This window comes from Nocardia africana NBRC 100379 (assembly GCF_001612635.1).
In the GTDB taxonomy this organism is placed as follows: Bacteria; Actinomycetota; Actinomycetes; order Mycobacteriales; family Mycobacteriaceae; genus Nocardia; species Nocardia africana.
The window spans coordinates 1-56,210 of record NZ_BDAV01000012.1 but is presented as its reverse complement, the minus strand read 5'-3'; the positions used below and the strand labels follow the sequence as shown (position 1 = coordinate 56,210).

General features: G+C 67.4%; 55 protein-coding genes. 27 read left to right on the top strand and 28 right to left on the bottom strand.

Annotated features, from left to right (window positions below; genetic code table 11):
* Window positions 1-134 precede the first annotated feature (134 nt).
* The 7 genes from NA3_RS21575 (at window position 135) to NA3_RS21545 (ending at window position 9,155) form a co-directional block, all read left to right on the top strand.
* Window positions 135-1,946: a MinD/ParA family ATP-binding protein gene (locus NA3_RS21575; RefSeq protein WP_128145675.1), complete on the top strand. Its 1,812-nt coding sequence runs from the start codon at window positions 135-137 to the stop codon at window positions 1,944-1,946.
* Between the two features lie 126 nt (window positions 1,947-2,072).
* Entirely contained in the window at window positions 2,073-3,836 is a 1,764-nt protein-coding gene (locus NA3_RS21570) for a hydroxysqualene dehydroxylase (RefSeq protein ID WP_062965461.1), read from the top strand.
* A gap of 36 nt (window positions 3,837-3,872) precedes the next feature.
* Entirely contained in the window at window positions 3,873-4,490 is a 618-nt protein-coding gene (locus tag NA3_RS21565; protein ID WP_062965700.1) for a pyridoxamine 5'-phosphate oxidase family protein, read from the top strand.
* A gap of 75 nt (window positions 4,491-4,565) precedes the next feature.
* A complete protein-coding gene (locus NA3_RS21560) occupies window positions 4,566-5,801 on the top strand; it encodes a Mur ligase family protein (protein WP_062965699.1) in 1,236 nt (411 codons plus the stop codon).
* Entirely contained in the window at window positions 5,801-6,511 is a 711-nt protein-coding gene (locus NA3_RS21555) for a type 1 glutamine amidotransferase (RefSeq protein WP_062965460.1), read from the top strand. The genes NA3_RS21560 and NA3_RS21555 overlap by 1 nt, the downstream gene beginning before the upstream one ends.
* 167 nt (window positions 6,512-6,678) lie before the next feature.
* A complete protein-coding gene (locus NA3_RS21550) occupies window positions 6,679-8,253 on the top strand; it encodes a GMC oxidoreductase (protein ID WP_227995402.1) in 1,575 nt (524 codons plus the stop codon).
* A 74-nt stretch (window positions 8,254-8,327) separates the two neighbouring features.
* Window positions 8,328-9,155, top strand: a complete 828-nt coding sequence (locus NA3_RS21545; protein WP_062965458.1) for a hypothetical protein — start codon at window positions 8,328-8,330, stop codon at window positions 9,153-9,155.
* 13 nt (window positions 9,156-9,168) lie between these two features.
* Here NA3_RS21545 and NA3_RS21540 read toward each other — a convergent pair whose 3' ends face one another.
* From NA3_RS21540 to NA3_RS21530, 3 genes are all read right to left on the bottom strand, one after another.
* Complete coding sequence (locus tag NA3_RS21540; protein ID WP_062965457.1) at window positions 9,169-10,374, bottom strand: low temperature requirement protein A; 1,206 nt, start codon at window positions 10,372-10,374, stop codon at window positions 9,169-9,171.
* Window positions 10,375-10,428: 54 nt separating this feature from the next.
* Entirely contained in the window at window positions 10,429-10,887 is a 459-nt protein-coding gene (locus NA3_RS21535) for an SRPBCC family protein (RefSeq protein ID WP_062965456.1), read from the bottom strand.
* A gap of 272 nt (window positions 10,888-11,159) precedes the next feature.
* Window positions 11,160-11,345, bottom strand: coding sequence for a DUF1918 domain-containing protein (locus NA3_RS21530; RefSeq protein ID WP_062965698.1), 186 nt, complete (start codon window positions 11,343-11,345; stop codon window positions 11,160-11,162).
* 195 nt (window positions 11,346-11,540) lie between these two features.
* Between NA3_RS21530 and NA3_RS21525 the strand changes: the two genes are divergently transcribed.
* The gene (locus tag NA3_RS21525; protein ID WP_062965455.1) at window positions 11,541-12,116 is read left to right on the top strand and encodes a dihydrofolate reductase family protein; all 576 of its coding nucleotides are present in this window, start codon (window positions 11,541-11,543) and stop codon (window positions 12,114-12,116) included.
* Between the two features lie 15 nt (window positions 12,117-12,131).
* Here the strand turns inward: NA3_RS21525 and NA3_RS21520 are convergent, their stop codons facing one another.
* On the bottom strand, window positions 12,132-12,548 hold the full coding sequence (locus NA3_RS21520; RefSeq protein ID WP_062965454.1) for a secondary thiamine-phosphate synthase enzyme YjbQ: 417 nt from the start codon (window positions 12,546-12,548) through the stop codon (window positions 12,132-12,134).
* A 387-nt stretch (window positions 12,549-12,935) separates the two neighbouring features.
* On the opposite strand from NA3_RS21520, the gene NA3_RS21515 reads away from it, so the two are divergent.
* Entirely contained in the window at window positions 12,936-14,201 is a 1,266-nt protein-coding gene (locus tag NA3_RS21515) for an aspartate kinase (protein ID WP_062965453.1), read from the top strand.
* Window positions 14,202-14,203: 2 nt separating this feature from the next.
* Window positions 14,204-15,238, top strand: coding sequence for an aspartate-semialdehyde dehydrogenase (locus NA3_RS21510; protein ID WP_062965452.1), 1,035 nt, complete (start codon window positions 14,204-14,206; stop codon window positions 15,236-15,238).
* A 66-nt stretch (window positions 15,239-15,304) separates the two neighbouring features.
* Here the strand turns inward: NA3_RS21510 and NA3_RS21505 are convergent, their stop codons facing one another.
* Window positions 15,305-15,901, bottom strand: coding sequence for a TetR/AcrR family transcriptional regulator (locus NA3_RS21505; protein ID WP_062965451.1), 597 nt, complete (start codon window positions 15,899-15,901; stop codon window positions 15,305-15,307).
* A 94-nt stretch (window positions 15,902-15,995) separates the two neighbouring features.
* Here NA3_RS21505 and NA3_RS21500 point away from each other — a divergent pair, with 94 nt between their 5' ends.
* Entirely contained in the window at window positions 15,996-16,412 is a 417-nt protein-coding gene (locus NA3_RS21500) for a nuclear transport factor 2 family protein (RefSeq protein ID WP_063917664.1), read from the top strand.
* Window positions 16,413-16,470: 58 nt separating this feature from the next.
* Here the strand turns inward: NA3_RS21500 and NA3_RS21495 are convergent, their stop codons facing one another.
* Window positions 16,471-17,820: a serine hydrolase domain-containing protein gene (locus NA3_RS21495; RefSeq protein ID WP_062965449.1), complete on the bottom strand. Its 1,350-nt coding sequence runs from the start codon at window positions 17,818-17,820 to the stop codon at window positions 16,471-16,473.
* Between the two features lie 204 nt (window positions 17,821-18,024).
* Here NA3_RS21495 and NA3_RS21490 point away from each other — a divergent pair, with 204 nt between their 5' ends.
* Together NA3_RS21490 and NA3_RS21485 are read left to right on the top strand one after the other, a co-directional pair.
* A complete protein-coding gene (locus NA3_RS21490; protein WP_062965448.1) occupies window positions 18,025-18,447 on the top strand; it encodes a Fur family transcriptional regulator in 423 nt (140 codons plus the stop codon).
* Between the two features lie 70 nt (window positions 18,448-18,517).
* Window positions 18,518-19,984 (top strand): catalase, encoded by a 1,467-nt coding sequence (locus tag NA3_RS21485; RefSeq protein WP_062965697.1) that lies wholly within the window; start codon window positions 18,518-18,520, stop codon window positions 19,982-19,984.
* 83 nt (window positions 19,985-20,067) lie between these two features.
* Here the strand turns inward: NA3_RS21485 and NA3_RS21480 are convergent, their stop codons facing one another.
* Together NA3_RS21480 and NA3_RS21475 are read right to left on the bottom strand one after the other, a co-directional pair.
* Window positions 20,068-20,286 carry a hypothetical protein gene (locus NA3_RS21480; protein WP_218021882.1) on the bottom strand — a complete coding sequence of 73 codons (219 nt, stop codon included), beginning with the start codon at window positions 20,284-20,286 and terminating at the stop codon, window positions 20,068-20,070.
* 17 nt (window positions 20,287-20,303) lie between these two features.
* The gene (locus NA3_RS21475; RefSeq protein ID WP_063917662.1) at window positions 20,304-20,975 is read right to left on the bottom strand and encodes a TetR/AcrR family transcriptional regulator; all 672 of its coding nucleotides are present in this window, start codon (window positions 20,973-20,975) and stop codon (window positions 20,304-20,306) included.
* A 103-nt stretch (window positions 20,976-21,078) separates the two neighbouring features.
* Here NA3_RS21475 and NA3_RS21470 point away from each other — a divergent pair, with 103 nt between their 5' ends.
* Entirely contained in the window at window positions 21,079-21,816 is a 738-nt protein-coding gene (locus NA3_RS21470) for an SDR family oxidoreductase (protein ID WP_062965446.1), read from the top strand.
* 29 nt (window positions 21,817-21,845) lie between these two features.
* Here NA3_RS21470 and NA3_RS21465 read toward each other — a convergent pair whose 3' ends face one another.
* Window positions 21,846-22,598, bottom strand: coding sequence for a TetR/AcrR family transcriptional regulator (locus NA3_RS21465; protein WP_062965696.1), 753 nt, complete (start codon window positions 22,596-22,598; stop codon window positions 21,846-21,848).
* 153 nt (window positions 22,599-22,751) lie between these two features.
* Between NA3_RS21465 and NA3_RS21460 the strand changes: the two genes are divergently transcribed.
* On the top strand, window positions 22,752-24,272 hold the full coding sequence (locus NA3_RS21460; RefSeq protein WP_062965445.1) for an MFS transporter: 1,521 nt from the start codon (window positions 22,752-22,754) through the stop codon (window positions 24,270-24,272).
* A 457-nt stretch (window positions 24,273-24,729) separates the two neighbouring features.
* Here the strand turns inward: NA3_RS21460 and NA3_RS21455 are convergent, their stop codons facing one another.
* From NA3_RS21455 to NA3_RS21430, 6 genes are all read right to left on the bottom strand, one after another.
* Complete coding sequence (locus NA3_RS21455; protein ID WP_063917685.1) at window positions 24,730-25,395, bottom strand: LutC/YkgG family protein; 666 nt, start codon at window positions 25,393-25,395, stop codon at window positions 24,730-24,732.
* A gap of 60 nt (window positions 25,396-25,455) precedes the next feature.
* Window positions 25,456-27,339 (bottom strand): chloride channel protein, encoded by a 1,884-nt coding sequence (locus tag NA3_RS21450; RefSeq protein WP_084491760.1) that lies wholly within the window; start codon window positions 27,337-27,339, stop codon window positions 25,456-25,458.
* Window positions 27,336-27,848, bottom strand: a complete 513-nt coding sequence (locus NA3_RS21445) for a MarR family winged helix-turn-helix transcriptional regulator (protein ID WP_084491759.1) — start codon at window positions 27,846-27,848, stop codon at window positions 27,336-27,338. Before NA3_RS21445 ends, NA3_RS21450 begins: the two co-directional genes overlap by 4 nt.
* A gap of 109 nt (window positions 27,849-27,957) precedes the next feature.
* On the bottom strand, window positions 27,958-28,464 hold the full coding sequence (locus NA3_RS21440) for a hypothetical protein (RefSeq protein WP_062965443.1): 507 nt from the start codon (window positions 28,462-28,464) through the stop codon (window positions 27,958-27,960).
* A gap of 150 nt (window positions 28,465-28,614) precedes the next feature.
* Window positions 28,615-28,821: a DUF397 domain-containing protein gene (locus NA3_RS21435; protein WP_062965442.1), complete on the bottom strand. Its 207-nt coding sequence runs from the start codon at window positions 28,819-28,821 to the stop codon at window positions 28,615-28,617.
* Window positions 28,763-29,707: a helix-turn-helix domain-containing protein gene (locus NA3_RS21430; RefSeq protein WP_063917683.1), complete on the bottom strand. Its 945-nt coding sequence runs from the start codon at window positions 29,705-29,707 to the stop codon at window positions 28,763-28,765. The genes NA3_RS21435 and NA3_RS21430 overlap by 59 nt, the downstream gene beginning before the upstream one ends.
* A gap of 351 nt (window positions 29,708-30,058) precedes the next feature.
* Here NA3_RS21430 and NA3_RS21425 point away from each other — a divergent pair, with 351 nt between their 5' ends.
* Complete coding sequence (locus tag NA3_RS21425) at window positions 30,059-30,244, top strand: hypothetical protein (RefSeq protein WP_062965440.1); 186 nt, start codon at window positions 30,059-30,061, stop codon at window positions 30,242-30,244.
* Window positions 30,245-30,250: 6 nt separating this feature from the next.
* The gene (locus tag NA3_RS21420; protein WP_062965439.1) at window positions 30,251-30,532 is read left to right on the top strand and encodes a hypothetical protein; all 282 of its coding nucleotides are present in this window, start codon (window positions 30,251-30,253) and stop codon (window positions 30,530-30,532) included.
* Window positions 30,533-31,324: 792 nt separating this feature from the next.
* Here the strand turns inward: NA3_RS21420 and NA3_RS21415 are convergent.
* Window positions 31,325-32,941, bottom strand: coding sequence for a GMC family oxidoreductase (locus NA3_RS21415; RefSeq protein WP_062965438.1), 1,617 nt, complete (start codon window positions 32,939-32,941; stop codon window positions 31,325-31,327).
* A 326-nt stretch (window positions 32,942-33,267) separates the two neighbouring features.
* Between NA3_RS21415 and NA3_RS21410 the strand changes: the two genes are divergently transcribed.
* The gene (locus NA3_RS21410; RefSeq protein ID WP_062965437.1) at window positions 33,268-33,759 is read left to right on the top strand and encodes a glutathione peroxidase; all 492 of its coding nucleotides are present in this window, start codon (window positions 33,268-33,270) and stop codon (window positions 33,757-33,759) included.
* 28 nt (window positions 33,760-33,787) lie between these two features.
* Here NA3_RS21410 and NA3_RS21405 read toward each other — a convergent pair whose 3' ends face one another.
* Window positions 33,788-34,354: a TetR/AcrR family transcriptional regulator gene (locus tag NA3_RS21405; RefSeq protein ID WP_084491794.1), complete on the bottom strand. Its 567-nt coding sequence runs from the start codon at window positions 34,352-34,354 to the stop codon at window positions 33,788-33,790.
* 169 nt (window positions 34,355-34,523) lie between these two features.
* Between NA3_RS21405 and NA3_RS21400 the strand changes: the two genes are divergently transcribed.
* Window positions 34,524-35,210, top strand: coding sequence for a class I SAM-dependent methyltransferase (locus tag NA3_RS21400; protein WP_062965436.1), 687 nt, complete (start codon window positions 34,524-34,526; stop codon window positions 35,208-35,210).
* 24 nt (window positions 35,211-35,234) lie between these two features.
* Here the strand turns inward: NA3_RS21400 and NA3_RS21395 are convergent, their stop codons facing one another.
* The 7 genes from NA3_RS21395 to NA3_RS21365 are packed head-to-tail and all read right to left on the bottom strand — an operon-like array spanning window position 35,235 to window position 42,030.
* The gene (locus NA3_RS21395; RefSeq protein WP_062965435.1) at window positions 35,235-36,308 is read right to left on the bottom strand and encodes an alpha-L-rhamnosidase-related protein; all 1,074 of its coding nucleotides are present in this window, start codon (window positions 36,306-36,308) and stop codon (window positions 35,235-35,237) included.
* Window positions 36,295-37,026, bottom strand: a complete 732-nt coding sequence (locus NA3_RS21390; RefSeq protein WP_062965434.1) for a class I SAM-dependent methyltransferase — start codon at window positions 37,024-37,026, stop codon at window positions 36,295-36,297. The genes NA3_RS21395 and NA3_RS21390 overlap by 14 nt, the downstream gene beginning before the upstream one ends.
* Window positions 37,020-38,279 carry a glycosyltransferase family 4 protein gene (locus tag NA3_RS21385; protein WP_062965433.1) on the bottom strand — a complete coding sequence of 420 codons (1,260 nt, stop codon included), beginning with the start codon at window positions 38,277-38,279 and terminating at the stop codon, window positions 37,020-37,022. Before NA3_RS21385 ends, NA3_RS21390 begins: the two co-directional genes overlap by 7 nt.
* 44 nt (window positions 38,280-38,323) lie before the next feature.
* Window positions 38,324-39,184: a TIGR03619 family F420-dependent LLM class oxidoreductase gene (locus NA3_RS21380; protein ID WP_062965693.1), complete on the bottom strand. Its 861-nt coding sequence runs from the start codon at window positions 39,182-39,184 to the stop codon at window positions 38,324-38,326.
* Between the two features lie 26 nt (window positions 39,185-39,210).
* Window positions 39,211-40,695, bottom strand: a complete 1,485-nt coding sequence (locus tag NA3_RS21375; protein WP_062965692.1) for an FAD-dependent oxidoreductase — start codon at window positions 40,693-40,695, stop codon at window positions 39,211-39,213.
* A gap of 14 nt (window positions 40,696-40,709) precedes the next feature.
* Complete coding sequence (locus NA3_RS21370) at window positions 40,710-41,117, bottom strand: carboxymuconolactone decarboxylase family protein (RefSeq protein WP_062965432.1); 408 nt, start codon at window positions 41,115-41,117, stop codon at window positions 40,710-40,712.
* Window positions 41,107-42,030 carry an NAD(P)-dependent oxidoreductase gene (locus NA3_RS21365; protein ID WP_062965431.1) on the bottom strand — a complete coding sequence of 308 codons (924 nt, stop codon included), beginning with the start codon at window positions 42,028-42,030 and terminating at the stop codon, window positions 41,107-41,109. The genes NA3_RS21370 and NA3_RS21365 overlap by 11 nt, the downstream gene beginning before the upstream one ends.
* Before the next feature lie 400 nt (window positions 42,031-42,430).
* On the opposite strand from NA3_RS21365, the gene NA3_RS21360 reads away from it, so the two are divergent.
* The 5 genes from NA3_RS21360 to NA3_RS21340 all read left to right on the top strand — a co-directional run bounded on the left by NA3_RS21360 (window position 42,431) and on the right by NA3_RS21340 (window position 47,468).
* Window positions 42,431-42,979 carry a nuclear transport factor 2-like protein gene (locus tag NA3_RS21360; protein ID WP_062965430.1) on the top strand — a complete coding sequence of 183 codons (549 nt, stop codon included), beginning with the start codon at window positions 42,431-42,433 and terminating at the stop codon, window positions 42,977-42,979.
* Window positions 42,973-44,226 (top strand): hypothetical protein, encoded by a 1,254-nt coding sequence (locus NA3_RS21355; RefSeq protein ID WP_062965429.1) that lies wholly within the window; start codon window positions 42,973-42,975, stop codon window positions 44,224-44,226. Before NA3_RS21360 ends, NA3_RS21355 begins: the two co-directional genes overlap by 7 nt.
* Before the next feature lie 46 nt (window positions 44,227-44,272).
* Window positions 44,273-45,886, top strand: coding sequence for an acyl-CoA synthetase (locus NA3_RS21350; protein WP_062965428.1), 1,614 nt, complete (start codon window positions 44,273-44,275; stop codon window positions 45,884-45,886).
* Window positions 45,887-46,017: 131 nt separating this feature from the next.
* Complete coding sequence (locus tag NA3_RS21345) at window positions 46,018-46,704, top strand: acetoacetate decarboxylase family protein (RefSeq protein WP_062965427.1); 687 nt, start codon at window positions 46,018-46,020, stop codon at window positions 46,702-46,704.
* Window positions 46,701-47,468 carry an SDR family NAD(P)-dependent oxidoreductase gene (locus tag NA3_RS21340; protein WP_062965426.1) on the top strand — a complete coding sequence of 256 codons (768 nt, stop codon included), beginning with the start codon at window positions 46,701-46,703 and terminating at the stop codon, window positions 47,466-47,468. The genes NA3_RS21345 and NA3_RS21340 overlap by 4 nt, the downstream gene beginning before the upstream one ends.
* Before the next feature lie 115 nt (window positions 47,469-47,583).
* On the opposite strand, the gene NA3_RS21335 is transcribed toward NA3_RS21340, so the two are convergent.
* Complete coding sequence (locus tag NA3_RS21335) at window positions 47,584-48,405, bottom strand: crotonase/enoyl-CoA hydratase family protein (protein ID WP_036525233.1); 822 nt, start codon at window positions 48,403-48,405, stop codon at window positions 47,584-47,586.
* Between the two features lie 136 nt (window positions 48,406-48,541).
* Here NA3_RS21335 and NA3_RS21330 point away from each other — a divergent pair, with 136 nt between their 5' ends.
* A complete protein-coding gene (locus NA3_RS21330) occupies window positions 48,542-50,167 on the top strand; it encodes a succinic semialdehyde dehydrogenase (RefSeq protein WP_062965691.1) in 1,626 nt (541 codons plus the stop codon).
* Between the two features lie 105 nt (window positions 50,168-50,272).
* Here the strand turns inward: NA3_RS21330 and NA3_RS21325 are convergent, their stop codons facing one another.
* Both NA3_RS21325 and nicT read right to left on the bottom strand, forming a co-directional pair.
* Window positions 50,273-51,673: a lipase family protein gene (locus tag NA3_RS21325; RefSeq protein ID WP_062965425.1), complete on the bottom strand. Its 1,401-nt coding sequence runs from the start codon at window positions 51,671-51,673 to the stop codon at window positions 50,273-50,275.
* A 124-nt stretch (window positions 51,674-51,797) separates the two neighbouring features.
* Window positions 51,798-52,904, bottom strand: coding sequence for a Nickel transporter NicT (nicT, locus tag NA3_RS21320; protein ID WP_062965424.1), 1,107 nt, complete (start codon window positions 52,902-52,904; stop codon window positions 51,798-51,800).
* A 367-nt stretch (window positions 52,905-53,271) separates the two neighbouring features.
* On the opposite strand from nicT, the gene NA3_RS21315 reads away from it, so the two are divergent.
* Window positions 53,272-54,105: an SAM-dependent methyltransferase gene (locus tag NA3_RS21315; protein ID WP_062965423.1), complete on the top strand. Its 834-nt coding sequence runs from the start codon at window positions 53,272-53,274 to the stop codon at window positions 54,103-54,105.
* A gap of 1 nt (window position 54,106) precedes the next feature.
* Here the strand turns inward: NA3_RS21315 and NA3_RS21310 are convergent, their stop codons facing one another.
* Entirely contained in the window at window positions 54,107-55,111 is a 1,005-nt protein-coding gene (locus NA3_RS21310; RefSeq protein WP_062965422.1) for an isopenicillin N synthase family dioxygenase, read from the bottom strand.
* Between the two features lie 241 nt (window positions 55,112-55,352).
* Here NA3_RS21310 and NA3_RS21305 point away from each other — a divergent pair.
* A partial coding sequence (locus NA3_RS21305) for an ABC transporter substrate-binding protein (protein WP_062965690.1) occupies window positions 55,353-56,210 on the top strand: 858 nt, incomplete at its 3' end.

The following is a 56,210-nucleotide window of genomic DNA, read 5'->3' as shown; positions in this document are numbered from 1 at the left end:
TTGCGCCCGGCCCGCAGTTCGGGCCCGATGGCTTCGCCCCGCCCGAACAGGGCGGCTTCGCGCCGGGGCCGTTCGCACCGCCGGGTGCGAATCCGTATCCGCCGAATCAGGGTTTCGCCCCGCCGGGCTTCCCGATGAACGACCATTCCGGTCCGTTCGCCCCGCCGGGGGATCCGAACGGATTCCCGCCGCCGTGGGCGGGCGGACCCGGGCCGGAGGGTTTCGCGCCCAGCGGATTCCCCGGTGAGCAGGGTTTCGCGCCCAGCGGATTCCCCGGTGAGCAGGGTTTCGCGCCGCCGGGCGCCCCCGCCGATCAGGGTGGCTTCCCGCCGCCGGGTCATCCCGGCGAACCAGGCTTCGCACCGGCGGCATTCCCCGGTGAGCAGGGGGGTTTCCCGCCTCCCGGAAATCCCGGCGAACCGGGTGGCTTCGCGCCGGGCGGATTTCCGGGCGAGCAGAACGGTTTCGCGCCTCCCGGTGAGCACGGTGGTTTCCCGCCGCACGGAAACCCCGGTGAGCCAGGTGGATTCGCGCCGCACGGCAATCCGGGCGACCCGGGTGGCTTCGCCGCGCAGGGCAACCCGGGTGAGCACGGGGGCTTCCGCTCCGGTGCCGGCGAGCCGGGATACGGCGAGGTCCGGCAGGAGACCCCGTACGGTGAGATCCGCCAGGAGATCGGCGCCGACGGCATGGTCCGCCGGGTCTTCGACGACCGGCAGGGACCGCCGTCCGGTCCCGAGCAGCAGGGCGCGGACGCCGATGCCGGCGGCCAGATCTTCAGCTGGGCGCCGCCGCCGCTGCCCTCGACTCCGCCGCAGCAGCCCCAGCAGTATCAACCGCAGCAGCAGGGCGGCTGGCAGGGTGGTCCCGGACCGCAACAGCACCTGCCGCAGGGCTACCAGCAGCAGCCGCAGTCGACGTTCCAGCCGCAGCACATGACCCAGCCCGTGCAGCCGGGTAATTCGGTCAACGACCTGAATCTGCTCAAGCGGGCGCGGCGTTCACCGCGCAGCGGCTGGCGCCGCGCCGTGCACAAGGTGACCGGTGGCGCCATCAACCCGGGCGAATCGTCGGCCGATGTGATCTACCGCGAACTGGTGGATCGGGTCAATCAGCCGGTACGCGGCGACTACCGGATCGCGATCCTGTCGCTCAAGGGCGGCGTCGGAAAGACCACGACCACAGTCGGATTGGGGTCGACCTTCGCCTCGCTGCGCGGTGACCGCGTGATCGCCATCGACGCCAATCCCGACCTCGGGACCCTGGCCCACCGGGTGCCGCGCCAGACCCGCTCGACGGTCCGCAACCTGCTCGAGGATCAGCACATCAGCCGCTACTCGGATGTGCGGGCCCATACCTCGCAGGCGCCGAGCCGGCTGGAAGTGCTTGCCAGCGAACAGGACCCGGCCGTTTCGGAGGCCTTCAGCGAGGCCGACTACCGGCGCGCGATCGGCATTCTGCAGCAGTTCTACAACATCATCCTCACCGACTGCGGTACCGGCCTGATGCATTCGGCGATGGCCGGCGTGCTGGATATGGCGAGCTCGCTGATCCTGGTCACCTCCCCGGCCATCGACGGCGCGCGCAGTGCCTCGGCGACGCTGGACTGGCTCGAGCACCACGGCTACAGCAAACTGGTGGAGCGGACCGTGGTGGTGGTCAACGCCTCTCGCCGCGGCGCCTCGACCGTCGATCTGGACCAGTTGCGCAAACTGTTCCTCGACCGCACCCGCGCGGTGCAGGTGGTGCCGTTCGACGATCATCTCGCCGAGGGCGCGGAGATCGATCTGGAACTGGTCAGCAAGCCCACCCGCCGGGCGCTGTTGGAATTGGCGGCCATGGTCGCCGACGATTTCGGATATCACGTCCCGCAGCCGCCGTTCCCGGGGCCGCAGACGCAGTACCCGGGACCGCAGAGTCACTATCCGGGTCCGCAGGGCTACTGATCGCGCCGGGTACTTTTCTGCGGGGATTTCCTCCGCCGAATTGGTGCCCGGTGTGATTGTCACCCCAATCGATACGGGTCCCGGCCGCACCGCATACAGTTACCCGCGGTGTGGAGGTCCCGATAGATGGCAGAACAATACGGGGTCGTCTCGCGAAGGACGGTACTTCGCGGGGTGGCCGGCGCGGGTGTGCTGACCGCGGGCGCCATGGCGCGCCCGATTCGTGCGAATGCCGACCCCGGTCGGCGGGTCGCGATTTTCGGCGGTGGCGTCGCCGGACTGACCGCGGCGCACGAATTGGCCGAACGCGGATTCGACGTCACGGTCTACGAACGCCGGGCGCTGGGCGGTAAGGCGCGCAGCATTCCGGTGCCCGGCAGTGGCCGCGACGGCCGGTCCGACCTGCCGGGTGAACACGGTTTCCGATTCTTCCCCGGTTTCTATCACCACATTCCCGACACCATGCGGCGAATTCCGTTCGCGGGCAATGCCAACGGTGTCTGGGACAATCTGGTCCCGGCCGCCGAGGCGCGTTTTTCCCGCGCCGGCGCCGACGACACCATCGTGCCGATGGGCCGCGCCGGAAAGCCGTGGGCCACTCCGGACGATTTCCGGCAAACCGTTGCCTCGGTGATCTCCACCTCGATGAAGATGCCGATGACCGATGCGGCGTATTTCGCCAATCGGCTGCTGGTGTTCAATACGAGTTGCGACGATCGCCGTTTCGGCGAATGGGAGAAACTCGCCTGGCGCGATTTCGTGGGCGCCCGCGGCCGCTCGCAGGAATTCCGCATGCTGATGTCGCGCACGCTCACCACACTGCTGGTCGCGGCCAAGGATGATCACGCCAGTACCCGCACCATCGGTGCCATGGGTGAGCAGTTCCTGGGCAATCCGCTGGAGACCGGTAACGACGGACCGCTGGACCGGCTGCTGAACGGGCCGACCAACGAGGCCTGGATCGACCCGTGGGTGGCGCATCTGCGCGGATTGGGGGTGCGTTTCGAAACCGCCGAACTGCGCGGGCTGGACGTGCGCGACCGGCGCATCTCGGGCGCCCGGGTGGCCGGCGGCAGCGGCAGCGGCGGCGAGCGCGCGGTCGACGCCGACTACTTCGTGCTCGCGGTACCGGTCGAGGTCGCCCGTGGGCTGTGGACGCCGGAGATTCTGGCCGTGCAGCCGGAATTGGCGGCCATGGACGACCTGGTGGTGAACTGGATGAGCGGAATGCAGTTCTATCTGCGCCGCCCCACCCAGATCGCGCGCGGCCATACCGCCTACGTCGACTCCCCGTGGTCGCTCACCTCCATCGCCCAGAACCAGTTCTGGTCGCGCACAAGGCTTTCCGAATCCGGCGACGGTTCCATCCGGGACTGCCTCTCGGTCGACATCTCGGATTGGAACACGCCGGGCATCCTGTACGGCAAGCCGGCGATCGAATGCACCCACGACGAAATCGCCCGCGAGGTCTGGGCGCAGTTGCAGAAGCATCTGGAAGGTCGTGCCGCGCTGGAGGATTCGGACCTGGTGTCGTGGTTCCTCGATACCGGCGTGAGCTGGGATGCCGGGCAGAACCGCAATACCAACGCCGACCCGCTGCTGATCAACACCGCCGGTTCGTGGGCGGCGCGCCCGAATGCGCACGGAGCCTTGGAAAACCTTTTCCTCGCAGGCGATTACGTACGCACGAACATCGATCTCGCGACGATGGAAGGCGCCTGCGAGGCGGCTCGCACCGCGGTGAACGCGCTGCTGGACGTCGCGGGCTCGAATGCCGCCCGCTGCCGGCTGTTCGAACTGTATCGGGCGCCGCAGCTGGAGCCGCTGCGCGAGGCCGACCGTGCGCGCTACGCGGCCGGCCGGCCGAACATGTTCGACGTCCCGATGTAGGTGGCGGGCGGCGGATCTCGCGCGTTCAATGGGGTGATGAGCGAGATCACCAGCGCCGCGGAACTTCGGGAACTGCTCGGTGAACCGGCGCCGCGCGCCGCGACGAAGGAACGGACGCGCCTGCATCCGCGCGACCGGGAGTGGATCGCGACCGCGCCGTTCGCCGTCCTCGCCACCAGCGACGCCGATGGCCGGTGCGATGCCTCGCCGAAGGGCGATCCGGCCGGATTCGTGCACGTGATCGACGACCACACCCTGGCGGTCCCGGAGCGGCCGGGCAATCGCCGAGGCGACGGATATTTCAACATCCTGTCCAATCCGCACGTCGGCGTGCTGTTCCTGATTCCCGGGCGCAACGAGACGCTGCGGATCAACGGCCGGGCACGGCTGCTGCGCGAGGCGCCCTACTTCGACGACATGGTGGTCAAGGGCCACCGGCCGATCCTCGCCATCGAGGTGGCGATCGAGCAGATCTTCTACCACTGTGCCAAGGCGTTGCTGCGCAGTGACCTGTGGCGGCCGGAACACTGGCCGGAGGACTCGCTGCCCAGCCATGCGGTCCTGGTGAAGGAGGTACAGCGCAACACCACCGAATCGCTGGAAGAACTGCGGGACTACTACTCGCCGGAGAACTACCGGCGCATGCTCTACTGACCGGCTCCCGGCTGTCGGTCGCAGATCACATCGGCCGCTCGCGCGCGAGTGTCTCGCCACCAATACACTCGCGTGGTGGCAGACATCTCGGTGCGCGGACGGCTGGCGCTGCGGGCGGCGGCAGCGGCGTCGTGGGCCTCGCAGAAGGCCGGACGCGGTAAGGGGTCGATGATCGGCGGGCTGATCGCCCTGCAGATCGCCCCCGACATCATGACCCAGCTGGGCCGCGATCGGCGGACGGTGCTGGTGACCGGCACCAACGGCAAGTCGACGACGACCCGGATGACCGCGGCCGCGCTGGCCGAACTGGGCCGCGTCGTCACCCAGGCCGACGGGGCCAATATGGACGCCGGAATCGTCGCCGCGCTCAGCGTCGACCGCACCGCGCCGCTGGCCGCCATCGAGGTCGACGAGCTGCATCTGCCGCACGTCGCCGACGCGCTGAACCCAGCCGCGGTGGTGCTGCTGAATCTGAGCCGCGATCAGCTCGACCGGGTCGGCGAGATCAACATGATCGAGCGCAAACTGCGCGAGGGCATGGCCCGCCACCCCGACACCGTGCTGATCGCCAACTGTGACGACGTGCTGATCACCTCGATCGCCTACGACCATCCCAACGTGGTCTGGGTGTCGGCGGGCAGCGGCTGGGCGGTCGACGCCACCAGCTGCCCGCGCAGCGGCGAACCGATCGTCTGGGAGGGCAACCACTGGCGCAGCACCGGTGCCGACTTCCGGCGCCCGGAACCGCAGTGGTGGGTCGACGCGGAGTATCTGTGCGGGCCCGACGGGCTGAAACTGCCGCTGCACCTTGCGCTTCCGGGCCGCGCCAATCGCGGCAACGCCGCGCAGGCGGTGGCCGCGGCGGTCGCGCTGGGCGGACATGCCGAAACCGCGGCGCAGGCGGCGGGAACCGTTCGTGAGATCGCCGGCCGCTACCGCACCGTGCAGGTCGGCGAGCACTCCGCACGCCTGCTGCTGGCCAAGAATCCGGCCGGCTGGCAGGAGGCGCTGTCCATGATCGACCCCGACGCGACGGGTCTGGTGATCGCGGTCAACGGCCAGGTTCCCGACGGCGAGGATCTGTCCTGGCTGTGGGACGTGCGCTTCGAGCACTTCGAGGGCACCCAGGTGGTCGCGGCGGGCGAGCGCGCCACCGACCTGGGCGTGCGGCTGACCTACGCCGGCGTCGAGCACACCACCGTGCCGAACCCGTTGCGTGCCATCGCATCCTGTCCCCCCGGGCGGGTCGAGGTGCTCGCCAACTACACCGCCTTCCGGGATTTGAATCGCGATCTGGACGGAAATCGGTAATGGCTGAATCGACGGTACGCATCGGGCTGGTGCTGCCCGATGTGATGGGCACCTACGGTGACGGCGGCAATGCGCTGGTGTTGCGGCAGCGGCTGCGCATGCGCGGCATCGATGCCGAGATCGTGGAGATCACGCTCGCGGACCCGGTGCCGGAGACGCTCGACATCTACACCCTCGGCGGCGCCGAGGACTCCGCGCAGCGATTGGCGACCAGGCATCTGCAGCGCTATCCGGGCCTGCAGCGCGCCGCCGCGAAAGGTGTTCCGGTACTTGCCATCTGCGCCGCGATCCAGGTGCTGGGCAACTGGTACGAAACCTCCGCCGGCGAGCGTGTGGACGGTGTCGGCCTGTTCGACGTGACGACCGCGCCGCAGCGGGTCCGGTCCATCGGCGAGGTGGCCACCACGCCGCTGCTCGCCGGCCTGACCCAGCCGCTCACCGGTTTCGAAAATCACCGGGGCGGAACGACTCTCGGGGCGGACGCGACCGGCCTGGGCCGGGTCACCAAGGGTGTCGGCAACGGTGTCGGCGACGGTCTCGAGGGCGTGGTGCAGGGTTCGGTGATCGGCACCTACATGCACGGCCCGGCGCTTGCCCGCAACCCCGAACTGGCCGACCACCTGCTCACGCGGGCCCTCGGCGGTCGCGAACTGGAACCGCTCGACCTGCCCGAGGTCGACCGGCTGCGTCGCGAGCGTCTGCGCGCCTGAGTCGCCTACTACGTGATATAGCGATCGCGTATGTAACACCGCGGTCCCCGGCGCCGATCCTGTTGTGAGATAGGAAGTTCGGCGGTAATCTCGCGCGCGGCCATGCGTGATGAGGGAGGTGGCCGGTGCGGAGACGTGCCTTTTTACAGGCGGCCGGTGCTGCGGTTTTGCTGGGTGCCACGGGCGCGTTGCGCGAGACCGGAACAGCCACCGCCGATCCGGCGTGGGACGGGATGTTCCGCAACTGGGTGTCCGAGATCTTCGTCCCGCAGCCGGATCCACCGGAGCACACCGAGGCCATCGTGATCGGATCCGGATTCGGCGCCGCGGTCGCGGCCTTGCGACTGGCCGAGGCGGGTATCGCCAACACCGTGCTGGAGCGCGGGTCGCGCTGGCCGAACGATCCGTGGCGGGAGATCTTCACCGGTGACGATCTGCCCGACGGCCGCGGATTCTGGCATCGCACCAGCTTCACCGGCGTCACCAAGGTCGCCATGCATTTCGCCGATTTCGGCGGCGTCCTCGATGTCACCGAATTCGACGGCATCGATGTGTGGCGCGCGGCGGCCGTGGGCGGCGGATCGGTGATCTTCTCCGGCTGCATGATCGCCCCGGAGCGCCGACATTTCGACGAGATCTTCGGTGGCACAGTCGATTACACCGAGCTGGAGCGCACCTACTATCCGCGTGTGCGGCAGATGCTCGGCCTGTCGGTCATGCCGGCCGATATCTACAACTCGCCTCCGTTCGCGCATTCCCGGATGTGGGACGAGCAGGTGCGCGCGGCCGGATACGAGCCGCAGCCCAGCGAGTCCATCTTCAAATGGGATACGGTGCGCGCCGAACTGGCCGGCGCCACGCGGGCGTCGGCCATCGCGGCCCGCAGCAATCTCGGCAATTCGAACGGCGCGAAATTCGACCTCAATCAGAACTACCTGAAGTACGCGCATGCCACCGGCCGCTCGTCGGTGTTCGCGGGGCAGCGGGTGGACAGCATCGGCCGCGACGGTGACCGCTACGTCGTGCAGGTCACCAAGCTCGATCCGACCGGCCGGGTGCTGGGCACCCGGACGCTCACCTGCGACAAGCTGTTCCTCGGCGCCGGATCCATCGGCACCACCGAGCTGCTGGTCCGGGCTCGCGCCACCGGCGCACTGCCCAATCTCGACGAACATGTCGGCGACGGGTGGGGTACCAACGGCGACGTCGCACTGGCCCGCGGTGAGAGCCGGCTCTCGGGGCTGGGCCAGGGCGTGCCGAGCGCCAGCCGGATCTTCGACGAATCCGGCATGCCGTTGACGTTGGAGAACTGGTACATCCCGGGAATTCCGGTGGAGACCGGTGCCTTGGCCTCGCTCGGGCTGGTGATCGATCCGACCCGGGCTCGCATCACCTACGACGCCGCGCGCGACGCCGCCGCGCTGAGCTGGCCGCGTGCGGCCCAGGATCGGATCGTGGCCGCCTGCCGCGCGGTCGACCAGCGCATCGCGGAGCGGTCGGGAGCATTGTTCGACTACCAGGCGCTCGGCTACGACGCGAACGCCCCGTTCACCGCGCACCCTCTCGGTGGTGCGGTCCTGGGCCGGGCCACCGACAACTACGGCCGGGTCAACGGCTATCCGGGGCTGTACGTGGTCGACGGTGCGGCGATTCCGGGCAGCACCGGCGCGGCCAACCCGTCGCTGACCATCACCGCGCTGGCCGAACGCAACGTCGAGGCGATCATCCGCGCCGGGCACTGATTCGCGCCACACGGAACTCGCGGCGGCTTGCCGGCGCCGTCGATGCCGCTACTCTCGGCGGGTACCCGTTCGATGTGGAAGGGACCGTTGTGGCGCAGTACCCGGCTGGATCGTTACCCGAGGAATATCCGCGTAAGCCGCCGGCGCTGTGGACCGACCTGCTGATGCTGGTGCTCGCCGTGGTCTCGGTGGGTCTGGTCACCTGGATCACCTTCTTCACCGTGCCGCAGCACACGTATCACGTGATCGTGGTGGTCGACACGTCGATCTGCGCGGTCTTCGCCCTCGAATTCCTGTGGCGCTGGCGGCGGGCGGATTGGTCGTGGACGTTCCCGTTCGTCTACTGGTACGAGGTCCTGGGCATGATCCCGGTGACCAGCCCGTTCTTCCGCGGATTCCGGCTGCTGCGCATCGTCGTGATCCTGGTCCGGCTGGCGCGCGTGGCCGACCGCGCCTTCGGTGACCGGGTCACCGCCGCGGTCGTGAACCGCTCGGTCGGCGTGATCGTCGACGCGGTCCGGCGCCCGGTCACCATGGCCGTGCTGGAGGAGGTGGCCGATGTGCTGCGCCGCGGCCGGTACACCCGCAATATCGCCGCGGCGCTGGAGGAGAACCGGGACGAACTCGACGCGATGATCCTCGAGCTGATCAAGAACGATCCGGCGGTCGGGCGGGTGCGCTACCTGCCGTTCCACGAAGAGATCCTCCGCGGCATCGCCGACACCAGTTTCCGGATCATCTTCCAGGTGCTCGCCGACCCCCGCACCGACGAACTGGTCGGAGATGTGCTGCGCGAGAACATCAATCAGATGCGGGACGCGGTGCGGCAGGGCGGACATGTGCCGGAAACGGTGGATCACAAACTGCAGCAGCGTGTTTCACCGGATCTCGGACGGCGGTAACCCGGCAATCGGTTCAGTGGGCGTGCCGGACCTCGTCACGCGGTTGCGCGTAACGCACTGTCTCCCAGACGATCAGCACAGTCAGCACCGCGCACAGCAGTCCGAGCGCAGCCATCGCAGGCAGCTGTCCGGCCAACGGAATCAGGGCGACCAGCCCCGCCGCGGTGGCCAGACGCGGCCACAGCACCACCCGGGTCGCGTAGTGCCGGAAACCCACCAGTGCCAGCAGGTACAGCACTACGCCGCCGTAGAGCGCGCACAGGGGGATGCCGTGCAGCCGATCCTGCAGCGTATGCCCGGCCGCACCGCCGAGATAGTTGAGCGTCTTCTTCAATCCGAGCGACATGGCGACGATGCCGGCCACCATCGGAAAATGCCAGAAGGTGTAGCAGTTGCGCGCGATCTTGATCCGGCGCGGGCCCGAGGCCTCGGTCATCGCGCGTTCCACGACGGTCGCGGCGACGTCGAAGTAGGCCCACCACAGCAGGCCCGAAACAGCGAGTGCCAGCAGCGATCCCACGGTGATCGGCCACGAGATCGGCAGCCCGGCCACGCCGACGCCGATGGAGACGATCGATTCGCCCAGCGCGACGATCACGATCAGGCCGTGCCGCTCGGCGAAATGCGAGGCCGAATTCACGCGCCAGTCGTTGCCGGCGAAGAAGGTCCAGACCATATCGCCGGCGATGGCCGCGATCCACAGCACGATCTGCACGGTGCCGTGTTCGACCGCCGCCACGATCAGCAGCGCGGTGCCGATGGTGATCGAGCCGCCGGCCCAGCGGCCGACCTGCCCGCGCAACTGCCGGTCCTCGGTGCTGGCCAACCAGAACATCCCCAGATGAACCAGCCGGATCACGAGATATCCGATGGCGAATACCAGCGGTCCGTACCAGCCGCCCGGCATGTCGTGGAACGCCTCGGGAATCACCTCGGCCACGATGAGTCCCGCGCCCATGGCCGCGAACATCGCCACCCGGGCCAGCCCCTCGTCGGCCTTCACCACATTGCCCAGCCAGGCGTAGGCGATCCACACCCACCACATCACCGCCAGGACGAGGACCGCCCGCAGCATGTTGAGCGCGGTGACGTCGTGGGCCGCCAGATCGGTCACCTGGGTGAAGGCGAAGACCAGGACGAGGTCGAAGAAGAGTTCCAGCTGGGTTACCGAGGCGTCCTCGGTGACCGCTTGAATGCGTGTGCGTCTGACACCGGTCATTCGCACATCGTGGCAGGAAGCCGACGTCAGCGCCCGCGACGGCGAACCTCTCGGTCAGCCGACCTCGTAGTTCTCGCCGAAGGGAAATTTCTCGATGTACTCGATCAGGTTGTGCACGGCTTCGTCGTTGACCCGCGACAGCGTGCGCTTGAGCAGCAGACCGGGAACGGGAATGGGCAGATAGATCTCGGAGTGGTACCAGACCTCGGTGCCCTCGTCGGTCTCCTCGATGTCGAACCAGCCCTTGCCGCCGCCGCCGGCGGCGCTCTCCACCACTTCCCAGGAGATGCGTTCCGGGGTGCAGGTGTATTCGAGGACCTGACGATCGGAGTTGTTGAGGGTCGTCACCGTGGCGTAGACGCGGCGAGGACGGTCGAATTCGTCGCGGGTCGCGACGCGCACGTCGCGGTGCGCGGGCGACCATTCGGGGATCCGCTCGACGGCCAGCAATGCTTCCTGAACCTGATCGGGTTCGACATCGATGATGAATCGGTGATCGGTCTTCGTGCGCATGTCTTGCCCTCCACTGCTTCGGCCGATTGTCTCCGCCGTCACACGCGGTCGTCAACCATGTGGTCTGTTCCACGAGTTACAGAGACCGACCAGTCTGGTTTGCCTCGGGCGGGCGTGCCGAGTTTGCGGTCGCGCTGCCGGGGCGGGTCGGCAGCGCGCTCGACGTCGGCGCGACCCCGAGTGGCCGGACGATTGCCGGGTGAGCGGTCACGTGCCCGAAGAGGGACTGCCCCCTGCTGGGAAAGGGGGCTTGACGTTGGTCGTCCGCACAGCTACCGGTGGTGAAGGACCTCCCAGTCGGGCCCTGGAAAGACCAGACTTTCGTGTCCGTCCTCGAACCGGACGACGTAGGGCGGAGTGCCGTCGGTGCCGCGCGCCTCGATGATTTCACCGGTGCGTTCGGGCATTCCCACAGCATTGCTGTGGACGCGGATGTGATCGCCTACATGCGCCTGCATGACCGCCATTATCGTTCGATGTGATACTGCTCACAAGTCGCTGCCGCAGTTCCCTGCCGCCCGAAATCGCCCGCCCTGGCGAGCCTCCGAATCGGCGCGCGGAAATCTCCGATCCCACCCTCTTGACACCACTTCGACTGTAGTGCTACGTTTCAACCACTACAGCTAGAGTGCAACAATCAAGGCGGTCTCGGTATGCGAAAGCTCATCTACTTCGTCGGTGTCTCGCTCGACGGCTATATCGCCGGGCCGGGTGGGGAGTACGACTTCTATCCCGTGGCCGAGGGCATGTCGGAATTCGTCACTGCGCGCTATCCGGAGTCGGTTCCCGCGCACCTCCGCCCGCACGTCGGAATGGCCGTGGACGAACCCAACAAGGAATGGGACACGATCCTCATGGGGCGCGGCACCTACGAGCCGGCGCTGTCGGTCGGCATCGCCAGTCCTTATCCCCATCTGAAGCAGTACGTCGTATCGGCCACGCTCGATCGCGTCGACGATCCGCAGGTCGAGCTCGTTCCGCGCGATCCGGTGGCCCTGGTGCGCCGCCTGAAGCAGGAGGACGGCAAGGACATCTGGCTGTGCGGCGGCGGACAACTCGCCGGCGCGCTCGTCGAGGAGATCGACGCGTTGATCATCAAGAGTTATCCGGTGGTCGCGGGCGGCGGCATCAGCGCCTTCACCGGCAACTTCCGGCCCACCGCGTTCACGCCCGTGCAGCGCCGCGAATTCGGCAACGGCGCGCAGATCACCTGGTTCGAGCGCGGCTGACGGCCCCGGCCGGGATCATCCGGCATCGCGCAGGAAGGACAGGCGCACACGGCGGATCGGATTGTCGACGTTGAGGTCCACGAAGGCGATCGACTGCCAGGTACCCAGTGCCAGCTCGCCGCCCAGCACCGGCACGGTGGCGTAGGGGGCGATCAGCGCGGGCATGACGTGCGAGCGGCCGTGCCCGCGCGAGCCGTGGGCGTGGCGCCAGCGATCGTCGGCGGGCAGCAGATCACGCAGGGCGTGCAGCAGATCGTCGTCGCTGCCCGCGCCGAGCTCGATCAGGGCCACGCCGGCGGTGGCGTGCGGGACGAAGACGTGCAGCAACCCGTCGCCGCCGCCGGCCTCGCGCAGAAACGTGGTGCACTGCGGAGTCAGGTCGTGGACGACCTCCCGATCGCCGGTGTGCAGCTCGATTTCGATGCTCTTCATAGGCCCATCGTGCGCTTTCGCCGCGCCGCCCATCGCCGACTCGCGCGAAGGAGTTCGCCGACCGGGTGCTAAACCGGTCGGTGTGATTACTCACACCGGTACGCCGGCTGGTGCGAGGGGAGCGGGTGCCGGGCCCCGGCGGACCGGGAAAACCGCTGATGAACCGGGCTGTCCGCGCCGATTCCGGTGCGCCGCAGGGACTCTGCCGTCGCGGCCGCGCACCCACCACCGCTCCGGAACCGGATCGCCGCTGGTCGGCGTGGTGAATCCGGTGGACGACGCCGGCCGATCCCGGTGGCCGCTCGGAGGTAGCCCACCACCGAGCGGACTCCGATCGGTAGTCTTATTGGCTGTAACAGCAGCTAGTCGATCTTGGAGGACCCCACCGTGGCTCTCGTCGTTCAGAAGTACGGAGGATCTTCGCTCGAGTCTGCCGAGCGGATCCGGCGCGTCGCTGAGCGGATCGTCGAGACGAAGAAGCAGGGGCACGACGTGGTCGTCGTGTGCTCGGCAATGGGTGACACCACCGACGAACTTCTCGATCTGGCCCAGCAGGTGGCCCCCGCGCCGCCGGCCCGCGAACTCGACATGCTGCTGACCTCCGGTGAGCGTATCTCGAATGCGTTGGTGGCCATGGCGATTCACTCGCTCGGCGCCGAGGCTCGGTCGTTCACCGGTTCCCAGGCGGGAGTCATCACCACCGGCACGCACGGCAACGCCCGCATCATCGACGTGACCCCGTCCCGGGTCCGCGACGCACTCGACGAGGGCATGATCGTGCTGGTCGCGGGCTTCCAGGGCGTCTCGCAGGACAGCCGCGACATCACCACGCTGGGCCGCGGCGGCTCCGACACCACCGCGGTCGCCCTGGCCGCCGCGCTCGAGGCCGACGTCTGCGAGATCTACACCGATGTCGACGGCGTGTTCACCGCCGATCCGCGGATCGTGCCGGATGCGCAGAAGCTGGACCAGGTGAGCTTCGAGGAGATGCTCGAGCTCGCCGCCACCGGCGCCAAGGTGCTGATGCTGCGCTGCGTCGAATACGCCCGCCGCTACAACGTTCCGGTGCACGTGCGGTCGTCCTATACCGACCGCAAAGGCACCTATATCTACGGATCGATGGAGGACATCCCCTTGGAGGACGCAATTCTCACCGGCGTCGCGCACGATCGCAGCGAGGCCAAGGTGACCGTGGTGGCCCTGCCGGACGAGCCGGGATATGCGGCCAAGGTGTTCCGGGCCGTCGCCGACGCCGAGATCAACATCGACATGGTGTTGCAGAACGTCTCCAAGGTCGAGACGGGTAAGACCGACATCACCTTCACCCTGCCCAAGTCCGACGGGCCGCGCGCGGTGGAGTTCCTGACCAAGCGCCAGAGCGAACTGGGCTTCAGCCAGGTTCTCTACGACGATCACATCGGCAAGGTCTCGCTGGTCGGCGCGGGCATGAAGAGCCACCCCGGCGTCACCGCCACCTTCTGTGAGGCGCTGGCCAAGGCCGGTATCAACATCGACCTGATCTCCACCTCCGAGATCCGCATCTCCGTGCTGGTCAAGGACTCCGAGCTGGACGGCGCCGTGCAGGTGTTGCACAAGGCGTTCGACCTCGGCGGCGACGAGGTCGCGGTCGTGCACGCGGGATCGGGGCGATAATCATGGGAGTACGCGTAGGTGTGGTCGGCGCGACCGGGCAGGTCGGCGCCGTCATGCGAAAACTGCTGGAGGAGCGCGACTTTCCGGCCGACGAGGTGCGATTCTTCGCCTCGTCGCGGTCGGCCGGGAAGACGCTGCCCTGGCGCGGCGGCGAGATCGTGGTCGAGGACACCGAGACCGCGGATCCGTCCGGACTGGATATCGCCCTGTTCTCCGCCGGCGCCACCATGTCGCGGGTGCAGGCGCCGCGATTCGCGGCGACCGGCGTGACCGTCATCGACAACTCCTCGGCGTGGCGCAAGGACCCCGAGGTGCCGCTGGTGGTCAGCGAGGTGAATCCCGAACAGACCCGCAACCTGGTCAAGGGCATCATCGCCAACCCGAACTGCACCACGATGGCCGCCATGCCGGTGCTCAAGCCCCTGCACGACGAGGCCGGCCTGCAGCGACTGATCGTCTCCAGCTACCAGGCCGTCTCCGGTAGTGGGCTGGCCGGTGTGGAGGAGCTGGCCACGCAGGCCCGCGCGGTGATCGGGGACGCCGAGAAGCTGACCCACGACGGCAGTGCCGTGCCGTTCCCCGCGCCGAACAAGTACGTCGCCCCGATCGCGTTCAACGTGCTGCCGCTGGCGGGTTCGATCGTCGACGACGGTTCCGGTGAAACCGACGAGGACCAGAAGCTGCGCAACGAGAGTCGCAAGATTCTCGGCCTGCCCGATCTGCTGGTCAGCGGCACCTGTGTGCGCGTGCCGGTCTTCACCGGCCATTCGTTGTCGATCAACGCCGAATTCGCGCGGCCGCTGTCGGTGGAGCGGGCGAAGGAGCTGCTCGCCGATGCCGCCGGTGTGAAGCTGGTCGATGTCCCGACGCCGCTGGCGGCCGCCGGTAAGGACGAGTCGCTGGTGGGCCGGATTCGTCAGGATCCGGGCGTGCCGGAGGGGCGCGGCCTGGCGCTGTTCGTCTCGGGCGACAACCTGCGAAAGGGCGCCGCGCTCAACACCATTCAGATCGCGGAAGTCCTGCTCGCGCAGCGCTGACACCGCGTTGGCGAATCTTCTCGAACGGGCCGTCCGATCGCGGGCGGCCCGTTTTCGTCGTGCGGCTCAGCCGGCCGGTTCGCAGCGGGCCCGGAGTCCGTCGAAGACGACGGCGAATGCGCGGGTTCGCTGTTCGCCGGTGGCTGTGTGCGTGCCCGCGAAGGTGCCCTTCAGCACCCGCATCAGATCGTCGAAGTCGATATCGCCGCGGATCGCGCCGGAATCCTGGGCGCGCCGCAGCAACCGGGCGATCACAGCCTGGAATTCCTTTGTGGGACCGGTGATCTCGATCGTTTCGTGACCGCCCAGCGCATCGGCGAGATCGCGTTTGACCCCACCCTCGGCGACCATATGGTCCAGCAGGTCGAAGAATGCGGCCCCCGGATCGCCGGCGGATTCGAGTCGGCGCGCATAGTCGATCATTCGCTCGATGTTGTCGACTATGGCGGCGTGGAACAGAGCTTCCTTGGTGGGGAAGTGGCGGTAGACGGTGCCGGGGCCCACCCCGGCGCGCCTCGCGATCTCGTCCAGTGGAACCGAAATACCTTCGGCGGCAAAGGCTTCCCGGGCGGCGGCGAGTACCCGCTCCCGGTTACGGCGGGCATCGGCGCGCAGGGCGCGGCGCGGTTCGGCCGCCGGTTCGGCTAATTGTTTCTCCGCCACAGCGCGAGTCTACTCGGTTACCGTTGACAAACGGGGCGTGCGTTCCGGATTATAAACGGGGCGTACGTTCCGCTTCTAACGCAGGGAGTTTGTCATGGTTTCCAGTTCGGTGCGCAGTGTCCGTCAAGTGGTCGAGGACCTGTTCGCGACATTGCCGCTGCGCGATGCCGACGCCTTCGTCGCGGCCCTCGCCCCCGATGCGGTATTCGAGATCCCGTTCCCGATTCCGGGTATGCCGGAGCGGCTCGAGGGGCGAGAGTCGATCCGCGGACATCTCGCGCAACGCTGGTCGGGTCTGTCGGGTGTCGAGGTGCACGGTGTCTACCCCACGGTCTACGAATCCACGGAGGACGGAGTGCTTTTCGTGGAGAACGAGGTGGATATGACGCTGCCGGGGGCGCCGCGGGCGCGAGTTCGCACCTCGGTCAACGTGGTGCACGTCCGGGACGGGGAAGTGACCCTGTTCCGGGACTACATGGATACCGCGCGGATCGCGCGTATCGCCGGCTGACCGGTGCCGCCGGGCGGTCCGGCTGTCCTCTCCGGCGGTACCGGTCCCGGCCCCGGCCTCATCGGCGGATGCCGGGCGTGCGGGGGTCCGGGCCGAGGCAGACCACCAGCGCACAGCCGGGCGGTGCGTCGGAGAAGGGCGGCGCCAGCGGGTGGTCCAGACATGACAGCACGGTGCACCCGGGGTAGGCGTCGGGCCCGATTCCGAATACCGCCAGGGTGATATCGGGATCGAAGAACGCGCGCGGGTCCAGGGTGACCGGCGGCTCGACATAGGGGCCGGGGTCCGCGATCGGCGGGTGCTCGAAGGCGCCGAGCAGTCGGCGGAAGAACTCCCAGGTCAGCTCGGTCAGATTTTGCAGGATACCGGCCGGTCCGCCGCTGCTCCGGTCGCCGAAGACACCGGTCCACACCACGGTGAGATCCAGGCTCGGGATGAAGAAGGCGTCCTGCAGTCCGAGCCCGGACATCGCGAACACATCCGGGGGGAGGAACGAGGGGATCTCGATACATCCCGGGCGAGCCCAGAACAGGTAGCCGTAACACTCGCGGCCCGGGCCGGTCTGCTGTGCGCGGTGCAGATAGTCGGCCGAGACCACCCGTACCCCGTTCCAGTCGCCGTCGTCGGCGACCAGGAGAGCGATCTTGGCGAGGTCGTCCGGCGGGATCATCAGGTGCGCATAGCCGTAGGTGTGACCGGAACGATCGCGGGCCCAGTAGTAGTCGCTGCGCTGAATGTCCAGGGGAGAGAACAGTTCCCGCTGCGCGAACTGTTGCAGCGGTTCGCCGACGGCCAGTTCGATCACGTACGACAGCAGATCGACGTTGCGCTGACTGTACGAGAACCGGGTGCCGGGCGGATTGTCGAGCGGGACCCCGAGTGCCTGCACGGCACTGTTCGGATCGATCGGCACCACCCCGGAGACGCCCTCGTTGATGACTCCGACACGCAGGCCCGAGCGCTCGGTCAGCAAATCCTCGACGGTGATCGCGCGGTGGGCGGCGTCGCCGAGCCCGGGCGGCAGATAGCGGTCGATCGGCGCGTCGATGTCGAGTTTGCCCTGATCCCAGGCGATTCCGGCGATCACCGAGACCACGCTCTTGGTGACGCTCCAGATATTCCACGGCGTCGTGTCGGTGGCGTCGTTGTGCGCGCCGGATCCGATCAGGCAATTGTGCCGGAAAATCTTGACGTTCAGCCGGTTCCGCTCGTCGGCGAACCGCAGGGCGGACGCCAGCCGCGCCGAATCCAGGCCCACCGATTCCGGTGTGGCCCGTTCGAACTCGCGTCCGGACGAGACCGCGCAGGTCTGTGCGTCCTCCGCTCGTGCCGGGGTCGCAGTAGCGCAGGCGCCACCGATCAGTGCGACGACGAGAACCCCGATCACCCAGCCGTATAGGCGTCCCATGAGCCGAGGTTAACCACCGGCATCCGGCGCGGTGCCCAACACACAACCGCCGCAACCAAATCGGAATCGGCGTCGCGGATTTCGGTCGAGCGCCGGATTCACGGCCGTGCGGCAAGACGTCGCCGGGCGTGGGTGCGGGGCTCTCATAGAACATCCCCATCGGTCTTTTCTTGACTTATTCCAGAAAAGGGGCAGACTGGGTTCATGCACACCGAAGGTTTCGATCCGCGCGAACGATTGCGCGCGGCCGGCCTGCGGGTGACCCGTCCGCGGGTGGCGGTGCTGGAAGCGGTTGCCGCCCATCCGCATTCGGATGCCGACAGGGTGGCCGCCGCGGTCCGCCAGGAGCTGGGTTCGGTCTCGACGCAGGCCGTGTACGACGTGCTGCGCGCCTGTGTGGGCGCCGGCCTGCTGCGCCGGATCGAACCGGCCGGTTCGCCGGCCCGGTACGAAACCCGTATCGCCGACAACCATCACCACCTGGTGTGCAGGAACTGCGGCACGGTCGTGGACGTGGACTGTGCCGTGGGCGGTGCCCCCTGCCTCGACCCGTCGGATACACACGGGTTCACGATCGACGAAGCCGAGGTCGTGTTCTGGGGACTCTGCCCGCAATGCCGTCGGTGACGACGCGCCATCACGACAGCCCGGACATCCCGGGCGACAGCTGAAACAGGAGGCTGCGATGACCAAGCCGATCAGTGGGCCGACCACCACCAACACGGGCACTCCGGTCCCCAGCGACAACGAATCGCTGACCGCCGGCGCCGAGGGCCCGATTCTGCTGCACGACCACTATCTGATCGAGAAGCTCGCCCAGTTCAACCGGGAGCGGGTGCCGGAGCGGATCGTGCACGCCAAGGGCGCGGGCGCCTTCGGTGAGCTCGTCGTCACCAACGATGTCAGTCGCTATACCAAGGCGACGCTGTTCCAGCCGGGTGCGCGGACCGAATCGCTGGCCCGGTTCTCCACCGTCGCCGGTGAGCAGGGCAGCCCCGACACCTGGCGCGATCCGCGCGGATTCGCCGTGAAGTTCTACACCTCCGACGGCAACTACGACCTGGTCGGCAACAACACCCCGGTGTTCTTCATCAAGGACCCGATCAAGTTCCCCGATTTCATCCGTTCGCAGAAGCGCTTGCCGGGCAACGGCCTTCGCGATCACAACATGCAGTGGGACTTCTGGACCCTGCGCCCGGAGTCGGCGCATCAGGTGACCTGGCTGATGGGTGACCGCGGCATTCCCAAGACCTACCGGCATATGAACGGCTACGGGTCGCACACCTACCAGTGGATCAACGCCGAGGGTGAACGGTTCTGGGTGAAGTACCACTTCAAGACCGATCAGGGTATCGAATTCCTGACCCAGGCCGAGGCCGACCGGCTGGCCGGCACCGACCCCGACTATCACCGCCAGGATCTGTGGGAGGCCATCGAACGCGGCGAATTCCCCAGCTGGACGCTGTATGTGCAGATCATGCCGGTGGGCGAGGCGGCGAACTACCGCTTCAACCCGTTCGATCTGACCAAGGTGTGGTCGCACAAGGACTACCCGCTGATCGAGGTCGGCACCTGGACGCTGAACCGCAACCCGCGCAACTACTTCGTCGAGATCGAACAGGCCGCGTTCGAGCCGTCGGCGATCGTGCCGGGTATCGGCTACTCGCCGGACAAGATGCTGCTGGGCCGGGTCTTCGCCTATGCCGACGCCCATCGCTACCGCATCGGCACCAACTACCACCAGCTGCCGCCGAACCGCGCGCGGGCGGCCGAGGTGAACTCCTACTCCAAGGAGGGCGCCATGCGCTACGACTTCAACGCACCGGAAGTGCCTGTGTACGCGCCGAATTCGTTCGGTGGCCCGCATGCCGACCCCGCCGCGGCCCCCGAGGAGGCGGCGTGGAGTTTCGAGCCCGAGCAGGTGCGGGCCGGTTACATCCAGCACGCCGAGGACAGCGATTGGGCGCAGCCGGGCACGCTGGTGCGTGAGGTGTACAACGACGAACAGCGGGAGCGCTTGGTGGACAACGTGGTCGGGCATGTGCTCGGCGGCGTGCGCGAACCGGTGCTGAGCCGGGTGTTCGACTACTGGAAGAACATCGATCCGGAGATCGGCAAGCGCATCGAGGAAGGTGTGCGCGCCGGTCTGAACGGCAACGGCTGAACAGAGCGACAGCTGCGGGCCCGCACCGAATTCCGGTGCGGGCCCGCCCGCTGTGATCGATCAGTGCCCTGCGGCGCCGACCGTTACTGGCACCAGGTGGGTCCCTGGTTCATCAGCATCAGGCGAACGATGGTGCACATGATCGACTGCGTGGACGAGCCGCTGCCGCCGTCGGCAGCCGGCCGGGACGCGGATACGGATGCGGCGGCCTGCGGCACCGTCTCGGCCTGAGCGGGGGCGAGGGGGAGCAGGACGGCGCCACACACCAGTGCGCCGGCGGTGAGTCGCGAAATCCGAGTCATCGTGAACAGGCCTTCCATCAAGGGTTTTCGATCCGTGGGAACGGATTCGCTGACTCATCTCCGGGTGTGTGAGAAGTGTTAACGGCGGGCGGCAGCAGGGTGTCGACGAGCCGGGTCGCGGTGGTGTGGTCGAGGGGGGCGTGGCCGAGCAGGAAGCGGTACCAGAACAGGCCGTAGAGCAGATCCACCAGCAGGTCCGCATCCGTATCACCGGGCAGTTCGCCCCGTGTGATCGCGCGCTCGAGGAGGTCGCGCACGGCCGCGCGGCGGGCTGCGGTGAACTCCCGCAGCAGCTCGGCGAGGTGGGGGTCGCGGACGGCCTCGCGCACCAGCGCCCGCAGCGCCGGAGCGGTCGAATCCTGTTGGGCGCCGGTGAAAGTGGAATCCGCGACGGCCAGGAGGTCGGTGCGCACCGAGCCGGTGTCCGGGGTGGGCACCTCCTGGCGAGCGCGGTCGAGCAGGGCTTCGAGCAGCACCGCACCCTTCGACGGCCACCAGCGGTAGATCGTCTGTTTGCCGACCCCGGCCGCGGCCGCGATGGAATCGACCGTGACCGAGCCGCCGTCGGAGGTGGCGAGCTGGGCGAGGGCGGCGTCCAGAATCGCGCGGTGGGTCGCCTCGTTCCGCCGCCGGCCGGTGTGCGCGCGTTCGGGTGGCGTCGAATCCGGTTGCCGCGGTGGTGTTCCCATGGTCTGCCTCCCAGCGGTGGCGATGCGCGGGAATACCGCGCCCGTTACGCTCGTTGTCGAGACTATCAGTCTCGACAAACTGTACAGGACAGGAACAGTAGCAATGAGCGCTTCCAGCACCGGCATCCCGCGCGTCGTCGTCATGGGCGGTAGTTCCGGAATCGGTGCGGCCACCGCCGCGCTGTTCGCGAACGAGGGTGCCGAGGTCGTCGTCACCGGCCGCGGTCAGGACAAACTCGACGCGGCGGTGGCTCGCCTGGGTGGTAAGACCAGCGGCTACCGGATGGACGCGACCGATAGCGAGCAGATCGCGGCCTTCTTCGCGCAGTCCGGCCCCATCGACCACCTCGTCGTCGCGGTCAGCGGTTCGGCGGGCAGTGGTCCGTTCGCCGAACTCGACCTCGACCATCTGGCGGAGGGGTTCGACGGCAAGTTCTGGCCGCAGGTGAGAATCATCAAAGCCGCTCTGCCGCACCTTGTTTCGAACGGCTCGATCACCCTGATCACCGCCGCGTCGGCGCATGCGGCGTTCCCCGGTACCGCCGGGCTGGCCGCGATCAACGGGGCGCTGAACGCCATGGTGCCTCCGCTGGCGGTCGAACTCGCCCCGGTGCGGGTGAACGCCGTGGCCCCCGGCGTCATCGACACCGAATGGTGGGAGCGGGTGCCGGAGGAGCGGCGCCGCACCCTCTTCGACGGCCTCGCCGCCACCACACCCGTCGGGCGCGTGGGCGAGCCGGAGGAATTGGCGCAGGCCGTGCACATGATCGCCACCAACGGCTTCGTCAGCGGTGTGGTCCTCGATGTGACCGGCGGGGCGAATCTGCCCACCGGCCGCTGATCTCCGCGGCGGAGGCTCCGAGCGGCCGCTCAGGACCTCCGCCGCGCGTGCAGGCCGTCCAGGATCAGGCCGAGTTCCTCGTCGAAATTGTCCTCACGGATGCGGGTCGAGTCGTGACCGCGATGGGCGGCGAAGCGCTGATGGATCCGCGGATACGGCCGTGCGGCGATGTCGGCGGCGGCCATGAACTGCTCGAACCACACCTGCTCGTCGAGGCCGCTGCGCGCGATCGAGGTCAGCATCGCGGCCTCGGTCGAGGTCGCGCCGATGACATAGGCGAGCAACGTATTCGAGGCGCGGTCCGCGGTGTCGGAGTCGAAGCCGGCATCCTCCAGGATCGACAGCAGCGCCTCCGACAGCCGCAACATGTTCGGCCCCAGATAGACCAGCCCCGCGGTCGTCATCACCATCGAAATCCACGGGTGGTCCAGCAGGATGCGCCGGATGTCGTGGCACAGGTCGAGCATCGCGGCACGCCAGCCGGTGCTCGGCTCCGCGGGTAGCCGCAGCTCACCGAAGGCCTCGTCGACGACCAGCTCGAGCAGTTCCTCCTTGTTGGCGACATGCGTGTAGAGCGAGGTCGCGCCCGCACCCAGCCGGCTGCCCAGCTTGCGCATGCTCAGCGATTCGAACCCCTCGGCATCGAGCAGCGCGATCGCCTCGGCGACGATCTGCGCTCGGCTCAGCGCCGGGTGATCGCGGCGCTGCCGGTGCTCGCGGGTCCATACCGAGCGGATCTGCGCGGTGTCCGCGGATTCGGTCGTCTCGGGCCGTGGCGCCATCGGCTCTCCTTTCGAGGTCGAGGTCAGCATAGTCGCGACCGCACGACGTTCGACCGAGTGAACGCTGTACCTATTGCCGAACAGTGTGCGGTATACGTACAGTGTTCGGCATAGCGCACAGTGTGCGCTTCTGGTCCTCGGAAAGGGTTCGCGATGGATAGTTCGGAATCGACCGCTGTCGGCAGTTCGCGCCGCTGGCTGATCCTGGTCGTTCTGTGCCTCAGCTCGCTGGTGCTGGTGATCGACAACATGGTGCTGACGGTCGCCATCCCGCAGATAGCCACCGATCTGCATGCCGACGCGCAGCAGATCCAGTGGATCATCGACGCCTATCTGCTGGTGTTCGCCGGACTGCTGCTCACGTCCGGCAGTCTGTCCGACCGCTTCGGCCGGCGCCTGATCATGGTGATCGGCCTGGCGCTCTTCGGTGGCGCCTCACTGCTGGCCGCGTATGCCGGGAGTCCGGAGATGTTGATCGGCGGGCGGGTCCTGATGGGCATCGGGGGCGTCCTGATCATGCCCAGCACCCTGTCGATCCTGATCACCGTCTTCGACGACCGGGAACGGCCGAAGGCCATTGCGGCCTGGAGTGCGGTCGCCACCCTCGGCATGGTCGGCGGCCCGGTCCTCGGCGGGGCGCTGCTGAACCACTTCTGGTGGGGTTCGGTCTTCGTGATGAATGTGCCGATCGCGGGTGTGGCGATCGTGGCGGCGCTGGTGCTCATGCCGGAATCGCGGGGACCGTGGCGTAAGCCGGACCTCCCGGGGGCGGTGCTGTCCATCGTCGGGATGACGGCGCTGGTGTGGACGATCATCGCGGTGCCGCAGCGCGGCTGGTCGGACGGTGCGACTCTCACCGCTGCGGTGGTGACGGTTGCCGCGCTGTGCGGCTTCGTGATTCGCGAACTGCGCACCGATTCGCCGATGGTCCCGCTGCACCTGTTCGGCAACCGCACCTTCACCGGATCCAGCTTCTCGCTGGTGCTGGTGACCTTCGCCAACGGCGGTCTGGTCCTGGTGCTGACGCAATATCTGCAATTCGTGCTCGGTTATTCGCCGATGCGGACCGCGCTGGCGTTCACGCCGATGGCGATCGCGCTGCTGGCGTTCAACGCGCTGGGGGCGAGCGTGGTCGGCAAACTCGGCGCCAAGCCGGTGACCGTCGCGGGGTTGGTCGTCGTCGCCGCAGGTTTCGGGGTGCTGGCCACACTGAACGCCGGAACCGGGTTCTGGCTGCCGGCCATGGCCATGGCGTTGCTCGGCGCGGGAGCCGGTCTGGCGATGCCCGCGGCGATCGGCGCGTTGATGAGCGCGGTGCCCGCCGAACACGCCGGGGTGGGATCGGCGCTCAACGACACCATTCAGCAGACAGGTGGTGCGCTCGGCGTCGCGGTCCTGGGAGCCATCCTGGCGGGCACCTATTCCGGCGCGATGCCGGACCGGGCGCCGGCGAGTGCGCGCGAATCCATCGCCGGTGCGCTCGGCCTGGGCGACCCGCAGCTGGCGGGACTGGCTCGCGATGCCTTCAGCTCGGGTATGCAAGCCGCCTTCGCCGTCGGCGCGGTGAGCGCGGTGGTCGCGGCAACGGTGGCGGTGTTCTTGATGCGGAACGTGAAAGAGACTGTGGGACAGCAGGACCCGGGTACGGCGGAAGCGCTGGTCGGCACGCGTTGACCGGCCGGGACGGACTCCGTCGCGTCCGGAGGAGTCCGTGGCGAGCCCGGGGGCTGCCGATCGGTCAGATCAAGCCCCACCAGTAGATCAGGCAAGCCAGGACGAAGACGACCGCAGTTTCCATACCCCCATCATTCCTCGAGTCGGACACCCGCGCCGCTGCCGAATCGAGACCGGCGCGAGCTCCGCAATTGACACCGGCGCGAGCGCCGCAATTGTCACCGGCGGCGGCCGCCGCACACACACGGACGATCCGCCCGGCCTGTCACCCCTCGTCGACAGGCCGAGCGGATCGTCTCGGTCGCAGCCGGTGGGTGATCCTGCCGCCCCCTCTCGCGGCAGGAGCACTCCCGGTGTCGACGACGACAATGCCGGGATGCGCTTGCCACGCCCTTAACGAGCGCTTGTGGGGTCGTTTGTGAGTGCAGGGAACTGGTGAACGGAACAGGGCCGCCGATCAACCGACGATGACGACGACCAGCCGTCGCTCGGTCTCCTCGATGACACCGCCGACCTTGCCGGAATCGGCCTCCGGATCGGTCATGGCGGTCGGGCCGCCGAACCAGGTGATGGATCGGCGCGGGTCCAGCTTGTCCAGCACCTGGGGCAGCGAGTAGTCGATCTGCTCGACGCGGACCACGCAGATGTGGCAGTCGGCCAGGACGGCGGCATCGCGGCGGCACTGTCCCGGGCCGCCGTCGAGAATCAGGGTGCCGGCGTCGGCGACCGCGCCCGCGCATCCGGTGACCACGGCATCGGAGCGTTCGCGATCGAGAATCGACAGGTGCGGTTGATCGTCGAGCACGCGATGTTCGCCGGTCAGTTCCCAGCGTCGCAGCCAATGCTCGGGCAACCCGTCGGGAGCCAGCGCCGAGCGAGCCCCGTGGGCCCGCAGGGCCGAGTCGATCGCACCGGGGATATCGTCCGCGCCGACCCGATGGACCTGGGCGCCGTGGTGTTTGAGGCGATCGATGAACAGCTCGACGATCTCGGCCTGATCTTCCGCCGAGGGCACCGGGGCGTTGCGCTGATAGTTGCGTGGCACCGGCACCATGCGTTCGTCATTGGGTAGCGCCTCGAGGGCATCGCGCACGCGGCGCAGGAAATCCTCCCGCGAGGTCACCGTGAATCTCCCGTTCCATTGCACCGGCTCCTCCCGCCGGATCGTACTTCGCGAACCAGGCTACCGTGCGGTAGGAGATCGCGAGCTCAGCCTACGGATTCCCGGTGTGCTCGGGTGCCGGATCAGCGTGACGACCGGATCGGCCGCGGCTGCGCCTCCATCTGTCGGATGCCTGCACTGCATTGGACAGTGCCGACGGCGGGGCTCCCGTACCACCAGCAGCCGCTCGCGATGGTGTTCCTCGTGTAGGTCGCGGCGGCGGGCGTGGAGCAGCTGTTCGAGAGTGATGATGCCGCACAACCGGTTCGGATCGTCGCGCGCGACCACGGGTGCCGCCGTCACGTGCGCCATCGCGAGGGCGTTGGCCACCTCGCGCAGGGTGTTGTCGGGATGGACCGAGGTTCGGATGTCCAAGGTGGCCGCACCGACCGTGGCGCCTGGGCTGTTCTGCAGGACCTGGCGGGTGGTCACGCCGACCAGTGCGCCGGTACCGTCGACCACCGGGTACAGCCCGGCGTAATGGGTCCCGGGGAGGATCGGATCGACGAGGTCGTCGGTTCCGAGCACCAGCGGATCGGCGGTCATCACCTCGTGGGTGAAGAACGTCTCCAGTGGGTCGGTGGTGTACTCGCGGGTGAGATGCAGTCGGCGGCGGGCGATCTTCTCGGTCAGCACCGAACGCTTGAGCAGCAGAACCGACACCGTGTACGCCGAGACCGAGGCGACCGCGAGTGGCAGCACGTCGTTCCAGGCATGGGTGAGTTCGCAGGTGAAGACGATGCCGGTCAGCGGTGAGCGCATCACCCCGCCGACCACCGCGGCCAATCCGCACATCGCCCAGAATCCCGCACTCACGTGCGGCAGTAGGCCGCCCTCGGCGGCGCCCAATGCCGCGCCGATCATGAACACCGGCGCCAGCACGCCGCCGGAAGTGCCGGAGCCGAGTGAGAGCGACCAGATCAGCGTTTTCACCACGAGGATGCCGACGATCAGCGACAGCGTGGCGTGTCCGGTGAGCAATTGGTCGATGACGTCGTAGCCGACGCCGAGCGCCCGCGGTTCGAACAGCCCCCCGATACCGATGATCAGGCCGCCGATCGCGGGCCACCACATCCAGTGCACGGGAAGCTTGGCGAAGGAGTCCTCGGCGAAATACACCATCGCGGTGGCGGCGATGGCCAGCAGTCCGCCGGTGATGCCGGGGATCAGCGCCAGGCTGTCGGACAGGGCGCCGGGCGTGCGCCCGTCGGTCGCCACCGCGAAGACCGGTCCGTTGCCGAGCATGGCCCAGCGGCAGATGGTGCCGGTGACCACGGCGGCCACCACCGGAACGAAACTGCGTGGCCGCCATTCGAACAGCAGCAGTTCCACGGCGAGCAGAATCGCCGCCAGTGGGGCGTTGAAGGTCGCTGCCATCCCCGCCGCCGAACCGGCGACCAGCAGTGACTTGCGCTCGTCCGCGGACAGTTTCAGCAACTGCGCCAGAATCGAACCGACCGCGCCGCCGGTCATGATGATCGGCCCCTCGGCGCCGAAGGGCCCGCCCGAGCCGATGCTGATCGCCGCCGAGGCCGGCTTGAGCAGGGCCACCCGCGGTTGCACCCGGGACCCGCCGGTGAGAATGGCCTCGATTGCCTCCGGCATGCCGTGACCGCGAATCTTCTCCGAGCCGTAGCGGGCCATCACCCCGATGATCAGGCCGCCGACGATCGGTGCGGTGAGTACCAGCCACCACGGATGATGGGTGGCGCCCGGCGCGACCATCTCGGTGCTGAAGCGTTGGTAGAAAACGAGATTCGTGATGAAGCCGATCAGTTTCAGCAGCGCGAACGCGGCCACCGCGGCCACGCCGCCGACCGGAATCGCGAGGGCGGCGATCCACAGCAGGCGTGGGGTGACCTGGAAATCGCCCAGATGCGTTGCGCGCGAATGCCCGGCGCTCATAACGATCCCGGCCCGGTTGCGGTGACGAAGGGCGTGGTGGCGGCGGCCTGCACCAAGTCCCGCGCCGCGGCGATCACGCGGGCGCGTGTCTCGGGAGTGAGGCCGTCCAGCAACGATCCGAAGGCGACCTTCCGCCGCTGCAACACCTGATCGACCACGGCCTGTCCGGCCGTGGTGACCTCGATGGTGACGACGCTGCGGTTGTGCGTATCGGTTCCCCGCGCCACATACCCGCGGGCCTCGAGCTTGTCGGCCAGTCGCGTCACCGACGAGGCGTTGACACCGAGCGCGGCCGCCAGCCGCGACGACGAGACCCGGCCCAGGGCCCGCAGGATCAGCAAGAAGCGCATCTGCGGAAAGGTGACGCCGGGAGGTGCGGCGTGGGCGCTGTCCCAGGCGATGGAAACCAGCATCCGGGTCAGCGCTTCCAGTGCCGCGATCTCGGCGGTGGTGCTCTGTCCGGGCGTGGCGTCGGTGGCCGACGCGGCGGTCTCCTCATAGCCTTGCATTAGACAAGAGTTGCAATGTGCAAATGATGCGTCAAATCAACCGGCCCTAGCTGTGGTTGGCATCACACCAGATCCGCGCCGAACGATGTGCTCAGCCCGGTATCAGCAGTCAACGGAGATAGAGGTCGTCCAAGCCGACCAAGGCGATATCGCTCGCCTGGGCCGCCTCGCGCTCGAGCGTCGGCATAAAACCCGCCGCGCTGTAACAGATCAACCGAGTTTCGGACGTGTCGTACCGACCGGACAGTAGTTGCCGGATGCGGCGAAGCCGGTCGAGGTGCCCCATACCCACGACGTCGTTCCACTCGGCCTCGCCGATTGCGAGCAACGTTTCACTACCATCACGCCCTTCGCCGAACACGTCCACGTCGACTTCGTGTGTGCTCCGATCGGCGGGGTCGTTCACGACTCCGGGACCCACCTTTCCGGGATAACCGCCGAAGGTCTCGGGCGGTGCGTAGCCGGCGATCCAGTCGCGGCAGATCTGTTCGAAATGCGGGCCCAGCACATTGCTGTCGAATCTGCTACGTCGGCGACGCCACAACCTGTCGGTATCGCGACCCCGGTCCCACTGTGCCCAATCGGGACGCAGGATGGTCTGATAGAACGTGACCAACGGTTCGCTGATTCGGTAAAGGATTCGATTGCCGCGGAACAGATCCGGCTCGCGGTCGCGCAGCCCGGGCTCCTCGCTGAGCAGATACCGAGCCTCGCGGGTAGATCTCCTACCGGAGCGCGACAGCCTTGTTTCGCATGGGGCGATCGGTCAAGCGTGGTCGAGGGTGCCGTTGCGGAGGTCGGTGGTGAAGGCGTCCCATTCGGCAGGGGTGAAGACGAGGGCGGGGCCGGTGGGGTTCTTGGAGTCGCGGACGCCGACGTGTCCGCCGGCGAGGAACGCTGTCTCCACGCAGTCCTTACCGCCACCGCTGCGGCTCGACTTGAACCACCTGGCTCCGGTCAGATCGACGTTCACGTTCGAACTCCCTCGCTGTGTTCCTCAGAAAACGCTTGCTGTCCGCAATGTCAAGCGCCGCTTGCTCGATGATGCTGTACGCCTGACGATACCGCCCCACATCCTTTGGCCGCTCGAGGTACAGATCGCCCGCGTACGATTCGATATAAACAACCGTCGGCGACAGTTCACGGCCCTTCGAATCGGTTCCGAAGTCGAGGATGGCGAAGGGTCCGGTCGGCAGTCCAGCCGGGAATCCGGCTTCGTACGTCAGGACCTTGACGGTCACATTTCCCGGTAGATTTGCCAGGTGGTGGCATTGTGCCGCCATCGTCCGCGGGTCTCCCACAACGGTTCGCACCGCAGACTCGTGGATTATCAGATCAACCGAGATGGGGTTTACTTTCCTCGTAAGCAGCGCTTGGCGTTTGGTTTTCAGTTCGATCCGTCGCGCCAACTCGACAGGATCGATCTGAGGGTAGTAGCGCTGGTCGACAGCACGCGCATACTCCTTCGTTTGAAAAAGCCCGGACGGCATGTCGGGCCTGAAGATGGAAAGCTGTTTAGCCGACGACTCCAATCCCACGTACAGGTCGAAGTTCCCCGAAATAACGTCATCGAATGCCTGCCACCAGCTTTTTCCGGTGCTCTGTTTCGCCAGGCCGACCAGGCCGGCAACGACCTCGGGATCGTCGATGTCGTAGATCCCGCACAGTGCCTCCACGTCGAGCACGCGGATGGCCGGGGATTTTCCGGCTTCGAGTCGAGACAGTTTGCTCGCCGACCATTGCATAAGGGGCGCAACGTCTTCCAACCGCAGGCCCACGCCGAGGCGGGCCTCCTTGAGATACCGTCCCAATTGCCGCCGGGGCAGGGTGGTCGAGCTGTCCTCATCAGTGTTCGTCACGGATTCCTCGTTTGCATCGTGAGCGGTCGCCGTTTGCACGAGGAATGAAATCGGCTACCCCCGTGCGAACCGCTCTGGGCCGTCGCAGAACCTTCGTTGCATATGCATGGCGCTATTGTCCCGCCGGCTCAGTCGGTGGTCTTCTTGAGCCACCCCGATGGCCGGGAAACTCGAATCGGCAAGTCGCACAACCGTTGCCCCCGGATGCGACTACAACCGTGATGATACCGACGAGACATTACCGCGTAGCACCGACGCCGCAAGGTGATGGCCGAAAAATGGCCCCGGCCATCGGGAGTACCAGCAGCCGCGTGCCCGCTGGTGCCCGACGATGTCCGGAGGTGTTCTCCCGTGCACGGTTTGCGACCGATCACCCACAGCGCCCTGCCGACCATGACCACCGCGCTCGCTCACCGCATCATGCAGGACCATCTCGATTGCCCGATCACGGTGTGCGCCCGCAAATTACAGGCCAAACTCTGGCTCGTCGCGACGGGCGCCATGCACCCCGCCGACCGCCCGCACTTCGGAATCTGACCGGCCATGCCCAACCCGGTCTTCCATGGCCCGCTCGCCAACCCGATCTCCCCCGAGCGGATGCACCGCGAGATCCACGCCGACCGCCACGCGGCCTGCACCGCGCAAACCTGCGACATGCTCAGCAGCTGCCGCAACATCCTCACCACCCTCGGTCACGACCCCGATGCCGCGACCACCGCCCACTGCGCCGCCTGCCGCACCGAACCCACCATGAAAACGTCTCGCTGGCAGGACGTTCCGACGCCACCGTCCCCACTCCCCACCGAGTGCCGCGAGCGAGCCTGAGGTGCCTGCGGGGTCCCCTCCCGACCTCGCAGGTCACCGCAACTCCCCACTACCGCGAGACCCCGCCGAGGGAAGGCCCCGTGCGCAATACCACCAGACAAGGAGCGCCCTATGAGAAAGACTCTGCCGCAGCGCATTCCACAAACATCACCCGCCCCGACGATCGAAGGCGACCCCCACTGGTACGCGGCAATCGCCCGAGCCCTACGCGCCACCCCCGCCACCAACTTCCCCTGCCTGAACGACCTGATACCCCGCCACACCCCAAAGCCCGCCGGAACCGACCCCACCCAGCGTCGCCCCCCTGAACTAATCGTGCAAACCTCCACGAAAATGCGTGAAAACTGCAAATCGGGGTGAGGTTTGCACGATCAGTACACGTGCCGCCCCTTCGGGAACGCCCGGAACGACCTCCACGCAGCCGCAGACCTACCGGCTCGCCGCGATGCCCGGATGGTTAGAGGGGGGCTTGCAGCATCGAGCGGCTGACGCAGCACCTCGCGCTACGAGAGGAACGGTGTCATGACCGTCGATAACGTCCCGTCGGCATAGATGCGCCAGCAAATTACGGCAACGGAATACGATTCCTGGCCCGAAGAGCGTTGTGCGAGTATCGAAATCGTGGCGGGCATCGCTGTGGTGATCGGACCGGCGAGATGTACACGGGCATTATCAAGGCGACGGCACCGTTCACCGTCGACATCGATCTCGGCGATATCTGACGAATCCCGCGACGACGACGGCCCCGGTTGCGATCGGTGATCGCAACCGGGGCCGGTCGAGCTGTGCGAATTACGCTGAGGCGGTGATGAATTCGGCCGCCTTCTCACCGATCATGTAGCACGGGGCGTTGGTGTTGCCGCCGGTGATGCTCGGCATGATCGAGGCGTCGGCCACGCGCAGGCCCTCGATGCCGCGCACCCGCAGCTGCGGGTCGACGACCGCGCGCTCGTCCACGCCCATCCGGCAGGTGCCGACCGGGTGGTACACCGAGTGGATCCGCATCGGCAGCTCGCGACGCAGCGCGGTCTCGTCCTGGAAGGCGGGGCCGGGGGAGAACTCCTCGGTGATGTCGCCGGCGATCGCCTTGTTCGCCGCGGCCTCGCGGATCATGCCGATGGCCTCGACCAGGAAGTCCATATCGGCCGGATCCGAGAGGTAGCCCGGGTCGATCAGCGGCGAGGCCAGCGGATCGGTGGAGGCCAGGCGCAGTTCACCGCGGCTCTTCGGGTAGATCAGCGTCGGGAAGACGGTCAGCGCCTCCCGGCGGTCGACCATGTGCATCTTGTCCTCGTCCTGGTTGGGCGTCGGGTAGCTCCAGGGCAGGGTGTGGATCTGCATATCCGGGATGTCCTTGGCGAACGAGGTCCGCACGAAGCCCACGGATTCGAAGACCGTGCGCCCGAACCAGGAGCTGCCGGGGCGGCGCAGCTCCTTGAGGAAGCCGGCGGCGAAGTGCGACGGAATGCCGCGGTGCAGAGCCTTCTTCGAGATGAAGGTCATCGGGACGAACAGGTGGTCGTGCAGGTTCTGGCCGACCGGCAGATCGGCGTTGACCTCGATGCCGAGGTCGCGCAGGTGCCCGGCCGGGCCGATGCCGGACAGCAGCAGGATGTGCGCGGAACCCATCACGCCACCGGAGACCACGACCTCCTTCTCGGCGCGAATGATCCGGCGGCCCTTCTTCTCGATGACCTCGACGCCGGTGGCGCGGCCCTTCTCGATCACCACGCGCGCCACATGCGCCTTGGTGACGACCGTCAGATTCGGGTTGGGGCGGTTGGTGATGAAGCCGCGCGAGGAGCTGTAGCGCAGACCGTCCTTCACGCTCTGCTGGAAGATGCTGATGCCCTCCTGGGATTCACCGTTGTAGTCCTCGATGACCGGGACCCCGAAGGTTTCGGCCGCGGCCTCCATCCACTCCTGGGCGATCGGGGTGAGCTCTTTCTGCCGGGTCACCTCGATGGGGCCGCCGGAGCCACGCAGGTCGCTGGCGCCGCCCTCCCAGTTCTCCAGCCGCTTGTAGGCCGGCAGCACATCCTCGTAGCTCCAGCCCTCGCAGCCCTCGGCGGCCCAGGAATCGAAGTTCGCCTTGTTGCCGCGCACGAACAGCATGCCGTTGACCGAACTCGAACCGCCCAGCACCTTGCCGCGCGTCATCGGGACCCGGCGCTCCGCGGCGTGCTTCTGCGGGACCGAGTACTGCGACCAGGTGACCTGATGCTTGAGCTGCGGAACCGTGTGGACCGTCGTGATCATGCCCGGGACCGTGACCAACTTGGTGTTGTCCTTGCGGCCGGCCTCGAGCAGGATGACGCTGGCGCCCTGCTCGGCGAGCCGACTCGCGACGGTGGCACCGGAGCTGCCCGCGCCGATGACGATGTAATCGGCTGCGCTGGTGTCGGTCATGTTCGGTTACCTCATCTTCGAAGTGGTAGCGGCTGATCGCGGCTCCGCTCGGCGCGGGAGCGTGCCTCAGATCACTGTAGAACAAGTTCTAATAATGGTGAAGACGCGCGGTGGGGGAAAATGATCTCCGGGACTCGGTCCGGCAGCGATTTCCTGGCTATGACCAGCGATGTTGTCCACATCACAGCATAGAACAGGTTGCAGTTCGTTGGTCGCTGCCGGAAGGCGGCGAGGGGCTTCGCCGACTCTGCCGCGACCCCCGGCGAACGGGTCCGGCGACGGAAGCCGCGCTCGCGGCCACCGAGATTCCACCTATCATTTCGACTGTGACCGATATTCGTGAAATTCCCGTAGAGACCCTCGCCGGTGAGCCCGCGACCCTGGCCGAAATCGCCGGTGACAAGGCGCTGCTCGTGGTCAACGTCGCCTCGAAATGCGGTCTGACACCGCAGTACACCGGACTGGTGGCGCTGCAGCAGGCCTACGGATCGCGGGGGTTCAGCGTCGTCGGGGTGCCGTGCAACCAGTTCATGGGGCAGGAGCCGGGCACCGCGGAGGAGATCCAGCAGTTCTGCTCGACCACCTACGGGGTGGATTTCCCGCTGCTGGCCAAGGTCGACGTCAACGGTGACGACCGGCATCCGCTGTATCGCGAACTCGTGCAGGCTGCCGATGCCGAAGGCGATGCCGGCGATATTCAATGGAATTTCGAAAAATTCCTGATCGATCGTGACGGTAAGGTCGTCGGCCGTTTCCGTCCGCGCACCGAACCGCAGGATCCGAGTGTGGTCGCGGCCATCGAAGCGGTATTGCCGTAATTCCCGGACGCCGCCGGAAATTGTGCAATCAGTCCCGCAGCACCTGCAGGGCAGATTTCTCCAGCCGGTCGGCGATTTCGGCATACGAGGCGTAACCCACGCCGGCGCGCACCAGAGCGCCGGCATAAAGCAATTCCAGCGTCTCCACCACATCGGGATCGGCGTCCGGGCCCAGCGCGTCCAGCAGGCGCCGCCGGATCTCGGTCCCGATGCGCAGCCGCAGATGGGCGACGTCGGGGTCGGTGCCCAGCAGCGCGCTGGTCACCGCGCCCGCCAGTGCGGGTTCGTCGGCGACCAGCATCGCGATCTGGCGCAGGACGGCGACCACCCGGGCGGTGCGGTCGGCGCCCGCCTCGGGTTCGGGCGGCGCATCGGCGGCCAGTCGCCGCCAGAAGACCTCGGCGACCAGGTGTTCCTTGGAGGAGAAATAGGTATATGCGGTGGCCGTACCCACTCCGGCGGCCGCGGCCACCATGCGCACGGTGAGACCGGCGAAGCCCTCGCGCGACAGAACTTCCAGCGCGGCCTTGGTCAGCCGGTCGACGGTATCGGCCTGCTTCTCGGTGAGGCGGCGGCGAGTTGCCTCCATATTCACCGGTGTAGGCTCGGTGGAAATGGGATCGGACACGTGTCTGGATGCTACTGTAGTGAAGCTTCGAAAGCAACTCGCATACCCGTTGCCGGAGCGGATACAGTCGCAAATCACAAAATATCGCATCCGCTCGCAAAGTATCGAGAGATGATTTCCGAAAGGTGTTCTTCTGATGACTCGTGCCGATTCGACAATTCCTGCGGAATCCGAAATTTCCGCGGATACTCGGCGATTGTTCGAGCTGGCCGAGCAGGCGATCGGGTTCATGCCGGCCGAGGAGGGGCGCGCGCTCTACGAGGCCGCGCGGCGGTACGCGGGCGACGGAATCATCGTCGAAATCGGCACGTACTGCGGTAAGTCGGCGATTTATCTCGGCGCGGCGGCCCGGGAAACCGGCGCCACCGTCTACACCATCGACCATCATCACGGGTCCGAGGAACATCAGCCCGGCTGGGAATATCACGACACCTCGCTGGTCGACCCGGAAACCGGCCGCTTCGACACCGTCACCACCTTCCGCCGCACCATGGTGCGCGCGGCATTGACCGATACCGTCATCGGCGTGGTGGGCCCCTCGGCGACCGTGGCGAAGCACTGGCGCAGCCCGATCCGGCTGCTGTTCATCGACGGCGGACATACCGAGGCCGCGGCCCAGCGCGATTACGACGGCTGGGCGCACTGGGTGGCGGCCGGTGGCGTGCTGGCCATCCACGACGTCTTCCCGGATCCGGCCGACGGCGGGCAGGCCCCGTACCACATCTATCGAAAGGCGTTGGACAGCGGCAATTTCCGCGAGGTCGCGGCCATCGGATCGCTGCGATTGCTCGAGCGCGGCGCGGGATGCGGTGGCAAGGGCTGAAATACGAGCCCCGGCGCGGCCGGCTCAGCTGGGCGAACGCACGCAGTCGCAGGTGAGGCCGGTCGCGATATCCGCACTGGGCGCCAGGTCGCGGAAGATGCCGTTGCCGCCGGTGGTGCGGGTCAGCGCGTCGGCGGCCAGGACCGCCGCCGCCCCGGTCCAGGTGGTGCGCTCCTCCGGCCAGCGTTTACCGTCGGCGAAAACCAGTCCGGTCCAATAGGATCCGTCGTCCTCGCGCAGGTGCTGGATACTCGCCAGCAGTCGCAGCGCGCGATCGGAATCGCCGAGGGTGTCCAGTGCCAATGCCAGTTCGCAGGTTTCGGCGCCGGTTACCCACGGGCGGTCGGAGACGCAGCGAATACCGATCTCGCCGACGACGAAATCGCTCCAGCGCGAAGCGATCCGGGCACGGCCGGCCTCCCCGCGCAGCGCCCCGCCCAGCACCGGGTAGTACCAGTCCATCGAATACCGGTCCTTCTCGGCGAAGGCTTCCGGGTGATGCCGCAGTGCGTGGCCGAGGCGCAGGGCCGCGACCTCCCATTCCGGCTCGGTGAGGCCGAGCAGTTCCGCGATCGCCAGCCCGCAGCCGATGCTGTGGAACATACTCGAGCAGCCGGTCAGCAGGGCCTCGGGCAGAATGCCCTGGTCGGTCTGCAGCCAATAGATCTCGCCGTTGCGGCCCTGCTGCATGGAGATGACGTAATCGATGGCCGCGCGCACGGTCGGCCACATCGTGTCCACGAAGCGCCGATCACCGGTGCAGCGGTAGTAGTGCCAGACACCGGTGGCGATGTAGGCGCAGAAATTGGTGTCGGTGTCGGCGGTCTCGACGACATCGCCCCGGAACTGCGAGGGCCAAGAACCGTCCGCGCGCTGGGTGTCCGCCGACCAGGCGTAGGCGGCGCGCGCGGCATCGTGCAGACCCGCGACCGTCAGCGCCATCGCCGACTCGACGTGGTCCCAGGGATCGGTGTGCCCACCCCGGAACCACGGGATCGCGCCGTCGCTGAGCTGTTGTGCGGCAATGGATTCCGCGGTGGCCAGGCACTGCCGGGCGGTGAGGACGCCGGGAATCGAGGGCAGCTCAGCGGCGCGCACCGGACACCGCCGGCTTGGTGAAGTACAGGGCGACGCTCTTGCCGATCACCGGGTCCAGGGCCGATTCGGCGACACGGGTCAGCCACGGCCGTTTCATCATGTCCCACACCAGCATCCGGTGATACAGCTGCACCGGCCGGGCATCGGGCTTGTCCACACCGACCAGGCATTTCAGCCACCAGTACGGGGCGTGCAGAGCGTGGGCGTGCTCGCTGCGGATGAATCGCATACCGCGTGCGGTGACCTTGCCGCGCAGTTCGTCGGCGCGGTAGATGCGCACATGCCCGCCCTCGTTGGCGTGGTATTCGTCCGAGAGCAGCCAGCAGATCCGCTCGGGCAGCCAGCGCGGCACCGTGATCGCCAGGGCCCCACCGGGTTTGAGAATGCGCACCAGTTCCGCGATGGCGCCGTCGTCGGCCGGGATGTGCTCGAGGATCTCCGAGGCGATGACCACGTCGAATTCGCCGTCCTCGAAGGGCATCGCCAGCGCGTCGCCCTGGACCGTCTCGGCCTGCGCGTAGTCGGGGGCCTCGCCGGCCTCGGCCAGCGCGCCGAACATGACCTTCACATCGGCGAGATCGTCGGCGTTCTGGTCGAAGGCGACGATATCCGCGCCGCGCCGGTACGCCTCGAAGGAATGGCGACCCTGGCCGCAGCCCACATCGATGACCCGGACGCCCGGACCGATTCCCAAGCGGTCGAAATCGACGGTCAGCATACGTTCGCCTCCTGTGTATCGGCGGTCAGATCGGTGCCCTGGCGGCGGGCGATGGCGCGTTCGTACACCGAAACGGTTTGGGCTGCCACGGCTTCCCAGCTGAACACGGTGAGTGCGCGGTGGCGCCCGGCGGCGCCGAGGTCGTCGATGCGACGGGGATTGTCGAGCAGTTTTCCGAGGACGCCGGTCAGTTCGTCCACGTTGCCCGGCTCGACCAGTTCGGCGCAGTCGGCCGCCACCTCCGGCAGGGCGCCGGCGCGGCTGGCGACCAGGGCGGTGCCACTGGCCAGCGCCTCCACGGCAGGCAGCGAAAAGCCCTCGTACATGGACGGAATGCAGGAGATCTGCGCCGAGGCCAGCAGTTCGGCCAGCGCCTCGTCGGACAGTCCGCTCGACACCGTGACGATATCGGAGATGCCCAGTTCGGCGATCAGCTTCTCGGTGGGACCGTTCGGCTCCAGCTTGGCCACCAGCTGCAATTCGACATCGTGGGTGAGCCGCAACCGCGCGAGCGCCTGCAGCAGGTGGGAGATGCCCTTGAGCGGTTTGTCGGCGCTGGCCACGGCCACGATCCGGCCGGGTACGCGACGCTCGCGCGGCCGGAACAGCTCGGTGTCGACACCGAGCGGGACCACCCGCAGCTGGGAGGCGTCGACGCCGAAGTCGTCGGCGATATCGGCCGCCGAGGTCGAGGAGACGGTGATCAGATCCGGAATCAGCCGGGCGACGCGCTGCTGCATACCCAGGAATCCGTACCAGCGGTGGACGAACGCCTTGCGCCGCCACGGCGCGGCCGCCAGATCGACGGCCCGGTCGCGGGTGATCGGATGGTGGATGGTGGCCACCAGCGGCACCCGGCGGGCGATGTCGAGCAGTCCGGAACCCAGGCACTGATTGTCGTGCACGACATCGAAATCCGCCGCGCGCGAGCGCAACAGCCGGGCCGCGCGCAGGCTGAACGTGCGCGGCTCCGGGAAGCCGGCGGTCCACATCGTGCCCAGTTCGAGCAGGTCGATGCGGTCGCGGATCTCCCCGGGCCGCGGCGTGCGGAACGGGTCGGAATCGCGGTACAGATCCAGGCTCGGCACCTCGGTCAGCCGCACTCGGGGGTCGAGCAGTTCCGGGTACGGCTGACCGGAGAAGACCTCGACCTCATGGCCGAGCTCGGCCAGGCCGTGACTCAATTTCCGGACATACACCCCCTGCCCGCCACAGTGGGTCTTGCTGCGGTAGGACAGCAGGGCGATACGCACGTCTTCGGCTCACTTCCTGTTCAGGCGCCAGGTCGCGTGGTGGTTCAGGCGCTCGCGCGCAGGGGCGCGAGCTTGCCGGCCAGGCGGTCGAGATAGGCCAGCACCTCGGCTTCGGACTTGTCCGGCAGTCCGTACAGTACGTCGGTCACCCCGGCGGCGCGCCATTCGGTGAGCCGCTGCGTGTCGGGTTTGCCGTCCAGGGCGACCACCCGCGGGGTGTCCTCGCGACCGGCCTCCTGCCACACCTTGGTCAGCAGTCGCAGGCGTTCGAGCAGCGTGTGGGTCTCGTAGGGGGTGGTGATCCAGCCGTCGGCCGAGCGCGCGATCCAGCGGAAACCCTGTTCGGTGCCCGCGGTGCCGATCAGCACCGGGACCTTGGGCTGCACCGGCTTCGGCCACGCCCAGCTGGGGCCGAACTTCACGAAGTCGCCGTCGTAGCTCGCCTCTTCCTCGGTCCACAGCGCGCGCATGGCCTCCAGGTATTCGCGCAGCACCGTGCGGCGTTTGTTGCCGGGCACACCGTGGTCAGCGAGTTCGTCGGTGTTCCAGCCGAATCCGGCGCCGACACTGACCCGGCCGCCGGACAGATGGTCCAGGGTGGCGATGGTCTTGGCCAGCGTGATCGGGTCGTGCTCGGTGGGAAGAGCCACCGCCGTCGACAATTCGATGCGTTCGGTGACCGCCGCCGCGGTGGCCAGCGCGACCCACGGGTCGAGGGTGCGCATGTACCGGTCGTCGGGCAGGCTCTTGTCGCCGGTCAGCGGATGTGCCGCCTCCCGCTTGATCGGGATGTGGGTGTGCTCGGGCACGAAGAACGACTCGAAGCCGCGCTCCTCGGCGGCCGCGGCCGCGACCGCGGGCCGGATGCCGCGGTCGCTGGTGAACAGGACGATGCCGAAACGCATGGTATTCCTTTCGGTTCGGTCGGGCATCAGCTCGATGCCGGACCGTCGTTGGCGGCGGCGCGGCCCGCGCGGCGACCGTAGAAGCTGCCGTCGCCGAGGGAGGTGCCGCTGGCATAGCCGCCCGCGCAGACACCGGAAGTGCAGCGGCCCGCGGCGTACAGGCCGGGGATCGGTTCGCCCGTAACGTGGATGACCCGGGAATCCAGATCGGTACGCAGACCGCCGAGGGTGAATCCGGCGGTGAAGTTGCGCATATCGAATCCGGCCACGGGCGTGCCGATCGGCTTCACCCACTCCGGCTTCTTGCCGAGCAACGGGTCGGCGCCGGATTCGGCGTGCCGGTTGTAGACCTCGACGGTGGCCTGCAGCGAGCCCGCGGGCAGGCCCATATCGCTTTCGAGTTCCTCGATCGTCTCCGCCGCCCAGGTGGGGGGCTGGCGGAAGAACGGGCTGCTGGTCTCGGTCTTCAGCGCTTCCTCGAGCGCGGCCTCGTCGATGATCAGGTAGGCCTGGTTGTCCTGCTGGATCAGCGTGGCCTGGCCTATCCGGCCCGGGTAGGTGTCCTCGGCGATGTAGCGCTGTCCCCGGCCGTTGACCAGGATGCCGCGCACCATCATCTGCGGATCGCCGAAGAAGGCGACCTCGGTGGCGTCCATATGCGCCAGCTCGGCGCCGAGCGCCTGGGCGACCCGGATGCCGATGCCGTCGTGTTCCTCGATCGCGGCGGCGGGCCGGCCGATCAGTCGCGGCGCGTAACCCTCGATCATCCGCTGCTCGTAGGCGAAGCTGCCGGTGGCCAGCACCACGCCGCGGCGGGCGCGCACGGTGATCTCCTTGCCGTAGCGCTTGGCCACCACGCCGACGACGCGATTGTCGGCCGCGACCACGAGCCGCTGGATCCGGATGTCGTATTCGGCTCGCACACCGAGGGATTCGGCGGTGTCGGTGAGCGGCTTCATCAGCATGTAGCCGCCGCCCTGCTCGCCGATGCGCTTGTTCTGCATCTGCGGCAGATGGCCGCGCGGGGCGGGAGTGGCGATATCTTTGAACGGCGCGGCGTTCTCGCCGCCGGAGTACATCAGGCCCTCGTCGTGCGGGGGCTCCCAGCCCGGCTCGCCCCAGAATTCCTCCTTGAACGGAACCCCTTGGGCGACAAGCCAATTGTAGTGCTCGACGCTGCCCTGGCAGTAGTCGTGGATCTTGGCCTCGTCCACGCCGGGCCCGAGGGCTGCCAGCATGAACTTCTCCATGTTCTCCGGGGTGTCCTCGAAACCGAGCGCCTTCTGCAGCGGAGTGCCGCCACCCAGATAGATGAATCCGCCCGACAGCGAGGCCGCACCGCCCCACCCGCCGGTGCGCTCGAGCACCAGCACGTCGGCGCCGGCCCGGGCGGCCTCGATCGCGGCGGCGACGCCGGCGATGCCGTATCCGGCGATCACCACATCGGCCTCGTAGTCCCAGTCGGTGATGTCGGCGGCGGGCTGTGGGCGTACACCCAGGGAGTCGGACATGGTCGGTTCGTTCCTCACTTCTCGGCGGACTTCTTTTCGGCAGCCTTCTTCTCGGCGGCCACGACCTTGCCGACGACGCTGTCCAGCTTGGTCCCGGCGGCCCAGCCGGTGTAGTGGCACAGGAAGATCGCGATCTCGCGCAGCTGTTCCTCGGTCAGTTCGCCGTTGCGCAGGGCCGCGCTGACCTGGATCTCGGTGACGTCGAGGTGCCCCTGCGCGGTCAGCGCGCCGAGTAGCAGCAGGCGACGATCGCGCACGGACAGTTGCGGGCGGCTCCAGATATCGGCGAACAGATGGTCCGCCGTCACGGCGAAGTGCGCGCCGGGTCCGTCGGACATCTCCCAGCCGTAGACCTCGCCCATCTTGGCCACCCCGCGCGCGCGACGCTGCTCGGGCGTGAGGCCGTCGGTGTCAGCGCTCATTGCTCTCCTCCGAAGTGTCGGTGCGCGCGGCCCGGGAGATATCGCCGGGACCGACGCCGAGGCCGTCGCCGAGTCCGCTCAAAGCCATTCGGGCGAAGGGCAATTCGACGCCCAGCCGCTCGCCCAGGGCCAAGGCGAGCGACAGATCCTTCTCGCCGAGGTCGCGCGTGTGGGTGAAGATCGAATGCCAGAAGTCGTCCGCCGCGATCGGTGCGGTGGTGTCGCGCAGCATGATCGCGCCCGCTCCGCCGGTGATGGCATCCGAATGCCGGACCACCTTGCCCAGATCGACGATGTTCAGCCCGGCCGCCTCGGCCAGTCGCTGTGCCTCCGCGGTGGCCGTGAACGAGACGAAATGCAGCAGGTTGCGGGCCAGTTTCATCCGGGTGCCGGCGCCGACCTCACCCGCGTGCACCACGAGTTCGGCCCAGTAACCGAACGGTTCACGCACCTTCTCGAAGGCGGCGTCGCTGCCGCCGACCATGACCGCGAGCGACCCCTTCTTCGCTCCCGCACCGCCACCGCTGACCGGGGCGTCGACGAAGTCCACCTGGTGTTCGGCGCAGCGGCCGGCGAGTTCGACGGCGGTCCGGTCGCTGATGGTCGAATGCACGGCGATCACCGTGCCGGGGCGCGCGGTGCTCAGCAGCCCGTCCGGACCGGTGACCACGGCTCGGACCTGCTCGTCGTCGAGGACGACCACCGAGATCACCTCGGCGCGCTCGGCGACCTCCGCCGCCGTCTTCGCCGGCTCGGCGCCGCCGTCGACGAACGGCTGCACGGCCTCGGCCCGGGTGTCGCAGACGATGAGGCCGCCGGGGCGCTTCAGCAGCCGCTCGGCCATCGGCGCACCCATATTGCCGAGGCCGATGAAGCCCGCGGCGCTGGTGCTGTCGTTCGTGGACCCGCTCATGGGTACCTTTCGGAGCTGTCTGGACACGTGTACGGAACTATAGGTTCGACTCTGATCTTGGCGCAAGAACTTGTTTCAATTTCGCGGTAGCGCCGAGGTGCGCGGAACCGGCGACGACCACGGCGGGGTCGGTCGCCGGCGCCCTGGTCGAACGTCTGCTTCTTCGTAGCAAAAATGGTCGTTCCATTGTCGGTCTCCGCTCGCGGTGGTACCGTCCAGACACATGTCCAGCGATGTGTCTTTCGCGCCTGTCCGCGAGGGATATCCCGGCCTGAACTCGTTCTCGAAAACGGGCTGACGGACCACGACGTTCGCGGTCGCCGCAGCTCGGTGACCGCCCGGATCAGGCCGTGCCGGATATCGGCGCCGGCCCTCGACACAGAATGTGAAGGAAGCTGCGATGTCCGGATTTTCCCGGGACGAACTCGACGAGATGGTCCGCCGCTGGGTGGTCGAGAACGAACGGTGCGAGGCGGCGGGGGACTGGCGGCCGCTGGCCGACATGTACACCGAGGACGCCACCTACGGCTGGAACTACGGCCCGACCCAGGAGTTCATGGCGGTGGGCCGCGACGAGATCCGCGAACTGGCGCTGGGACAGGAGATGGACGGCCTCGAGGGCTGGACGTACCCGTATCAGGAGTTCGTCGTCGACGAGCGCAGCGGCACCGTGATCGGACTGTGGAAGCAGGTCAACGAGAACACTCGCCCCGACGGCCGCCACTACAGCCCGGAGGGTATCGGCGGCAGCTGGTTCCGTTACGGCGGTAACTTCCAATGGTCGTGGCAGCGTGACTTTTTCGACTTCGGCAACGTCTCCGCGCTGTTCGTGGAGATGATCACCGCGAACGCGCTGTCGGAGGGTATGCAGAAGCGGATCGAGCGTTCGGCCGCGGGACCGCTGCCGGGCTGGTACAAGATCGGCGAGTCGCCGGTCCCGCTGTGGTGAGGGCTGTGAGCGCGAGTCGCTTCGCAGCGCTGAGCCGGGAGCAGCTGGCGGCGCTGGTGCCCGAACTGCTGCTGTGCGGGCATCTCATCGATCGCTCGGGGATGGCGCATTCGATCGGCGCCTTCGGGCGCGACGGCATGGCCGAGGTGGCGATCGAGGAATGGCAGCTGGCCAGCCCGATCTACACCCGCCGGATGCGAGCGGCCCTCGATATCCCCGGCGACGGCGTCGTCACGATATTCAAAGGGCTGCAACTGGATATCGGCGCGCCGCCGCAGTTCATGGACTTCCGGTTCCGGGTCGACGACGACTGCAACGGTGAGTTCTGGCTCGACCACTGCGGTGCGCTCGCCGACGTCGAGCCGATGGGTGAGGACTACGTGGTGGCCATGTGCCACACCATCGAGGACCCCACCTTCGACGCGACCGCGCTGGCCACCAATCCGCACGCGCAGGTGCGCCCGATCCACCGGCCGCCCCGGCGGCCGGCCGATCGAGTGCCGGTGTGCGCGTGGACGGTTCGCATCGATCCGGCCAACGAACCGCCCGCGGTGCCGCGCAATGCGGCGCGCATGGCCGAATTCGCCGCTGTCGACCTCGAATTGGCACCGATCGAATCCGGAGGTCCGGGCCGGTCCGACTACCGCGGGCCGCTGCTGAGCGATATCGACTTCGCGGACTTCTCGCAGTCGGCGCTGGTCCGGATTGCCGACGAGGTGTGCCTGCAGCAGCATCTGCTGAACCTCGGATTCCTGATCGCGGTCGGCGAGCGCGCGGACGCGGAGACCACCGTCGCGATCGCGCGCAAGCAATTCACCGGGATCGCGGGGCTCACCTCCGAACGCCTGCGCGCGGTTCTGGGACTCGGGACCGGCTTCGAGGATCTGGCGCAGGTCCTGCGGCTGCATCCGGCGTGGAATCCGCTGCCCTACGTCGATATGCAGGTCGACGCCTACCACGATTCCGCGATCCTGCGCATCGCGCGCGACAGCCCGGGCGTGCGCGACGGCGGCTGGCCGGCCGCCGTCGACGCCGATCATCTGGAGCCGCTGAAGGCCATGGTGCGCGGGGTGAATCCGCGGTTCGACGTCCATGCCCGCGAGGGTGACGAGCGCGAACTCGTCGTCGAGATCACCGCCGCCGCAACGGCTTTCCGGGAGTCGCCGGAGGTGGCGATCACTCGGTTCAGCACCGGGGCGGACTTCCACTTCGCGCCCCGGCAGTCGCTGCCGCTGACGGTCGTCTGACCGCCCCTCAGTCCCGAACCGCCGCAACCGACGAGAGATCTCAGATATGCCGAACAATTTCGCCGACCTGTTCGAGCACGCCGTGGACGCCATGCCGGATCGGGTGGCGCTGATTCAGGGCGAGCGCCGGGTCACCTATCAGGACCTGGAACGCCGCGCCAATCAGCTCGCCCACCACTTCGCCGCGGTGGGGCTCGGGGAGGGCAGCCACATCGGCTTCCAGATGCACAACAGCATCGAGACGATGGAAACCCTGATCGCCGCCTTCAAGATCCGGGCGGTCCCGATCAATATCAACTACCGCTACGGCGCGGACGAACTGCGCTACGTCTATGACAACGCCGACCTCGAGGCGGTGGTGCACCACCGCTGCTACGCGCAGGTCGTGGATCAGGTGCGTCCGCAGGTGACCACACTGCGCCACGCCTTCGTCGTCGATGACGATCAGGGCGGTGACGGCCTCCCCAGTGAATCCACGCCCTATGCCGAGGCCTTCGAAAACAGCTCCACCGCACGCGATTTCGGTGAGCGCAGCGCCGACGACCTGTTCATGATGTACACCGGCGGTACCACCGGCATGCCCAAGGGCGTGATGTGGCGCCAGGAGGACATGTGGCGGGTACTCGGCGGCGGCATCGACTTCTACACCAACGTGCCGGTGGCCGACGAGTTCGAACAGTCCCGGGTCGGCTCGCAGAACGACCCGCTGCGCTGGCTGATCCTGCCGCCGCTGATCCACGCCGCCGCGCTGATGCCCACCTTCACCGCGCTGTGGTCGGGCAATACCGTCGTGTACGAGCCGCGCTTCGATGCCGATCGGGTCTGGCAGGTGGTGGCGACCCAGCGGGCCAACATCGTGGTCATCACCGGTGACGCCATGGCGCGGCCGTTGCTCAACTCCTATCGGCGGTCGCCGGTGGACGCCTCCTCGATGGTGGCCCTGGCTTCCGGGGCGGCACTGCTGTCGCAGCCGGTGAAGAACGAGATGCTGGAGTTGTTCCCGCATGCGGTGATCACCGATTCGATCGGCTCCTCCGAAACCGGATTCGGTGGCATCGGCGTGGCGCAGAAGGACGACGACCCGTCCCGCGGGCCGCGCGTACAGACCGGGCGCGGTGCGGTCGTGGTGGACGAGGAGGGCCGGGAGGTGGCGCCCGGCGAAGAGGGCTGGATGGCCAAGAAGGGGGCGGTGCCCCTCGGCTACTACAAGGATCAGACCAAGTCCGACAAGCTGTTCAAGACCGTCGACGGTGTCCGCATGGTCATCACCGACGACCGCGCGCGGGTGGAGGCCGACGGCACCATCACCCTGATCGGCCGCGGCAACATGGTGATCAACACCGGCGGCGAGAAGGTGTTCGTCGAAGAGGTGGAGGCCGTCGTGAAAGCCCACGAGGGCGTCTACGACGTGGTGGTCATCGGAGTTCCGCACGAGCGCTGGGGCCATCAGGTCGCGGCGGTGGTGTCGGTGGCCGGTGCCGAGCCGCTGGATTTCGCCGACCTCGAGGCACACGTCCGCAAGCATCTCGCCGGATACAAACTGCCGCGCAGCATCTGGGTGGTGGACGCGGTCGGGCGTACCCCCAGCGGCAAGCCGGACTACCGGTGGGCGAAAGCCCATGCCGAATCCCGCCCGCCGGCCTACACCGTCGGCGCCTGAATCCCGCAGGGCCCCCGCCGGACGTCGCTGACGCGGCGTTCGGCGCGGTCGTGTCCCGGAGATCCCGGTGAATGGGATTTCCCGGTCCGGAGGACCTGCCGAATCAGACTGGAACGTGTTCTACTTGGAGGATGACAGCGGTGCATTCCGTACTCGGTGAAAAAGTCACGATGCCCGTCGAGATCCGCGACGCCGACGCCTGTGCGGCGACCTTTCTCGTCGACGCGGCGGCGGCCCGGGAGATCGTGGCGCCGACCGGACTCGAACCACTCACTGTCGCCGGACGCGGGGTGTGCTCGCTGGTCTTCGTACGCTACGTGGACGGCGACCTCGGCCCCTACCACGAATTCGGCCTCACCCTCATGGTGCGCGGCCGGGATCGGGACCTCGGCGTCTACATTCCGTGGCTGCCGGTGAACCAGACCTTCACCTGTGCCGCCGGCCGCGAGATCTGGGGCTTTCCCAAGGAGATCGCCGATATCCGGATCACGCCGGTGCGTCGCGGCAAGCGCTGCGAGGTCCGCATCGACGATCGGCTGGTCGTCGCGATGGAGGTCGCCGGTGGCGTGCCGTCGCCGGGCGGAATGGGCGGCGCGTCGATCGCCGCCTACACCCATATGGACGGCGTCCTGCGCCGCACCCCGTGGGTGATGAACCCGTCGCAGGTGCGAATGGGTCCGGGTGGCACCAGGATCGAGCTGGGCGATCACCCCGTCGCCGAACAGATGCGCGCCCTGGGGTTGCCCAAGCGCGCACTCTTCAGCAGCCGGATCGGACTGCTGCGCATGACTTTCGAAGACGCGGTGGAGGTTCGATGAGCAAGACAGCAGTGGTGACCGGTGCGGCCAGCGGAATGGGACGCATGGCGGCCCAGCGACTGGCGGCGGGCGGCTATCGGGTCGCCGCACTCGATATCAACGAGGCCGGCCTGGCCGAAACCGCGCGGCGCTCGCCGAATATGAGCACCTACACCTGCGATGTCGCCGACGAGCAGGCGGTGCGCGCGGTGATCGACAAGGTCCGTTCGGACCTCGGCCCGATCGAGCACGTGGTGCACGCGGCGGCGCTGTGTCGTGTGGGTTCGGCTCTGACACACGATGTTTCGGAGATGCGCCGGTTGATGGACATCAACTACGGCGGGACGATCAACATCTGCCAGGCCGTCGTGCCGGAGATGAAGCAGGCCGGCCGCGGCACGCTGGTGTTGTTCGCCTCGGTGGCGGGATGGTTGCCCTCGCCCGGTCTGGCCGCCTACTCGGCCTCCAAATTCGCCGTCGTGTGCTATCACGAAGCGCTGGCCCAGGAGTTGAACGGGACCGGGGTCCGCGTGATCTCGATCTGTCCGCCGATCGTGGAAACCCCACTGCTGGACGGCATTCGGGCCGCCAACGAGGCGGTGGTCGCGGGTCAGAAGGGCATCACCCCGGACCGGGTGCTCGATGCCGCGGAACGCGCGGTAGCCGACCCGAAGGCGCCGCTGTTCATCTTCCCCGGACCGGCCAAACCGCTGTGGCTGGCACGGCGTTTCGCCCCGAACTTCCTGCGCAAGCAGGTCACTCGGATGGTGAAGCCGGAACTGTGATCGTGCTGAACTGATCGTGCAAACCTCGGCGCGAGATCGAGTTTTCTCGCAATCTTGCCGAGGTTTGCACGATGTGTTCAGCCTCCGCGCATCCGGTGGACGCCCGGATGCGGTGTCAGCGGCCCTTGAACTCCGGTTTGCGGCGCTCGGCGAAGGCGCGCGGGCCTTCCTTCGCGTCCTCGCTGCGGAAGACGGTGAGGCCGAGCTGCGAGTCGATCTTGAAGGCCTCGTTCTCGTGCATGCCCTCGGTGTCGCGCATGGTCTTCAGGATCGCCTGCACCGCGAGCGGGCCGTTGGCGTTGATCTTCTCGGCGAGCTCGAGCGCCTTGTCCAGCGCGGTCCCGTCCGGCACCACGTGACCGATCAGGCCGTACTCCTTGGCCTCGGCGGCGGTGATGTGGCGGCCGGTGAGCAGGATGTCGGCGGCGACGGTGTAGGGGATCTGCCGGGGCAGTCGCACCGCCGAGCCGCCCATCGGGAACAGGCTCCACCGCGCCTCGGATACACCGAATTTCGCGCTCTCGCCGGCGACGCGGATGTCGGTGCCCTGCAGAATCTCGGTCCCGCCGGCGATGGCCGCGCCCTCGACGGCGGCGATCAGCGGCTTGGTCAGGCGGCGGCCCTTGAGCAGGCCCGGAATGTTGGTCGGGTCGAAGGCGCCGCCGGCGCTCATATTCTTGGCCGGATCCTGTTTGGTCATCGCCTTGAGGTCGGCGCCCGCGCAGAACGCGCCGCCCGCGCCGGTGAGGATGCAGGAGCGGATCTCCGGGTCGTTGTCGACCGTGTCCCAGGCCTGCACCATCAGGTCGAGCATCTCGGCCGAGAGCGCGTTGCGGACGGCCGGCCGGTTCATGGTGACGATCAGGGTGGCGCCGCGTCGCTCCAGCAGCGCGTGGGGTTCCGTGTTGCTACCTGTTTCAGTTGCTGCCGTCGTCATCGCCGACCCACTTTCCTCATGGTATTACTCGCGTTTTGCGGACGAAGTTACCCCGCAACGTTGTACAGAACAATAACGTGTTCTAGTTTGGATCATGGTGACCGCCGTCACGGGCGGCAAGTTATGGAGATCGCTGATGGAGACAACCACGCACAGCGGCGCTGAGGCGACGTCGCGCAGCGGCGCGGCGAGCACGCTGCCGCCGCGGATCACGAACACGCTGATCGACCGCCTCACCGGGCTGATCACCGCGGGCACCGCGGGGGAGAAGCGCGAACCCTACGACATGATCGAGGTGTACACCGGCGCGGTCGTCGGTGAGCTGCCGCAGTCCTCGCCCGAGGACGTCGCCGCGGCGGCCGACAAGGCCCGTGCGGCGCAGCGGGAATGGGCGAACTGGCCGGTCAAGCGCCGACTGCAGGTCTTCGAGAAGGCCCATGAGCTGATTCTCTCCGAACTCGACACCATCGCGGATCTGATCCAGATCGGTTGCGGCAAGACCCGCCGGATGGCCATCGAGGAATCGTGCGATCCGGTGATGGTGATCAGCCACTACCTCAAACATGCCGAGCGGATCCTCAAACCGATCCGGCGTGGCGGCGCGATGCCCATCATCTCCACATCGACCGAACAGCATCGGCCCAAGGGCGTCGTCGCGGTGATCGCGCCGTGGAACTTCCCCTTCGCGATCTCGATCTCCGATTCGATCCCGGCCCTCATCGCCGGCAACGGCGTGGTGATCAAACCGGACAACAAGACCGCGCTGTGCACGCTCTACGGCGTCGAATTGCTGCGCAAGGCGGGGCTGCCGCGCGATCTGATCCAGGTGGTCTGCGGTACCGGACCCGACGTCGGGCCGACCCTGATCGACCACAGCGATTTCGTGATGTTCACCGGTTCCACCGCCACCGGCCGCACGATCGGCGAGCGCGCGGGCCGCAATCTGATCAGCTGCAGCCTCGAACTCGGCGGCAAGAATCCGATGATCGTGCTGGAGGACGCGAACCTCGACGAGGTCGTCCCGGGGGCGATCTTCGCGGTGTACGGCAACTCGGGCCAGGCGTGCATGCATATCGAGCGCATCTACGTCCACGACCGCATCCACGACGAGTTCGTGCGCCGATTCGTCGCCGCCGCAGAGGAATTGGGGTCGAAGGCGGGTGCGTCGTACACCGCAGACCCGGAATTCGGCTCGCTGGTGTCGGTCGATCACATGCGCCGGGTGGCCGCCCACGTCGACGACGCCGTCGCGAAGGGCGCGACCGTGCTGACCGGCGGCAAGGCCCGCCCGGATATCGGCCCGGCGTTCTACGAGCCGACCGTGCTGACCGGTGTGACCCCCGAGATGGAGCACGCGACCGTCGAAACCTTCGGCCCGGTCGTCACCATCTACCGCTACACCGACGAGAACGAGGCGATCCGGCAGGCCAATGCCACCACCTACGGTCTCAACGCCAGCATCTGGAGTTCGGATCTCGCTCGCGCCGAGAAGCTCGCCGACCGGCTTGAGGCGGGCAATGTCAACGTCAACGACGGCTTCGTCGCGACCTATTCGGCGAAGATGACGCCCTCGGGTGGCGTCAAGCAGTCCGGCGTGGGCACCCGCCACGGCGATGCCGGCCTGCTCAAATACACCGATACGGTGAACGTCGGCGTGCAGAAGAAGCAGGTGCTCTCGGCGCGCGCGGGCATGCCGTTCGAGAAGCAGCTCAAGAGCACGCTGATCACCCTGCGCCTGAGCCGTCGGCTGCGCATTCGCTGACCGGCGCACCGGTACGCGAAGGGCCCGTTCGCCCCCACGTCGAACGGGCCCTTCTCCGCCCCGCACCTCGTTGTGCCGGGAGTTCCGCGGATCGTGCGCTCCGGACTACTTCACGCCGATCGGCTTGCCGAAGAACGACGCGAAGGTCTCGCCGAAGGTCGAGGCCAGCATCTGAAAACCGTTGGGGTCCAGCAACAACCATCCGGCATCGGCGGTGTGGCACCCGGGCTGGGCCGGCACGCCGTCGAGACGATCGCGCAACCACAGCATCGCGGCTCCGCCGCCGGAGATCTCGGTGGCCACGTGCTCGGCGAAGTGCTCCCGGGTGTATTGCACTGTGGCGGAGGGGTTTCGGCAGTAGGTGTCGACGAGGGTGTTCACCTGCCCGACCGGAATGATCTCGTCCGGATTGCCCTGCCAGATGTACATCGGCATATCCGGCACCGTCCTGCCCATCCGGGTCTCGTCGAGCACGGCGGCGACCGCGGGCTGCTGCATCGGATCGCCCGGAACCCGCAGCATCCCTTTCAGATTCAGGAACGGCAGCAACGCGCTGACATACTGCACGCACAATCCGCTCTGCAGCGTGGTCAGGCCCTTGCCCAGCGGGTCCATATGCTCGTCGACGAAGCGGGCGAATTCCGGATACTCGCGCGTCAGGCCCATCACCGCGGCCAGCACCAGGCCCGACGTCGCTTGCCCGTTGGCCACGTTCAGTGTCATGCCGAGATCCGCCGGTACGCCGCCCTCCGCCGCACCGACGATATTCAGATCCGGGGCGTAGCTGCTCTTCAGTTCGGCCGCGTGTCCGGTCGCGATCGCGCCGCCGGAGTAGCCGTAGAGACCGATCCTGGTCTGCGGGCTCAACCGCATCGGCTCGAAATCGCGGGCCGCGCGAATCCCGTCGAGGGTGATCCGGCCGGCGAGCGGACCCGCGGCGTAGGCGTTGTCCGGCCCCTCGTGATCGGGAATGACCACCGCCCAGCCCTGTTGCAGGGCGCCCTGGGCGATCACGAATTCGGCCGGGGCCACGATCTGGCCCAGGAACGGACCGGCCGAGAAATGCTGGATCGCGTACGAGGGTGCGCAGTAGCCGGCCAGGGAATCCTCGGCGATCTGCATCGACACCAGTTTGTCCGGTGTCGAACCACGTGGTTTCAGAACTGTCGCCACCGCGGGGATCGGTTGATCGCGACTGTCGTCGGATCGGTAGGAGATCTGCCACGCGTCGACGTTGACCGGAATCAGCCCCAGATTGGCCACCCGCACCTGCCGCGCGGCGATGATCTCGCCCCGCTGTTTCGCCGCGACGATCTCCGCCGCGGGGTGGTAGAAGCCGGGATCGAGCTCGGGCGGCAGCGGAATCGGCGCCGCGGGTGCGACCGGCGCGGGTTCGGCGGTGGCGTGGGGTGGCGGGGCCACCACCGCGGCCAGGACGGTCACTGCCGTCGCCGCGGCGAGGGCACAGGTCGTCCGGCGGATGCGGCGCGTCCAGGGTTCGGTCACACTCGGCTCCTTCGCTAATGCGAGACTGCTCCGTCTCACATGTGCAGCGAACTATGGCACAGGTGTGATCGCCGTCGCAAGAATTCCGGACGTCCCCGGTTGTGTGTGGCTCGACGAGGTGCGGTTACACCGATTCCTCGGTGGGCGCGGGCGTCCAGCGCTCGTCGACCTTCGCCAGCCGCCAGTAGGCGACCGCGGCAACCCAGGCGAGGACGAACAATCCGACGATCGCGAATCCCGCGTTGTTGAGGTCGATACCGGCGATCCACTCCGCCACCGGACCGCCGAATCCGGTGTCGTCGTGCAGCACCTTGATCAGCTCGATCGAGCCGATGAACAGGGCCACCGCGATCGAAAGGCCGGTGATGGCCAGGTTGTAGAAGATCTTGCGCACCGGATCGGAGAACGCCCAGTCGTAGGCGACGTTCATGAACAGGCCGTCGATCGTGTCCATCACGCTCATCCCGGCCGCGAACAGCAGCGGCAGCACGACGATCGCGTACCAGGGCAGTCCGGCCGCCGCGCCGGACCCGGCCAGTGCGAGCAGCGCCACCTCGGTCGCGGTGTCGAAACCCAGGCCGAACAGCACGCCGACCGGATAGACGTGCACCGGCCGACCCACCATCCGCATCACGGGCGCCAGCAGGCGTGCCAGGAATCCGCGCGAGTCGAGCGCCGCTTCCAGTTCCGTGCGATCGTAGTGCCCGCTGTCGCGCAGCCGGCGGAACACGCGCCAGATACCGAGCAGCGCAACCACATTGAGCAAACCGATCAGATACAGGAACGAGCCGGAGGCCACGGTGGAGATGGTGCCGAGTGTCTTGCGGGTCGGCGAGTCCTCGTCGACCAGCGTGCCCACCACGTGCGCACCCGCCACCACCAGTGCGGCGAGGACGAACACGATCGTGGAATGCCCCATCGCGAACCAGAATCCGACCGATTTGGGGCGTTTCCCGTCGCTCATCAGCTTGCGCGTGGTGTTGTCGATGGCGGCGATGTGGTCGGCGTCGAAGGCGTGGCGCAGCCCGAAGGTGTAGGCCGTGATGCCGAGTCCGATGCCGAAGACCTCCGTGCCGATGCGATAACCGTGCGGGGCGATCGCTCCGAACAGCAGGCCGAATCCGACCAGATGCATCAACGCGACCACGCCGAGCAGCACCGCCGCTTCCAGCCAGTCACGCCGGGACCAGTCCCGCAGCACATCGCGAAGTAGGCGGCGACGAGTGGACATGTGCCACAACCCTTCTGGGGAACCCGCGTCCCCGTCCGTGCACAGCGACGAAAGGGGTCTGGCTGACAGCATGGGCTGAACACAGTGGCGCGACCGCACCGGATTGGCACCGGTTTCCCGTTCCCATCGCGAGAACTCTGCGGACTATACCAACGCACCGCGTCCGTGCGCCCACGGTCTTCGCAGGTCGCGACGACGGGGCGAGCGGATTCCCGCTCGATGAAATGTCGGGTATGCGCCCGTAACCCCAGGAAATAGAGGAGACTCGGCGTAACACGGTCTGTAGTGCGACGGCTGTGTGCCGGATACCAGTTCCACAGGGTCAGCGTTTCAGCAATGCCGTTTCTGCAATGCCAGGGGAGCCTTCATGTCGCAGTCTTCTGCCGCGTACCCGAGTGTGGTGCCGGTCGGGGTGGATACCGCTCGTGCCAGCATCGCGCGCGTCTACGACGCCGCCCTGAACGGCAAGGACAACTTCGAAGTCGACCGTGAAGTGCTCGCGCAGGTGCGTGCCGTGGCCCCGCAGGTGAACGACCTGGCCTGGGCCAACCGTGATTTCCTGATCAGAGCGTGCCGATTCCTGGCCGCGCAGGCCGGGATCGACCAGTATCTCGACCTGGGTTCGGGGCTGCCGACCGCGGAGAACACCCATCAGGTGGTGCAGCGGATCCGGCCCGAGGCCCGGGTGGTCTACGTCGACAACGATCCGATGGTGCTGGCCTACGCCCGGGCGCTGCTCGAGTCGAATTCGCAGACCAGCATCGTCGCCTGCGACATCTTCCGCCCGCACGAGGTGCTCACCGACCCGACCGTGCGCGACGATCTGGACTTCACCCGGCCGCTGGCGCTGTTCCAGATCGGGACCCTGCAGCACTATCTCGACGACGACGCCCCGGCCCTGATGCAGACCTATATCGACGCGCTGCCCGCCGGTTCATATGTGGCGATCGCGCATTTCTACGATCCGGAGGACTCCGGGCCGAGTGAACTCGCCCGCAGGATGGAGGACAGGTTCGTCCACAGTCCGATGGGCAGCGGCCGTTTCCGCACCCGCGAGGAGATTCAGGCCCTGTTCGGCGGCTTGCAGATGATCGAGCCGGGGCTCGTGCTGTGCGACGACTGGTGGCCGGACGGCCCGCGGCTCACACCGCTGTCGGATGTGCGCCGGTGCATCGTGGGCGGAGTGGGCCGCAAGCCCTGACTCAGTACGCCCGCGCGGGGGCACTCGGCGTGATGCCGTGATGCAGTTCGGCCACGTCCGGATGCGCCCGGATGCGTGATTTCCAGGCGTTCTGCCCGTAGGTGTCGAATATCGGATTGTCCGGGTCGGCGGTGACTCCGCGTGCGTCCGCGGCCAGGTCCGGTGGCAGCGGTAGCAGTGGGATCCGGGCATCCAGCGCCGGATTCAGGAAGTACGGGATGGAGATGCGGTCCGTGCCCGGCTCCGGGGCGAGCACGCGGTGGCGGGTGGCACGCAGATAGCCGCCGCTGGCCACCTCGAGCAGTTCGCCGATATTCACGATGAAGGCGCCCGGGAGCGGCGGCGCGTCCACCCATTCCCCGGACGACAGCTCCACCTGCAGGCCGTGCGAATCCGGTTCCACCAGCAGCAGGGTGAGCACACCGGAATCCTTGTGCGCGCCGACGCCCTGGGGATTGTGCGGGTTGCCGGGGTAGCGCACCACCTTGATCAGCGTGGCCGGCCGGTCCGCGAAGGCCGGATCGAAGAATGTCTCCGATGCGCCCAGTGCGGCGGCCCAGTGCCGTAGCAGGGCACGCCCGACCCGCGCGAGAGAATGGTCCCAATCATGCAGTGCGGGACGAAGTTCCGGAAGCGCCGTCGGCCAGAGGTTGGGACCCTGCAGTCGCCAGTACCCCTCTGCCCCGGCGATCGCCTCGGCCTCCGGCCCGATATCGATCTGCTCGCGCCAGTCGACCAAGCCGTTGGTCAGCTCCCCGCCGAGTCGCGAATAGCCGCGGAACTGCGGACTGCGCAACTGGCTGATCTCCTGTTTGGCCGCCTCCGGCAGCGCGAAGAACCGCCGGGCCAAGGCGAGCAGTTCGGCGCCGCGCTCGGGCGCGACGCCGTGACCGGTGAGATAGAAGAAGCCGAATTCGTGTGTGGCCGCCCGTAATTCGACGCGAAACCGCTGCGGATCGGAATCCGCGCTCGCCAGATCGAGTACCGGGAGTACGCGCTCGGCCATCGCACATCCTTATCCTCGTTCGCCGACGGGTCATCGCCAGATCTACCGCTTCCCGGCGGTGTGGGAAAGGGTTCGGCTCGGACGGAATTCAATCGATGCGTATTCCGGCCGCCGTGATGCCCCCGAGACGACCGAATCCTGGTGATTCAAAGGGGAGGTTTCGTGATTCACAGCACCTAGGCTCGGCCGGGCCGACGCGCACCACCGTGCCGTCGTGCGCAGTGTCGAGAGGAATTACCTGATGTCCGGACGTATCCGCACCGCATTATCCGTCTTCGCAGCCGGTACGGCTGCCGCTGTGCAGCTGACCGCCTGCGGCAGCGGAGGATCCGCCCACACCGAGAACGGGGTGACCTCACTCCGGTATCTGGGCTGGACCGATCAGGTCACGCTTCCGGAGCTCGCGGAGAACCTCGGATTCTTCGACGGCAAGATCAAACTCGACTACGTCGGCAACACCATCAGCGGACCGCAGGAGATCCAGACCGCCGCGACCGGGCAGGTCGACTTCGGCGGGGCCTTCGCCGGTGCGGTCGCCAAGCTGGCCGGCGCCGGGGCGCCCATCACGGCGGTGGTCAACTACTACGGGTCGGACGAGAAGTCCTTCCAGGGCTATTACACGCTCGACAACAGCCCGATTCATACGGCCGCCGACCTGGTCGGCAAGAAGGTCGGCGTGAATACGCTCGGCGGCCAGAACGAGGCCGATATCCACGATGCGTTGAAAAAGGCCGGACTGAGCGTCGACCAGATCAAATCGGTGCAATTGGTGGCGCTGCCGCCGCCGAATATCGAACAGGCGCTGCGTCAGGGACAGATCGACGCCGCGGCATTGAACGGCCAGTTCCAACAGCGTGCGGTGGCCAACGGCGGGGTGCGTCCGATCTTCACCGAACTCGACGAATACGGCGGCCCGATCAACGGCGGCCCCTATGTCTTCCGCAATGATTTCATCGCGAAGAACCCCGATGTGGTCCGCACCTTCACCACCGGCGTCGCGAAGGCGATCGAATGGGAGCGCAGCACGCCGCGAGAGCAGGTGATCGCGAAATTCACCGACATCATCAACGCCCGGCACCGCGCCGGAGAGGACACCTCG

What these genes read in the sequence shown, in the direction of transcription:
- NA3_RS21575 (WP_128145675.1), top strand. Translation starts at nt 135, where the DNA reads ATGAACGACCATTCCGGTCCGTTCGCCCCGCCGGGGGATCCGAACGGA.
- NA3_RS21570 (WP_062965461.1), top strand. Translation starts at nt 2,073, where the DNA reads ATGGCAGAACAATACGGGGTCGTCTCGCGAAGGACGGTACTTCGCGGG.
- NA3_RS21565 (WP_062965700.1), top strand. Translation starts at nt 3,873, where the DNA reads ATGAGCGAGATCACCAGCGCCGCGGAACTTCGGGAACTGCTCGGTGAA.
- NA3_RS21555 (WP_062965460.1), top strand. Translation starts at nt 5,801, where the DNA reads ATGGCTGAATCGACGGTACGCATCGGGCTGGTGCTGCCCGATGTGATG.
- NA3_RS21540 (WP_062965457.1), bottom strand. Translation starts at nt 10,374, where the DNA reads ATGACCGGTGTCAGACGCACACGCATTCAAGCGGTCACCGAGGACGCC.
- NA3_RS21535 (WP_062965456.1), bottom strand. Translation starts at nt 10,887, where the DNA reads ATGCGCACGAAGACCGATCACCGATTCATCATCGATGTCGAACCCGAT.
- NA3_RS21530 (WP_062965698.1), bottom strand. Translation starts at nt 11,345, where the DNA reads ATGCAGGCGCATGTAGGCGATCACATCCGCGTCCACAGCAATGCTGTG.
- NA3_RS21525 (WP_062965455.1), top strand. Translation starts at nt 11,541, where the DNA reads ATGCGAAAGCTCATCTACTTCGTCGGTGTCTCGCTCGACGGCTATATC.
- NA3_RS21520 (WP_062965454.1), bottom strand. Translation starts at nt 12,548, where the DNA reads ATGAAGAGCATCGAAATCGAGCTGCACACCGGCGATCGGGAGGTCGTC.
- NA3_RS21510 (WP_062965452.1), top strand. Translation starts at nt 14,204, where the DNA reads ATGGGAGTACGCGTAGGTGTGGTCGGCGCGACCGGGCAGGTCGGCGCC.
- NA3_RS21500 (WP_063917664.1), top strand. Translation starts at nt 15,996, where the DNA reads ATGGTTTCCAGTTCGGTGCGCAGTGTCCGTCAAGTGGTCGAGGACCTG.
- NA3_RS21495 (WP_062965449.1), bottom strand. Translation starts at nt 17,820, where the DNA reads ATGGGACGCCTATACGGCTGGGTGATCGGGGTTCTCGTCGTCGCACTG.
- NA3_RS21490 (WP_062965448.1), top strand. Translation starts at nt 18,025, where the DNA reads ATGCACACCGAAGGTTTCGATCCGCGCGAACGATTGCGCGCGGCCGGC.
- NA3_RS21480 (WP_218021882.1), bottom strand. Translation starts at nt 20,286, where the DNA reads ATGACTCGGATTTCGCGACTCACCGCCGGCGCACTGGTGTGTGGCGCC.
- NA3_RS21475 (WP_063917662.1), bottom strand. Translation starts at nt 20,975, where the DNA reads ATGGGAACACCACCGCGGCAACCGGATTCGACGCCACCCGAACGCGCG.
- NA3_RS21470 (WP_062965446.1), top strand. Translation starts at nt 21,079, where the DNA reads ATGAGCGCTTCCAGCACCGGCATCCCGCGCGTCGTCGTCATGGGCGGT.
- NA3_RS21465 (WP_062965696.1), bottom strand. Translation starts at nt 22,598, where the DNA reads ATGGCGCCACGGCCCGAGACGACCGAATCCGCGGACACCGCGCAGATC.
- NA3_RS21460 (WP_062965445.1), top strand. Translation starts at nt 22,752, where the DNA reads ATGGATAGTTCGGAATCGACCGCTGTCGGCAGTTCGCGCCGCTGGCTG.
- NA3_RS21450 (WP_084491760.1), bottom strand. Translation starts at nt 27,339, where the DNA reads ATGAGCGCCGGGCATTCGCGCGCAACGCATCTGGGCGATTTCCAGGTC.
- NA3_RS21445 (WP_084491759.1), bottom strand. Translation starts at nt 27,848, where the DNA reads ATGCAAGGCTATGAGGAGACCGCCGCGTCGGCCACCGACGCCACGCCC.
- NA3_RS21420 (WP_062965439.1), top strand. Translation starts at nt 30,251, where the DNA reads ATGCCCAACCCGGTCTTCCATGGCCCGCTCGCCAACCCGATCTCCCCC.
- NA3_RS21415 (WP_062965438.1), bottom strand. Translation starts at nt 32,941, where the DNA reads ATGACCGACACCAGCGCAGCCGATTACATCGTCATCGGCGCGGGCAGC.
- NA3_RS21400 (WP_062965436.1), top strand. Translation starts at nt 34,524, where the DNA reads ATGACTCGTGCCGATTCGACAATTCCTGCGGAATCCGAAATTTCCGCG.
- NA3_RS21390 (WP_062965434.1), bottom strand. Translation starts at nt 37,026, where the DNA reads ATGCTGACCGTCGATTTCGACCGCTTGGGAATCGGTCCGGGCGTCCGG.
- NA3_RS21380 (WP_062965693.1), bottom strand. Translation starts at nt 39,184, where the DNA reads ATGCGTTTCGGCATCGTCCTGTTCACCAGCGACCGCGGCATCCGGCCC.
- NA3_RS21375 (WP_062965692.1), bottom strand. Translation starts at nt 40,695, where the DNA reads ATGTCCGACTCCCTGGGTGTACGCCCACAGCCCGCCGCCGACATCACC.
- NA3_RS21370 (WP_062965432.1), bottom strand. Translation starts at nt 41,117, where the DNA reads ATGAGCGCTGACACCGACGGCCTCACGCCCGAGCAGCGTCGCGCGCGC.
- NA3_RS21365 (WP_062965431.1), bottom strand. Translation starts at nt 42,030, where the DNA reads ATGAGCGGGTCCACGAACGACAGCACCAGCGCCGCGGGCTTCATCGGC.
- NA3_RS21360 (WP_062965430.1), top strand. Translation starts at nt 42,431, where the DNA reads ATGTCCGGATTTTCCCGGGACGAACTCGACGAGATGGTCCGCCGCTGG.
- NA3_RS21350 (WP_062965428.1), top strand. Translation starts at nt 44,273, where the DNA reads ATGCCGAACAATTTCGCCGACCTGTTCGAGCACGCCGTGGACGCCATG.
- NA3_RS21345 (WP_062965427.1), top strand. Translation starts at nt 46,018, where the DNA reads ATGACAGCGGTGCATTCCGTACTCGGTGAAAAAGTCACGATGCCCGTC.
- NA3_RS21340 (WP_062965426.1), top strand. Translation starts at nt 46,701, where the DNA reads ATGAGCAAGACAGCAGTGGTGACCGGTGCGGCCAGCGGAATGGGACGC.
- NA3_RS21335 (WP_036525233.1), bottom strand. Translation starts at nt 48,405, where the DNA reads ATGACGACGGCAGCAACTGAAACAGGTAGCAACACGGAACCCCACGCG.
- NA3_RS21330 (WP_062965691.1), top strand. Translation starts at nt 48,542, where the DNA reads ATGGAGACAACCACGCACAGCGGCGCTGAGGCGACGTCGCGCAGCGGC.
- nicT (WP_062965424.1), bottom strand. Translation starts at nt 52,904, where the DNA reads ATGTCCACTCGTCGCCGCCTACTTCGCGATGTGCTGCGGGACTGGTCC.
- NA3_RS21315 (WP_062965423.1), top strand. Translation starts at nt 53,272, where the DNA reads ATGTCGCAGTCTTCTGCCGCGTACCCGAGTGTGGTGCCGGTCGGGGTG.
- NA3_RS21310 (WP_062965422.1), bottom strand. Translation starts at nt 55,111, where the DNA reads ATGGCCGAGCGCGTACTCCCGGTACTCGATCTGGCGAGCGCGGATTCC.